Raw genomic sequence first — 52,457 nt, 5'->3', positions numbered from 1 at the left:
GCGATCTGCCGTGTCATCCGGCCGGATGACACGGCAGATCGCTTGCTGGAAGGCAGTCAGGCGCGGAGGTCGGCGATCTCCGCCAGGAGGGCGTCGCGCTGCTCGGCGTCGTCGACGTGCTTGGTCACGACGCGCTCCAGGCGGTCCCAGTCCTCCTGGGCGAGGGCGGAGAACAGCTGCTGCGCCTGCCCGGTGGACAGGTCGAGCGCGGCGAGACGGGCGAGCAGGCCGGGGCCGGGCTCGGGCTCCGGGTCGGCCTGCTCCTGCGCGGCCTTCCAGCCGACGAACGCGCCGGGGCGGTTGGTGATCATGCCCTCGACGCCGAGGTCGGTGAACCGGGTCCAGTCGGCGGGCGAGTCGACCGTCCACACGAAGACGCCGACGCCGGCGGCGTTGAGGTCCTCGACGACGGACGGCCGGGTCGCCAGCGCCGCGCCGGACGGGTTGTAGTACGCGGCGTGCAGGCGCTCCGCCGTCGCGACCGGGTCGGCGTCGAGGGTGCCGCGCAGCAGGCCGAGCGGGATCTGCGGTGCCCGGTCGTACGCGTACTCCAGCGCCTTCTCGTCGAACGACTGCAGCACCACGCGGTCCTCCAGGCCGGCCTCGAGGATCATGTCGACCGTCCGGTTCACCTCCTCGCGGGTCTCCGGCCCCTTGATCTCGAGCAGCAGGTCGGAGCTGCCGGTGTCCATGAGGTCGAGCACCTGGGCGAACGTGGGCACCTTCTCGCCCGTGAACGCGGGGCTGAACCACGACCCCGCGTCGAGGGAGCCGAGGTACGGCGACCGCAGGAACTCGACGTCGCCCGTGCCGTCCGTGGTGCGGTCGACGGTCTGGTCGTGCAGGACGACGGGGACGTCGTCGGCGGTGGTGTGCACGTCGATCTCGACGTACTCGGCGCCCGCCTTCATGGCGGCGGCGTAGGCCGCGAGCGTGTTCTCGGGGTTGACCGACGAGTAGCCGCGGTGCGCCGCGGTGACGGGCAGGTCGCCGGGCTCGTTCACGACCGGCTTCGGCTCGAGCTCCGTGACGACGACGTCGTCGATGCTGACGCGCGCGCCGTCGGCGGCGAACCCGAGCACGCCGTCGTCGGTGCGGCCGATGCGCCCCTCCAGCACCTCCTGGCCGCCGTACACCCAGGTGGCGTGGTTGCCCTGCACCTCGATGGCGATCTGCACGTCCTTGCCGACGCCGGCGGCCGACGGGGCGGACGCCGTGGCAGGCACGTTCCACGCGTTCCCCGCCGTGCGCTCGGCCAGCTCGATGCCGTTGCTCGCCGTCGTCGTGGAGCGCATGGCGGCCTGCCACCACGGCACCCCGCCGGCGGGGTCGATGTCGAGGATCGGCGCGAGCCAGCGCGCCGCGTTGTTCACGGCCTCGAAGCGCACCGTGGCCTCGAGGCGGTAGTTCTCCAGGTGCGGGCCGAACGTGACCCGCCCGATCGTCGACGGCTCGCCCACGAGGCGGCCGTCCTGGACGGCCCACGCACCCGCCGCGACCTGCCAGCCGTCGGGCAGCGAGCCGTCCGCGACGTCGTCGAAGTCCTGGGCGTAGACGACGTCGCCGGGCGCGCTGGACAGGGGAGCGGCGGCGGTCGCGACGGGCGGCGCGACGACCGTCGCGGCGAACGAGGCGACGGACACCCCCGCGGCGACGGCGAACGCGAGCGTGGCGGAGACGGTGCGGGTGCCCGGTGGGGCGAGCAGCATGCGGCGGCGGGCGGTCATGGTGGTCCTCCTGGCGGGTTCCTGGCAGGTCGCCGGGCACGTTAGGAGGGCCGGGTGTCCGGTCCGGGGCCGCGCGCGTGGCCCGTCGATGACCGTCGGGAGAACTTCCGGTGCCGGTGCGAGACTGCGGGGATGACCGACCGTGCGGATGCCGACGCCCGCCTGCGGGCGCGCCTCGCCGAGGTGACCGACCGCCTCGCAGCGCAGCGCCGCGCCGTCGACGGGATCGTCGAGTCCGCGCGCGACTCCAACGCCGACGACGAGCACGACCCCGAGGGCGCGACGCTCGCGTGGGAACGGCAGCAGGCAGCGGCGATCGCGGCCGAGGCGGAGCGCGAGCGGGACCAGCTCCTCGCCGCGCTCGACCGCGTCGCCGCCGGGACGTACGGCGTCTGCGAGGTGTGCGGCCGGCCCATCCCTTCCGCGCGGCTGGAGGCGCGGCCCGCCGCCACCCGCTGCGTCGAGCACGCGCGCTGAGCGGCGCCGGACGACGCTCGGCGCGGCACTTCCGGCTCCCGGCGGCAGTTCGAGCTGCCGCGTCGGGCGCGAACTGCCGCGCCGAGCGTGCGTCAGCGGGCGTGGGTGCTCATCCCGCGCCAGGCGACGCGGAACGTGATGGGGGCGTCCGGGTCGGACGCGCCGGGGTCGGCGGAGGCGGAGCTCGAGCAGCCGGCGATGGCGCGAAGGATCGCGTGGTGGAAGGCAGGGCGGTGGCAGCATGTCCGGGTGCGCGTGGAACCGGTGTCCGTCGAGGGTGTGGTGACGCACGTCGTCGAACGGGTGCTGGCCCGCGGCGGACGAACGGACCGGCCCGCCGACGGCGCCCGGCCGGTGCGGCTGCTCGTCGACGGGCACCCGTCCACCCGCCCGGAGGCGCTCGCGGACGCGCTGGTCGAGCCGCTGCGCGCGGCGGGGCGCCCGGTCGCCCGCGTGCGCGTCCGGGACTTCCTGCGGGCCCGGTCGTTGCGGCTCGAGCGCGGCCGCCGGGACCCCGACGCGCTGCTGGAGGAGTGGATCGACGTCGACGGCCTCGACCGGGAGGTGCTGCGGTCGGTCGTGACGCGCGGCCGCTGGCTGCCGAGCCTGCGCGACCCGGACACCGGCCGCTCCACGCGCGCCGCGTACGAGGACGCGGCGCCGGGCACCGTCGTCGTGCTCGACGGGTCGCTCGCGCTGGGCCGCGGGCTCGACGTCGACCTGGCCGTGCACCTGGCGCTCCGGGCCGCGACCGAGACGCGGAACACCCCGCTCGACGACGCGTGGACCCTCGCCGCGTACGGGCGCTACCGCCGCGAGGTGCAGCCCGAGCGGCGCGCGGACGTCGTCGTCCGCGTGGACCACCCCGAGCGGCCCGCGCTGGTGCTGCCGGACTGACCTGCCGGGCCGACGATCAGCCGGTGCAGAGGCAGAACGGGTGCCCGGCGGGGTCGGCGAAGACGCGGAACGTGTCCTCGCCGCCGGGCAGCCGCGTCGCCCCGACGGCGAGCGCCGCCGTCTCGGCCTCGTCCAGGCTCTGCGGGCCGACCTGCAGGTCGAGGTGCAGCTGCTGCGGGAACTCCGGGTCGGGCCAGCGCGGCGCGGAGTAGCCCTCCACCTGCTGGAAGAGCAGGGCCCGGTCCCCGCCGAGCATCGCCATCCCCTCGGCGTCGTAGACGACGGGGTCGCCGAGGATCCCGGACCAGAACGCGGCGGCGGCCGAGGCGTCCGGCACGTCGAAGGTGAGGCCCATGAGCGTCAGGCCGTCGTTGTCGGGCGCGTGGCACAGGTCGAACGGATGCCCGGCGGGGTCCGCCAGGGTGGTCCACTCCGGGTTCTCGCGCAGCACCGTGGCGCCCAGGCCCACCGCCTGCTCGACGGCGGCCGCGACGTCCGGCACGCGCAGGTCGAGGTGCGCCTGCTGCGGGTGCTCCTGACCGGGCCATCGCGGGGGCACGAGGTCGGGCGCGGGCTGGAACGCGAGGGACCAGCCGTCGGGGGTGTGCAGCGTGATCCAGTCGTCGCCGTCCCCCTGCTGCTCGACCTCCGCGCCCGTCAGACGCTGCCAGAAGTCGGCCGCGACCGGTGGTTCGGGGACGTCGAAGACCACCGCGTCCAGGGCTGCGACCCGCGTCGTCGTCTCGTCGCTCATGGGCCCAGCGTGCCGCGATCCTCCGACACCCGCAGCGCGCCAGGGGTGTACACCGGCGCCGGGCAGGGCGATCATGCTGCTCACCGCCGTCGGACGCCCTGGGGGCCGCATGATCGTCGCACCGTTCGGTCGCTTCACCGAGGGCCGGGTCCCGGACCCGGGGATCGCGCGGCTCTTCACGCGCGAGAACCGCTGGCAGGCGCGGCTCGACGTCGAGGCGGCGCTCGCGCTCGCGGAGGCGGACGCCGGGCTCATCCCGGCGGAGTCGGCCCGCGCCATCGCGCTCACGGCGCGGATCGAGAAGCTCGACGTGAAGCGGGTGCTCGCCGCGACCGCCGAGGCGAGCCACCCGCTGGTGCCCCTCATCGAGGAGTTCGCGCGCGCCGTCGGCTCCAAGCACGGCGGCTGGGTGCACTGGGGCGCGACGACGCAGAACATCACGCAGACGGCCGACGTGCTGGTGCTGCGCGACGCGCACCGGGCCGTGCTGCGCCAGCTCGGCCGTGTGCTGCGCTCGGCGGGCCGGCTCGCGGAGTCGTCCGCCGCGCTGCCGATGGCGGGCCGCACGCACAGCCAGCACGCCGTGCCCGTGACGTTCGGCTTCAAGGTGGCGGTGTGGATCGACCAGCTCGCGGCGCACGCCGACCGGCTGGAACGGCTCGACGAGCGGCTGTTCTGCGTGCTCATGGGCGGCGCGGCGGGCACGTTCGCGTCGTTCGGGGGCTCGGGCCGGGCGATCGAGGCGGGCGTGGCGCGGCGGCTCGGGCTGCACCCGATGCGCGTGCCGTCGCGGTCGGTCAACGACGGCATCGTGGAGCTCGTGCTGGTGCTGGCACAGCTCGCGGGCACGATCGGGAAGATCGGCCGCGACGTCTACACGCTGATGCAGCCGGAGTTCGCCGAGGCGTTCGAGCCGGTCCCCGAGGGCACGGTCGGCAGCTCGACCATGCCGCACAAGCGCAACCCGCAGCTCGCCCTCGACATGCAGACGATGTCGGCGGAGCTGCGCGCCCTCGCGGGCCCGGCGCTGGAGTCGATGCTGCACGACCAGGAGGCGAACGGCGCCATGACGGCCCTGCTCGAGGACGTCTCCGCGTCGGCCGCGGTGCTGGCGGGCGACATGCTCGCGCGCCTTGAGGTGGTGATGGACGGCCTGGAGCTCGACCCGGCCCGGATGCGCGCGAACATCCGCCTGTCCGAGGGCATGATCGGCTCGGAGTCCCTCATGCTCGCCCTCGGCGAGAAGATCGGGCGGCAGAAGGCGCACGACGTCGTGTTCGCCGTCGCGCAGGCGACCGCGTCCGACGGCCGCCCGTTCCTCGAGCTGCTGCACGGGGACCCCGTCGTCAGCGAGGCCTTCGACGACGACGAGCTGCGGGCCCTCCTCGACCCGGCGGGCTACCTGGGCCTGAGCACCGAGATCGCGCGGGAGCTCGCGGCGTGCGCGGCCGGGACCGCCGACCGGCTCGAGGCGCTGCCCGCGCGGATCCCGGTCTCCGTCGGGAGCCAGCGGCCCGGCGAGGGGTGAACCCGGGCCGCCGGACGTCGCCCGCGGGGCGCCGGCCGCCGGCTGGTGCCATCGTGGACGGATGGAACCTCGGCAGAAGGAGCTCGTGCACCGTCGCCGTGCCGCCCGCCGCGCGGCGACGGCGGGACTCGCGGTCGCGGCGCTCCTGCTGCTGGGCGCGTGCGCGGCGGGACCGAACCCGGCCATCGACACGTCGACGATCAGCGGCGTCGGGCCCTACGGGTTCTGGTGGGGCCTGTGGCAGGGCATGATCCTGCCGATCACGTTCATCGTCTCCCTGTTCACGGACACGGTGTCGGTGTACGAGGTGCACAACACCGGCAACTGGTACGACGTCGGGTACGTCCTCGGCATCTCGCTCGTCTTCGGCGGTCCGCTCGGCGCGCGCCGGGCCCGCCACTGAGCCGTCGGGCAGCCGAGCGCGCTCAGCGGCTCCCCTCGGCCACCGCGTGCTCGTGCGCCGCACGCGCGATGTTGCGCTGCATCCCGCCGAACACGATCCCGTGGAACGGGCTGATCGCCCACCAGTAGAGCTGTCCCGGCAGGCCGCGCGGGGAGAAGATGGCGCGCTGCCGGAACACGGGTCGGGGTCCCGGACCGTCCTCGACCGTCAGCTCCAGCCACGCCAGCCCCGGGAGCCGCATCTCGGCGCGCAGCCGCAGCAGCCGCCCGGGCACCACCTTCTCGACGCGCCACCAGTCGAGCGCGTCGCCGGGCTCCAGCCGGTGCGGGTGGCGGCGGCCGCGTCGCAGCCCGGGGCCGCCGAAGAGACGGTCGAGCAGGCCGCGGGCCACCCAGCCGAGGCGCCACGAGTACCAGCCGTGGGCGCCGCCGATGCCCTCGATCACGGACCACAGCGACTCCGGGGTGGTGTCCACCTCGCGCGACCGGTCGTCGACCAGCAGGCTGCCGCCGGCCCAGTCCGGGTCGTCGGGCAGCGGGTCGGACGGCGCGCCCCGCGTGGACGCCGAGCTCCAGCTGGTCCGCACGTCGAGGTCGCGGATCCGGGCCAGCGCCAGGGCGACGGCGTCGTCGAACCCGACGAGGCCCTCGGGCGGGTCGGGGACGTACCGCGCGATGTCGTGGTCGCGCGCCACGACCTCGTGCACGAGCGAGCCCACCAGGGGGCGGGCGATCGCCGGCGGCACCGGGGTGACCAGCCCGACCCACAGGCTGGCCAGCCGCGGGGTGAGCACCGGCACGGCGCGGATCACCCGGGGCCGCAGCCCGGCGACGGCGGCGTAGCGCTGCATCATCCCGCGGTACGTCAGCACGTCGGGGCCGCCGATGTCGAAGCCGCGGCTGACGTCGCCGGGCACCTCCGCCGCCCCGACGAGGTAGCGCAGCACGTCGCGGACCGCGATCGGCTGGATGCGGTTGTCGATCCACCGCGGGGCCACCATGACCGGCAGGCGCTCGGTGAGGTACCGCATCATCTCGAACGACGCGCTGCCCGAGCCGAGGATCACCGCGGCCCGCAGCACGACGGTCGGGACCTCGCCGTCGAGCAGGATCTCCTCCACCTCCCGGCGGGAGCGGAGGTGCGGCGACAGGTCCGCCGTGTCGGGGTAGAGGCCGCCCAGGTAGACGACGCGCCGCAGCCCCGCCTCGGCGGCCGCCTGCGCGAACCCCCGGGCCGTGCGTCGGTCGGTGTCGGCGAAGCCGGAGCCGGAGCCGAGCGCGTGGATGAGGTAGTACGCGACGTCGGCTCCGTCCAGGGCGCGGCGCAGGTCGGCGCGTTCCTGGGCGTCGCCCGCCACGACGTCGACGTCGTCCGCCCAGGCCCGCGCGGCGAGGCGCTCGGGATGGCGCGCGAGCACGCGGACCCGGTACCCGGCGGCGAGCAGCTCGGGCACGAGCCGCCCGCCGATGTACCCGGTGGCGCCGGTGACCAGCACGAGCGGGGCGTCGGTCGTCATGCGCGTTCCTCCTGGGTCGTCCGCGGGGTCGTCGTCGGTCAGGTCGCTAGCCAGGCTAGCAATATCCGGTGACCGATGGCAGGGTGGGGTGTGCCGCGGCGCCTCGCCCGCGGCGCCGCCCGACGAACGAGGAGGACCGATGGCCGACAGGACACCCTCCCCGCGGCTGCAGCAGGTCGTGGTGACCGTGAGCCTGCTGGTGTGCGTCGTGGGCTCGATGATCGGCGTCGGGGTCTTCGGCGGCACCCGGGTCGCGGAGGCCGCGGGCGGCGCGCTCGCGGCCGACGCGACGCTCGTGGCCCCGGCGTCCCCGGCGTTCTCGATCTGGACCGTCATCTACCTCGGCCTCGCGGGGTACACGGTCTTCCAGTGGCTCCCCGCGCACGCGCTCGACGAGCGGCAGCGCCGCCTGCGGTGGCCGGTCGCGGCGACGATGCTGCTCAACGCGGCCTGGATCCTCGCCGTCCAGGCGGGCCTGCTGTGGTGGAGCGTCGTGGTCATCGTGGCCCTCCTGGTGATGCTCGCCCGGACGTTCCTGATCCTGGTCCGGACCCCCGCGAGCGGTGTCGCGGAGCGGGTGCTGGTGGACGGCACGCTCGGCCTCTACCTGGGCTGGGTCTGCGTGGCGACCGTCGCGAACGTGGCGGCGGCCCTGACGGCCGCGGGGTTCGACGGCGGGGGCGTGGCGGCCGACTGGTGGGCCGTGGGGATCCTCGCGGCGGTCGCCGCGATCGGCGTCGCCCTCGCCGTGCGCGGGCGCGGGCGGCTCGCCGTCGCGGCGGCGATCGCCTGGGGCCTGGCCTGGGTCGCCGTCGCGAGGTCCGGGGGCGAGCCGACCTCGGCGCCGGCCGCGGCGAGCGCGGTGGCCGCCGCCGTCATCGTGCTCGGCGCGGCGGTGGTGCTGCGCGTGCGGGCCGTCCGCGCCCCCGCCGTCGCTGAGGCGGGCGCGTCGTGACCGGGGTCGACGCCGGATCCGGCGCGGGACCCGAGGCCGCAGGCGACCACGTCGTCCTGCTCGACGACGCGGGGGCCCCGGTGGGGACCGCGCCGCGCGCCACCGTGCACACCCGCGACACCCCGCTGCACCTCGGGTTCTCCTGCTACCTGTTCCGCCCGGACGGCGGTCTCCTGCTCACGCGGCGGGCGCTGTCGAAGCGGACGTGGCCGGGGGTCTGGACCAACTCGTTCTGCGGGCACCCGCGCCGGGGCGAGTCGTTGGCGCAGGCCGTCCTGCGGCACGGCCGGCACGAGCTCGGGCTGGACGTGGCGACCGACGGCGAGCCCGTGCTCCCGTCGTTCCGCTACCGCGCCGTGGACGCGGGCGGCGTCGTCGAGAACGAGATCTGCCCGGTGCTCTTCGCGTCGGTGGACCGCGACCCGGTGCCGAACCCGGACGAGGTCATGGACTGGCGGTGGGTGCGGCCGCGCGACGCCTCGACGCTCGTCGACCTCGCTTCGTGGTCGGTAAGCCCGTGGATGGTCGAGCAGGTGCGGGAGCTGCGCACCGCGGGCTGGGCCGCGCCGCGCGCGTAGCCGCTCGTCAGGCGGACGCGTCGCCGACGACGGTGCCCGCGACGTCGTCAGGCTCCCGCTCGGCCTCCGCGGCCATGGCCAGCAGGAAGTCCCGCACGGCCGGGCGGGAGCGCGCCGGGACGGCCCGCGCGATCTCGAGCATGCGCGCGTGCACCGGGGCGAGCCTCTCGCGCACCTCGGCGTGCGCGGCGTCGGAGGCGACGACGACCACCGACCGGCGGTCCGACGGGTGCGGGCGCCGCTCGAGATGGCCGGAGGCGACGAGGCGGTCGAGCAGCTTCGTGGTCGAGGCGGTGGAGATCGCCAGGTACTCGGCGAGCCCGCGCGGCGTCGTCGGCTCGCCGTGCCCCTCGCAGGCGATGACGTGCTGGAGCGCGCGGAGGTCGGTGAGGTTCATCTTCATGTCGCGGCCGGCGCGTCGTCGCATCGCCTCGTCCGCGCGGCGGAAGGTCCGCAAGGCCTCCAGGAGGCGGCGGGCCTCCGCGTCGGACTCCTCGTACCAGTAGGAGCCCCCCGTGGGTGCCTGGGTCACGCGCCCATCGTAGTGGCCCGTCATGAGGCTAGTATCTTTCTAGGCTAGTGATATGCCAAGCTAGTGACATCCAGCGAGGAGGTGGGTTGCGTGCATGGTTCGTCGCCCGACGACCCGGTGGCCCGTGCCGTCGAGGGTGCGGTCCAGCGGCTGCTCGACGACGGTGACCGCCCGGACGACACCCGGCTCTGGCACGCCCTGCGCGGCACGAGCCGCGGCGGCAAGCGGCTGCGCCCCCGGCTCCTGCTCGACGCGTACGACGCGCTCGCCGGGGCGGCGCCGCCCGAGCCGCGGGACGTCGCGGTGCGCGTCGCCGCCGCCCTCGAGCTCCTCCACCACGCGTTCCTCGTGCACGACGACGTGATCGACGGCGCGGACACGCGCCGCGGCCGTCCCAACGTGGCCGGGTTGCACGCCGCGCAGGCGCTGGAGTCCGGGGCCAGCGCGCGGCAGGCCGAGGGCTACGGCGCCGCCGCCGGCATCCTCGCCGGCGACCTCGCCCTGGCGGCGGCCGTGCGGGCGGTCGCGCTCTGCGGGGCGGCCCCGTCGGCCACCGAGCAGCTCCTCGACGTCGTCGACGAGGCCATGCACCTCACCGCGGACGGCGAGCTCGCGGACGTCCGCCTCAGCCTCGGGGGGTGCGCCGACCTCGACGAGACGCTGCGCACCGCGGAGCGCAAGACCGCGGTCTACTCCTTCCAGCTCCCCCTGCGGGCCGCGGTGATCCTGGCCGGCCGGGAGGACCTGGACGAGGGCGTCCGGCGGCTGGGCCGCGACCTCGGGCTCGCGTTCCAGCTGCGGGACGACCTCGACGGCGTGTTCGGCGACCCGGCCGAGACCGGCAAGAGCAACGCCTCCGACCTGCGGGAGGGCAAGTGCACCCCGCTGGTCGCCCTCGCGCACGGGACGTCGGCGTGGGGCGAGCTGAGCACCCTGCTCGGCGACCCCGACACCGGGGACGCCGAGCTGCAGAGGGCCCGCGAGCTCCTGGAGGCCTGCGGGGCGCGTGCCGCCGTCGAGACGCTCGCCGCGGACCTCGAGCGGGACGCCGTGGCGCTCGGCCTCACCCTGGGCCTGGGGGAGCTTGCCGAGACCATGGCCGGGGCACACCTCACCCGGGCGTCGAGCGCCGCATGAACGCCGCGACGACATCGAGCGGGGCGGTCCCCGCCGTGCCCGCGGCCGGCGCCGCGGTCGCCGGCGTCGACGCCGGCATCGACGTCGACCCGACGTACGACGCCACCGCCGTGCGCAGCGCCGCGGTGGTGGTCCGCGCCTATTCCACGTCGTTCGGCTGGGCGTGCCGCCTGCTCGGCGACGACGTGCGCGACCACGTGCGCGGCGTCTACGCGCTGGTCCGGGTGGCCGACGAGATCGTCGACGACCCGCGGCCGGGGCTCTCCGTCGCCGAGCGCGGCGAGCTGCTCGACGAGCTCGAGCAGGAGGTGGCGCGGGCGCGGGGACGCGGGCGCAGCAGCAACCTCGTGGTGCACGCGTTCGCGCGCACGGCGCGCCGGTTCGGCATCGGGGACGACCTGGTGGGGCCGTTCTTCGCGTCGATGCGGACCGACCTCACGGTCACCGCCCACGACGAGGCCGGATTCGCCGCGTACGTGCACGGCTCGGCCGAGGTGGTCGGGCTGATGTGCCTGCGGGTTTTCGTCGCCGCCGACGACGCGGCCTACGACCGGCTGGCGCCCGGTGCGGCCCGCCTCGGGGCGGCGTTCCAGAAGGTCAACTTCCTGCGCGACCTGGCCGAGGACGTGGACCTGCGCGGCCGGTCGTACTTCCCGGGGCTGGACGTGGACGCGTTCGACGACGCCGACCGTGACCGGCTGCTCGCCGACGTCGACGCGGACCTGGCGGCCGCGCGCGTCGCGATCGACGAGCTGCCGCGCAGCTCGCGGCTCGCCGTACGGGTGGCGCACGACCTGTTCGCGGAGCTCTCCCGTCGGCTGGCGGCCACCCCGGCCGCCACGATCCGGCGGGAGCGGGTGAGGGTCCCGGGGCCGGTCAAGGCGCGGCTGGTGGCCGGGGCCCTTGCGAGGGAGGCGCTCCGATGAGGGTGGTCGTCGTGGGGGCGGGGATCGCGGGGCTGGCGACGGCGGGGCTGCTCGCCCGCGAAGGGCACGAGGTCGAGGTGCTCGAGCGGCACGACGCCCCGGGCGGCCGCGCCGGCTCGTGGGAGCGCGCGGGCTTCCGCTTCGACGCCGGCCCCTCCTGGTACCTCATGCCCGAGGTCTTCGACCACTGGTTCCGTCTCATGGGGTCGAGCGCCGACCGCGAGCTCGACCTGGTCGGCCTCGACCCGGCCTACCGGGTCTTCTTCGAGGGGCACGACGGCGCCCTGGACATCTCGCCCGACCGGGCCGTCAACGTCGCGGCGTTCGAGGCCGTCGAGCCCGGCGCGGGAGCACGGCTGGACCGCTACCTGGACTCCGCGCACGACACGTACGACCTGGCGTTGCGGCGCTTCCTGTACACGACGTTCGCCTCGTGGCGGCCGTTCGCGCACCGGGACGTCGCGACGCGGCTGCACCGGCTCGGGCCGCTGCTCGGCAGGTCGCTCGGCTCCCGCGTCGCCGCGCGCTTCCGGGACGTGCGGCTGCGCCAGGTGCTGGGCTATCCCGCGGTCTTCCTCGGCTCGTCGCCGGACCGGGCGCCGAGCCTGTACCACCTCATGAGCGCCCTCGATCTCGACGGTGGCGTGCGTTATCCCCAGGGGGGATTCGCGCGCGTGGTGGACGCGGTCGCCGGGCTCGCGGTGGGCGCAGGCGTCACCCTGCGCACCCGCGCCCGCGCGACCGCGATCACGACCACGGCCGTCGGGGCCCGCCCGGGGTCGGCTCGGTCCGGGCCCTCCGTCCCCGGACCCCGCCGTCCCCGGGCCGCGGTGACGGGGGTGCGCTGGGTGGACGACGCCGGGCGGGAGCACCATGCGCCCGCGGACGTCGTCGTCGCCGCGGCCGACCTGCACCACGTGGAGCAGGACCTGCTGCCGCCCGACCTCCGCGACCGGTCGCCCGCGTGGTGGTCCCGCCGCGACCCGGGCCCCGGCGGCGTCCTGGTGATGCTCGGCGTGCGGGGGCGGGTGCCGCAGCTCGCCCACCACTCCCTGTTCTTCACCGCAGACTGGGAGGAGAACTTCGGCGCCATCGCCGAGGGCCGCGTGCCCGACCCGGCGTCGCTGTACGTGTGCGCGCCGTCCCGCACCGATCCGACCGTGGCGCCGCCGGGGCACGAGAACCTGTTCCTGCTCGTCCCCGTCCCCGCCGACCCCGGCCTCGGGCGCGGCGGCGAGGACGGGGCGGGCGACGCCGCCGTCGAGGCGATCGCGGACGCCGCCATCGACCGTGTCGCCGCCTGGGCGGGCGTGCCCGACCTGCGTGCGCGGGTCGTGGTGCGGCGCACGGTCGGGCCCGGGGACTTCGCGGCGGACCTCTCGTCGTGGTCCGGTGGCATGCTCGGACCGGCGCACACGCTGCGTCAGAGCGCGATGTTCCGGGCGGGGAACCGTTCGCGGCGCGTCGCGGGGCTGCTCCACGCCGGCGGGTCGACCATCCCCGGCGTCGGGCTGCCGATGTGCCTCATCAGCGCGGAGCTCGCCGTGAAGCGGGTCCGCGGCGACACCACCGCCCACCCGCTGACCGAGCCGTTCCCCGAGACCCGTCCGGCCCTCGCCTCCCGGGAGTGATCACCCTGCACTGGACCTCCTTCGTCTACCTCGCGCTGCTGCTCGGGGCGCTCGCCTCGATGGCCCTCGTGGACCGGCGCGCGCGCCTCCTCCTCTGGTCGGCGCACCCCGGCCGCGGCGCCGCCGTGCTCGCCGTCGGCGCCCTGGTGTTCCTCGGGTGGGACCTCGTGGCGATCGCGGCGGGCTTCTACTCCCGCGGCGGGGCGGCCATGACCGGCGTCGAGCTCGCGCCGCACCTGCCGCTCGAGGAGCTGTTCTTCATCCTGTTCCTCTGTTATTTCACGCTGGTGCTGCACGGGCTCCTGCGGCGGGCGGTCGCCGGGCGGGGCGCTGCACGACGTCGCCCCGCCCGGCGTGGCGCGCTGCACGCGGTGCCGGACCCCGTCCGGGAGGCGCGATGACGTACGCCGGGCTCGCGGTCGGCGTCGTCGCCGGGGCGCTCGTCCTCGCGCTGGTCGTGGCGCGCGTGCGCCGCCTCGGCGCCCGGTGGTGGGCGGCGACGGCGCTCGCCGCCGTCGTGCTCGTGGCGCTCACCGTCGTCTTCGACAGCCTGATGATCGCCGCCGACCTGTTCCGGTACGACGGCGCCGCGCTCGTGGGCGTGCGCGTGTGGCTCACGCCCGTCGAGGACCTCGCCTGGCCGGTCGTCGCCGCGCTGCTGCTGCCCGCCCTGTGGGCGCTGGCGGGGGACGACGAGCGCGCGGAGGCCGACGCATGACGGCGCCCGTGACAGGGGGACAGGCGGTGGGTCCGGCGGCCGCGCTGCGCCAGGTGGTGGGGTCGTCGCGCCCGGTGAGCTGGATCAACACCGCGTACCCGTTCGCCGCGGCGTACCTGCTGGTGGGCGGGGCCGGCCGGGTCGGCGTCGCGGAGCTGGTGGTCGGCACGCTGTACTTCCTCGTCCCGTACAACCTGCTGATGTACGGGCTCAACGACGTCTGGGACTACGAGTCGGACCTGCGCAACCCGCGCAAGGGCGGCATCGAGGGCGTGGTGCTGTCCCGGCGGTGGCACCGCCTCACGGTGCGCGCCGCCGTCCTCAGCAACGTCCCGTTCCTCGCGTACCTGGTCCTCGTCGGGGACGCCGCCTCCACCGCGGTGCTCGCCGTGAGCGTGTTCGCCGTGGTCGCGTACTCCGCGCCGGGTCTGCGGTTCAAGGAGCGGCCGGTGCTGGACTCGGCGACGTCCGCGACCCACTTCGTCAGCCCCGCCGCCTTCGGCCTGGCGCTGGCGGGCGGCACGGTCACCGGCGCCGTCGTCGCCGTGCTGGGGGCGTTCTTCCTCTGGGGGATGGCGTCCCAGGCGTTCGGCGCGGTGCAGGACGTCGAGGCGGACCGCGCCGCCGGGATCGGCTCGGTGGCCACGTGGCTCGGTGCGGCGCGCACGGTGCGCGGGGCGATGGCGGCCTACGCCGCGGCCGGAGTCGTGCTGCTCCTGGCGGGCTGGCCGGCGGCGCTCGCCGCCGTGCTCGTCGTGCCGTACGTCGTGAGCGTCGCGCCGTTCCGGAACCTGCCCGACGACCGCTGCGAGGAGGCGCACGCCGGGTGGCGACGCTTCCTGTGGCTCAACCTCGTCACCGGCTTCCTGGTGACGCAGCTGCTCATCGCCGTCAGCCTGGGCTGGCTCTGAGCTCCGCGTCGACCCCGGGCGGGGTCGGGCTCAGCCGCGCTCCCAGTCCTCGGGCGCACCGGGGACGACGGCGAAGAGCGGGTGCGTGCGCACCGGCGCGGCATCCTCGAGCGCGGGCGCGAGGCCGGGGGTGCGGACGCGCAGCTTGGCCGCGAGGTGCGCCCGCTCGAACTCCAGCTGCCCGTCGGTCACCGGGATGCGCCGCACCGGCGGGCGGCCGTCGCTCGGAGCGTCGAGGATCCGGCCGCGGTCGAAGGAGTACGTGCGGGCGGAGGCCTCGGCCGCGACCCCCTCGAGGTAGTCCCCGACGGCGGCGAGCGGGTCGGGGGTGGCGCGGAACCGCGCGAGCTGCGGATGGTCGCGGTAGCCCTTCGTGCGTCCGGCGAGCACCGCCTGGGCGAGCAGGGCCTCGCGCCAGCAGGCGGCCAGACCCTGCCGGTCGAGGTAGTCGGGGGCGAGGGACCAGAGGCGCACCGGGTCATCGTGACACGCGCACCCACCGCACGAGCAGCCCGACGGCGAGCACCCCGGCGCCCGTGAGCACCGCGGCCGGCGGCAGCGTCGCGCCCAGCACCACGCACCCGGCCAGGCCCACGGCCTGCAGGGCCCGCGGGTAGCGGCGGTGCGCGCCGGTCTGCGTCCAGGCGGCGAGGTTGGCCACCGCGTAGTACGCCAGCACGCCGAACGAGGAGAAGCCGATCGCGCCGCGCAGGTCCACCGTGAGCACCAGCGCGACCACGACGACGGCGACGGCCACCTCGGCCCGGTGCGGCACGCGGAACGTGGGGTGGACGGCGGCGAGGGGGCGCGGCAGGTCGTCCTCGCGCGCCATGGCCAACGCCGTCCGGCCGACGCCGGCGACCAGGGCCAGCAGCGCCCCGAGCGACGCGGCGGCCGCGCCGACGCGCGCGACGACCCCCGCCCACGGCGTCCCGGCGACCGCCGCGGCGAGGGGCGCGGGCGCGGCCGCCGTCCCCGCCAGCCCGAGCGCCGCGAGCAGCGTGACCGCGACGACCGCGTAGACCACGACGGCGCCGGCCAGGGCCCCGACGATCGCGCGGGGGATGGTGCGGGCCGGGTCGCGCACCTCCTCGCCGAGCGTCGCGACGCGCGCGTACCCGGCGAACGCGAAGAACAGCAGGCCCGCGGCCTGGAGGACGCCGTAGAGCACCGTGCCGGCGCCGGCCGGGGTCGTCGCGACCAGGGTCGCCGTCGGGCCGGGGGCGTCCGCCGGGCCGCCGGCGAGGGCCACGGCGACGGTCACCGCCAGCGAGAGCAGCACCACGACCACGATCCACCGGGCCAGCCGCGCGGTGCGCGTGACACCGCGATAGTTGACGGCCGCCAGCGCGACGACGGCGAGCGCCGCCACCGGACGCTCCCACCCGGGCGGGGCGGCGTACGCGGCGAACGTCAGCGCCATCGCCGCGCAGCTCGCCGTCTTGCCGATCACGAACCCCCACCCGGCGAGGAAGCCCCACCACGGGCCGAGCCGCTCGCGCCCGTACACGTACGTGCCGCCCGATGCCGGGTACTGCGCGGCGAGCTGCGCGGACGACGTGGCGTTGCCGTACGCGACGACGGCCGCGACGCCGAGGGCGACGAGCAGCGCGGCGCCCGTGCCGGCGGGCAGCACGGCCGCGGCGGCGGGGGAGAAGGCGGCGAAGACGCCGGCCCCGATCATCGACGACAGGCCGATCACGACGGCGTCGGTGGTGGTGAGGCGGCGCGCGAGCTCGGTCACGGGTCGATCTTGCCGTGCGGGCCACCGGCGAGGGATCTTGCGCCCCGATTGAACACGTGTTTAGTCTGTTGAACATGCGTTCAGTCGATGCTGCTCCCGAGGAGCCGGACCAGGCCCGCGGGCCCCTCGTGCCGGCGTCCGACGGCAGCACCCGCGGCCGGATCCTCGACGTCGCGATGCGCCGGTTCGCCCGCTCCGGGTTCGGAGCGTCCGTCCGGTCGATCGCGGCCGACGCCGGGGTGAGCCCGGCGCTCGTCATCCACCACTTCGGTTCCAAGGAGAAGCTGCACCTCGCCTGCGACGAGTACGTGCTCGCCTGGATCCGCGACGTCAAGCGCGACTCCATCGGGCGCGCCGCGGGCGGCAACCTGCTGCAGGTGCTGTCGGCGGCGGACCAGTACGCGCCGCTCGTGGGCTACGTCCTGCGGTCGTTGCAGGCGGGCGGCGCGGTCGGCCGCGAGTTCACCGAGCACATGATCGCGGACGCCGAGGTGTACACCGCCGAGGCGGTGCGCGACGGCGTCGTCCGGCCCAGCCGGGACGAGGCGGCGCGCGTGCGCTACCTCGTCTACTCGGCGCTCGGCGCGATGCTGCTCTCCGTCACGCTCGACCCGCCGCAGGACGCCGAGGACGTCACGGCCGCCATGCGGCGCTTCATGGACGAGCTCTACCTCCCGATGCTCGAGCTGTTCACCGACGGGTTCCTCACCACCCGCCGCATGCTCGAGGACTACCTCCTGTACGTGCCGGACCCCCCGGGCGGGGCGCAGGCCGCCACCGACGGAACCCCCCACGACCACGAAGAGGAACCATGACCACCACGGATTCAGCCACCCCGGCTGCCCGGACCGCGGCCACGCCCGCGGTCGAGATCCACGACCTGCGCAAGACCTTCGGCTCCGTCCTGGCCCTCGACGGGCTCGACCTGACCGTCGAGGCCGGGCAGGTGGCCGGCTTCCTCGGCCCGAACGGCGCCGGGAAGTCCACCACCATCCGCGTGCTGCTCGGCCTGCTGCGCTCCGACTCCGGCAGCGCCCGCCTGCTCGGCGGCGACCCCTGGCGCGACGCCGTCGCGCTGCACCGCCGTCTGGCCTACGTGCCCGGCGACGTGTCCCTCTGGCCGAACCTCACCGGCGGCGAGGCCATCGACTACCTCGCCCGCCTGCGCGGCAGGCCCGACAAGAAGCGCAAGGCCGAGCTGCTCGAGCGGTTCGAGCTCGACCCCACCAAGAAGGCCCGCACGTACTCCAAGGGCAACCGGCAGAAGGTCGCGCTCGTCGCGGCGTTCGTGTCACAGGTCGACCTGCTCGTGCTCGACGAGCCGACGTCGGGCCTCGACCCCCTCATGGAGGCCGTGTTCACCGAGCAGGTGCGCGAGGCCAAGGCCGCCGGCACCTCCGTGCTGCTGTCGAGCCACATCCTCAGCGAGGTCGAGAAGGTCTGCGACACCGTGACGATCATCCGGAACGGCCGGGCGGTGGAGTCCGGCACCCTCGACGACCTGCGCCACCTCACGCGCTCGGCCGTCACCGCCGTCGTCGACGGCGACCCGTCGCCGATCGGCGCGATGGCGGGCGTGCACGACCTCGCCACGACGACGAACGGCGAGGGCGTCCGCGTGACGTTCGACGTCGACAACTCCGAGATGGGCCGCGTGCTGCCCGCCGTGTCCGCCCTCGGCGTGCGCTCGTTCACCGCGCAGCCGCCGTCGCTGGAGGAGCTGTTCATGCGGCACTACGGCGACGAGCTCGCCGCCGACGGCGTGCAGGTCGGCGCCCCCGGCACGAGCGGCGCCCGCACCAAGGCGGGCGCACGATGAGCGCCGTCACCGCCGCCCCTCCGCTGCACCGGGCCGAACCCGTGCGCGGCGGCACCACGCTCACCGGCACCTGGAGCCTGGTGCGCTTCATCCTGCGCCGCGACCGCGTGCGGCTGCTGGTCTGGAGCCTCGGGATCCCGCTGCTGTACCTCGGGTCGCTGCCGGAGTACACCACCATGCTGGACGACTCCGAGGGGCAGGCCGTCCGGGCCGCGCTGGTGTCGTCGCCGGCGATGGTCGCGATGACCGGCCCCGGGTACGGCACGGACGACTACACGGTGGGCCCGGCGCTCGCGAACGAGCTCACCCTGTGGGTGGTGATCGCGCTGGCCGTGATGAGCATCCTCCAGGTGGTGCGGCACACCCGCGCCGAGGAGGAGTCCAGCCGGTCCGAGCTGGTGCGCGCCGCCGCGGTCGGGAGGCACGCGGCCGTGGTCGCGGCGCTGTTCGTCGTGCTGGTCGTCAACGCCGTCATCGCGGTGCTGTCCGCCGCCGTGCTCGCCGCCGACGACCTCGACCTCACCGACGCGATCGGCATGACGGGCGGCATCGCCGTCGCCGCGCTGACCTACGGCGCCGTCGCGCTGGTCGCCGCCCAGGTCACCGAGCACTCGCGCGGGGCCACCGGTCTGTCGATGGCGGTGCTGGGCGCGACCTTCACGGTGGGCACCATCGGCAACATGCAGGAGCCGGGCGGCAGCTGGGCGTCCTGGCTGTCGCCGATCGGGTGGGCGCAGCAGATGCGCGCCTTCGTCGACCTGCGCTGGTGGCCGGCGGCGATCGGCGTGGTCGTGATCGTCCTCCTCCTGCTCGCGGCGTCGTCCCTCGCGTCTCGCCGCGACTTCGGGGCGGGGCTCGTGCCCGACCGTCCCGGGCGCCCCGACGCCCTGCCCAGCCTGCGCTCGCCCGGCGCGCTCGCCTGGGTGCAGCAGCGCATGGCCCTGCTGTGGACGGCGCTCGGCCTGGGGATCATGTGGCTCGCGATGGGGACCGTCGCGTCCGACGTGCCCGAGCTGACCAAGACCCTTCAGGACAACCCCGTCTACGCGTCCGTCCTCGGCGCGGGCGACCCGGTCGCCGGGTTCCTGCGCATCATCGTGCTCTACGCCGCCCTCGGCGCGGCCGTGTACGGCATCGTCGCGATGCTGCGCGCCAAGGCGGAGGAGGACGCCGGTCGGGCCGAGTACGTGCTCGCGACGCCGGTCGCCCGGGGCCGGTGGTTCGGCGCCACGCTGGGCCTCAGCTCCGCCGCCACCGTGGTCGTCCTGGTCGTGGGCGTCGCCGCGGGCGCGGCCGGCGCGGTGCTCACCGGGCTGTCGGACCCGTCCTTCGGCGCCATCCTCGGGGCGGGCCTGCTGTACCTGCCGGCGCTCGCCGTGTTCGTCGGCGTCACCGCGGCGGTGTACGCGTGGGCTCCGCGGGCGGCCTCGCTCTCGTGGGTGCTGCTCGAGTGGGCGATCGTCGTCGCGCTGTTCGCGGGCCTGTTCCACATCCCGGAGTGGGCGCAGAAGATCTCGCCGTTCTGGTGGGTGCCGGACTCGCTCTCCGGCGACGTCGACTGGGGCCACGTCGGCGGGCTGTGCGCCGTCGCGCTGGTGCTGGTCGTGCTGGCGTTCGTCGGCTTCCGCCGGCGGGACGTCGCGACGAAGTAGCGCTCCCCGCGAGCTGTCAGGGCCACGCCCGGGTATTCGTGGTCCTGGTCCTGACAACTCGGCGGGGCGGGTTAGCGTGGTCGGCCGTGAGCACCCCCACGGATCCCGGCACGACGGCGCACGAGGCACGACTCGCGCACGGCCTGCGCACCCGCCACCTGACGATGATGGGCCTCGGCTCCGCGATCGGGGCGGGCCTGTTCCTCGGCGCCGGTGTCGGCGTCGCGACCGCGGGCCCCGCCGTCCTGGTCAGCTACGCCATCGCGGGCGCGCTCGTCGTCCTCGTGATGCGGATGCTCGCCGAGATGGCGTCGGCCCTGCCCGCGTCCGGCTCGTTCTCCGTCTACGCGGAGGCGGCGCTGGGCCGCTGGGCCGGGTTCCTGCTGGGCTGGCTGTACTGGTTCACGCTGATCATGGTGCTGGGCGTCGAGGTGACGGGCGTCGCGGGCATCGTCAGCGGCTGGTGGCCGGACGTGCCGCAGTGGGTCGTGGCGGCCGTCGTCGTGGTGGTGCTGGGCGGCATCAACCTCGTGGGCGTGCGGCAGTTCGGCGAGTCGGAGTTCTGGTTCGCGGCGATCAAGGTGGCCGCGATCCTCGCGTTCCTCGTGGTGGGCGTCCTCATCGTCGTCGGCGTCATCCCGGTGACCGGCAGCGTGCTGGGCGACTGGGCCGCGCACGGCGGCTTTGCCCCGGCGGGCTGGGCGGGCATCGCGGCGGGCCTGCTCACCGTCGTCTTCGCGTTCGGCGGCATCGAGATCGTCGCGATCGCGGCCGCCGAGGCCCGTGACCCGCGCACCGCCGTCGCCCGCGCCACCCGCACCATCGTGTGGCGGATCCTGCTGTTCTACGTGGGCTCGGTCGCGGTCATCGTCGCGCTGATCCCCTGGGACGACGCCGCGGCGCTGGAGTCGCCGTTCGTGTCCGTGCTGCAGCTCGCCGGGTTCGACGGCGGCGCGCGGCTCATGGAGGTCGTCGTGGTGCTGGCGCTGCTCAGCGCGTTCAACGCGAACGTCTACGGCACGTCGAGGATGCTCTTCTCCCTCGGCCAGCGCGACGACGCGCCGCCCGCCACCACCCGGGTCTCGCGCCGCGAGGTGCCGTGGGTGGCGGTGCTCGTGTCCGTGTTCTTCGGCGTCGTGGCGGTGGGCCTCAACTGGCTGCTGCCCGCGCAGATCCTCACGATCCTGCTCAACGCGGTCGGCTCCGCGCTGTTCGTCGTGTGGCTGCTCATCACGATCTCCCAGCTGCGCCTGCGGCCGCGCCTCGAGGCCGACGCCGCGCGCGCCGGCGAGCCGATGCGGCTGCGCATGTGGGGCTACCCGTACCTCACGTGGGTCACGCTGGCGGGTCTCGTCGCGCTGGCCGGGCTCATGCTCTCCGACCCGGCGGCGCGCGCCCAGCTCGCCGCCACCGGCGGGCTGGTCGTCGTGATCCTCGCGGTCTACGCCGTCACTCGCCGGGTGCGCGCCGCCCGCTAGCGGCGTCCGGGTCGTCGTCCGGCTTCGACGGCCGGATCGTGGGCACGTCGCCGACGATCGGGATGGGCCGGCGGTGGAACGGGAAGCCGTACCGGGTGACCAGGCCGGCGAGCGTCGTGACGCGGTTGCGGGGCCCGACCAGCGACATGATGTGCACGAAGAGCCACACGAGCCAGGCGAGCCCGCCCGTGAGCCGCAGCATCTTCGACGTCACGGGCAGCGTGATCTCGGCGATCGCGGCGCGGCGGCCGATGACCGCCATCGTGCCCTTGTCGTGGTAGCTCAGCGGCTCGGTGGCGCGGCCCTCGAGCAGCGCGAGGATGTTGCGCGCCACCTGCTGGCCGCCCTGGATGGCGGGCTGGGCGAGCTGCGGCAGCCAGTCGGGCGTCTCGGCGATGTCGCCGATCGCGAAGACACCGGGCCGTCCCTCGACCTGGAGGTCGGGGCCGACGGCGATGCGGCCGCCCTTCCGGCGCGGCAGGTCCCAGTCGTCCACCTCGGGGTGCGGGCCGACGCCCGCGGACCACACCGTGAGGTCGGCGCGGATGCGGGTGCCGTCGGTGAGCACGACCGCGTCGGGCAGCACCTCCGCGACGCCGGCCCCCAGGTGCAGCCTCACGCCGCGGTGCCCGAGCTCCTGCGCGGCGTACTCGCGCAGGCTCGGGTGGAACGCCTTGAGCAGCTCGGTGCCGCGCTGCACGACGGTGATCTCGAACGCGTCGCCGTGGATCTCGGGGTAGGCGGGCGCGAGCCCGGCGGTGCGCAGCTCCGCGAGCGCCCCAGCGACCTCGACCCCGGTGGCGCCGCCGCCCACCACGACGACGCGCAGGCCGTCGTCGGTCTCGGGCGTGAACGCGGAGTTCTCCAGCCGGATGAAGAGCTGGTCGCGGATCCGCAGCGCCTGCGACCGCGAGTACATGCCGAACGCGTTCTCCTTGGCGCCCGGGGTGTCGAAGAAGTTCACGGTGACGCCGTTGGCGAGCACGAGGTGGTCGAAGGCGATCGTCTCGTCGTTGGCGAGGCGGATGGTGCGCGCGTCGTGGTCGATGCCGACCAGGTGCTCGTGCAGCACCCGGAGGTTCTTCTGCTTCAGCCGCAGCCCGCGCAGCCAGTAGGTGACGTCGCCGGGGTTCAGCCCGCCGGTGGCGACCTGGTAGAGCAGCGGCTGGAACGTGTTGTACACGCGCCGCTCGACGAGCGTGACCCGCACCGGCGCCTTCGCGAGCGCCTTCACGACGGCGAGGCCGCCGAACCCTCCGCCGACGACCACGACATGGGGGAGGTTCTCGGTGCGCTGGTTCACGGGACCACGGTAGGTGACCTGACAGAATGCTGCCGTGCCCGAGCTCCTCGCCGTCTGCCGCGTGTTCGCCCTCCTGCCCGACGCCGGGACGGTGGGCGTCACCGCCATCGACAAGCGCCCCGTGGAGGGGCGGGTCAAGGCCCGCCCGTACGGGCTGTACGCGGACGTCCAGGCGGACCGCAAGGACCACGGCGGACTCGACCAGGCGGTGTACGCCTACGCCCAGGAGGACGCCGAGGTGTGGGGCGCCGAGCTGGGCTACGAGGTCACGCCGGGGCTGTTCGGGGAGAACCTGCGCACCCGCGGCCTGGAGGTGAGCCGCGCGGTCGTCGGGGAGCAGTGGCGGATCGGCACGACCCTCCTGGAGGTGACGCAGCCTCGCGTGCCGTGCCAGACGTTCGCCCGCCGTCTGGACTCGCCGCCGCGCTGGGTGCGCCGGTTCACCGAGGCGAACCGGACGGGCGCGTACCTGCGCGTCGTCGAGAACGGCGACCTGGGCGCGGGGGACGAGGTCGAGGTGGTGCGCCGGCCGGCGCACGGTGTGACGCTGGCTGACTGGTTCGGGGCGTACAACCGGCTCGACGGGGCGTCCGACCTCGCCGACGTCGCGAAGGCCCTGCTGGTGGCCCACGACGGCGGCGAGGTGCGGCTCAGCGACGAGCTGCGGGAGCGGGCCGAGAAGTCCCTGGGTCGCTGACCCCGCGGGCGTCCTCGGCGCCGCCGTCGAGCCCGTCCTCGACCCCGTACCGGTGACCCGCGTACCCCCAGACGGCGAGGGCGAGCGCGGGCCCCCAGAACCAGGCGGGGAAGTAGAGGGCCCCGGCCCAGCCCATCATGACGACCATGGGGACGGCGGCGCCGCAGAGCATGACGGCGACGACCCCGCCGGGCACGATGGCGGCGGCCGGCGGCACCGGGCGGCCGGCGCGACGGCCGAACCAGCGCGGCAGGCGCTCGCCCCACGGCAGGATCAACCCGAGCGTGAGGACGATGCCGAGCCAGGCGCCGCTCGAGAGCGACAGGCCCTGGATGCGGACCGGGAGGGTCAGCTCCTCCGCGGGGCCGGCGAAGGCCGGCCACGGGGTGAGCCAGGTGGCGCGGGCGAGCGCGTAGGGCAGCGGGCCGAGCGCGGCGACGATCGTGAACAGCCGCCGGTGCCGGGTGACCCAGGCGGTGGCGGTCCGCAGCGACCCGCGCCTCCAGGCGCGGACGGCGACGAGCCCGGCCCAGGCCGCGGCGGTCGCGAGGGGCAGCAGCACGGACGGCAGCGCCCACGGCTCGCGCGCGAGCCCCGACGTGATGGCGCCCCACCAGTCGACGAACGCGTCGCGGCCGACGACGACGCCGACGACGGCGAGCGCCGCGACGGCGGCGAGCGGCAGCCGCCGTGCGGGGCGGGTGCGGAACACCTGAACGCCCGCCCACACGGCGAGCACGGGGACCGCGAACGACACGAGGTAGCCCGCGGCGGGGAGCGTGCCCGACCCCTGGGCGAGCAGGCCGAACGCGACGACCTCGAGGACGCCGACGGGCGCCACGAGCCGCCCCGCGGCGCGGGCGGTGGGGCGGGCGAGCGCGGCGGCCGCGGTCACGACGCCGAGCAGGGCGGCCGCGAGCAGGAACAGCTCGAGCGACGCCGCGGGGACGAGCTCCGCGCCCAGCATCCGCCCGTCGGGCAGCAGGGGGTCGATCTCCGGCCGGGCGAGGAACCAGCCGAGCACGGCCGCGGTGGCGGCCGACGCCGCGAGCGCGGCGCCCGCGAGCCGCCGGTCCGGCGGCGCGTCGACGGGGGGTGGGACGGCGCCGGTCCCGGCGCCGCGCCGGGGGACGTCGCGGGGGACGGATGTGCTGGTCATCGTGCTGCCTCCGGTCGGTTGGGCGGGTGTGCTCCCACGCTCGCGCCGCCGGGGCGCGGGGGCTTCCCCCGTGCGGGGGAACCGTGTCCCCCGCGCACGGGAACCTGCGCCTGCCCGCCGTCACGCCGTCGTCGTGGCGACCGTTGACCCGCCGGGGCGGGCGCCGCTATGTTCACTCTCAGCACACTCGTTCGGAGAACGGACCGATGACGGCCCGCTCCGGTCCGGACCGTTCAAGGGAGAACACCGTGCTCGGGAAGAACAAGGTTGCCGGGAAGCTCGCCGCGCGCCGCACCGTCCCCGCCGCCGTCGCCGCGGCGGCAGCCCTCGCCCTGGCCGCGTGCAGCGGCTCGTCGGGCGACCCCGAACCGGCGGCGTCCGGGGACGGCGGGCTGACGCCGGTCACGGTGGGGGTCATCCCGATCGTGGACGTCGCGCCCGTCTACCTCGGCGTGGAGCAGGGGTTCTTCGAGGACGAGGGCCTCGACGTCACCCTCGAGCTCGCGCAGGGCGGCGCCGCCATCGTGCCGGCCGTCGTGAGCGGCGAGTACGAGTTCGGGTTCAGCAACGTCACGTCGCTGCTGCTCGCGTCGCAGCAGGGCCTGCCGCTCAAGGTCGTGGCCCCCGGAAACCTCACGACGGGCGAGGTCGGCAAGGACTTCGCGGCCGTCGTCGCGATGCCGGACTCCGGGATCGAGGACGCCGCCGACCTGGCCGGCAAGACCGTCGCCGTCAACACGCTCAACAACATCGGTGACACGACGGTGAGCGCGGTGGTCGACGCCGCGGGCGGCGACGCGTCGAAGGTCGAGTTCGTCGAGATGGGCTTCCCCGACATGCCGGCCGCGGTGGAGAGCGGTCAGGTCGACGCCGCCTGGATCCTCGAGCCGCACCTCACCCGGGCGTTGCAGTCCGGCGCCGAGCCGGTGAGCTGGAACTACGCGGAGGTGGACCCGAACCTCCTCATCGCGGCGTACTTCACGTCCGAGCAGCAGATCGCGAAGGACCCCGAGACCGTGGACGCGTTCACCGCCGCGCTGAAGGAGTCCCTCTCGTACGCCGAGGAGCACCCCGACGAGACGCGGGCCGTGCTCGACTCGTACACCGAGATCGACCCGGCCGTGAAGGACGCGATGGTCATGCCGCGCTTCACGCCGGACCTCGACCAGGCGCAGCTGCAGCTCCTCGCCGACCTCGGCGAGCAGTACGGCATCTTCGAGGAGCCCGTCGACGTCTCCGCCCTGATGCCATGAGCAGGGGTCGTCCCCTGGCACACCGGGCGGCCTGGCTGGGCACCGCGGGCGTCGTGACCCTGCTCGTGGTGCTGCAGGTGGTGCCGTCGACGGGTCTGGTGAACCCGGACTTCCTGCCCCCGACGACCGAGATCCTCGCCGCGCTGGTGGAGCGCGTGCAGACGCCGGAGTTCTGGACGGCGCTCGGCGACACGCTGGTCACGTGGATCACGGGTCTGGCGATCAGCGTCGTCGCGGGCGTGGTGCTCGGCGTCGTGATCGGGACGGTGCCGTTCCTGCGGGCGGCCACGGCGTCGACGATCGAGTTCCTGCGGCCGGTGCCGTCGGTGGCGCTCATCCCGATCGCGGTGCTGCTGTGGGGCACGGGGATGCAGGCCACGCTGCTGCTGGTCGTGTACGCGTCCTTCTGGCAGGTGCTGGTGCAGGTGCTCGCGGGCGTGCAGGACGTGGACCCGGTCGCGAGCGACACGGCCCGCTCGTACCGGTTCTCCGTGCTCGCCCGGGTGCGCACGCTGGTCTGGCCGACGGCGTTGCCCTACGTCATGACCGGCCTGCGGCTCGGCGCCGCGGTGGCGCTCATCCTCACCGTGACGGGCGAGATGCTCATCGGCACCCCGGGGATCGGCAAGCTGCTCGCCGTCGCGCGGGAGTCGGGCGCCGTGCCGTCCATGTACGCGCTGGTCGTCGTGACCGGGCTGCTCGGCGTCGCGGTCAACCTGCTGGCCCGCGCGCTGGAGCACCGTGCGCTGTTCTGGCACCCCGCCGTCCGAGGGGAGGTCACGGCATGAGCGCCGTCCGGTCCGTGCTCTACGCCGTCGGGCTGCCGCTGCTGCTGCTCGCGGCGTGGTGGGTCGCGACGGCGGACAGCGTGTCGCCGTTCAACCCGCCGCTGTCGGAGATCCTCGCGACGTTCGGCCCCACGTGGTTCTCGGGCGACACGTTCGCGGACACGAGCTTCGTGCAGGACATCCTGCCGAGCCTGGGCCGGCTGCTCGTCGGCTACGCGGCGGCCCTCGTCATCGGCGTCACCCTCGGCGTGCTCATCGGCGCGGTGCGCCCCCTGCGGGAGTTCGCCGAGCCGGTGCTGGAGTTCTTCCGCGCCATCCCGCCGCCGGTCATGGTGCCGGTGCTCATGCTGTTCCTCGGCGTCGGCACGTCGATGCGGGTGTTCGTCATCGCGACCGGCGCCCTGTGGCCCATCCTCCTCAACACGGTCGAGGGGGTGCGCGGCCTCGACCCCGTGCTCAAGGACACGGCCCGGGCGTTCCGCCTCGGCCGGTGGGGGCGGGTGCGGCGGCTCATGCTTCCGGGCGCGAGCCCGCAGATCGTCACCGGCGCCCGGCAGGCGCTGTCGATCGCGATCATCCTCATGGTGATCAGCGAGATGTTCGCGGCCAAGGACGGCCTCGGCTTCTCGGTGGTGCAGTTCCAGCGCAGCTTCGCCATCCCCGAGATGTGGAGCGGCGTCATCATGCTCGGCCTGCTCGGGGTGCTCCTGTCCTTCGTCTTCCGGATCGCGACCGGCGCGGTCCTCGCCTGGTACCACGGGTACCTGCAGGCCCAACGTGGAGGTGCCTAGATCGTGGAGGTGACCAGTTGAACGCGATGCTCGAGGTCCGCGGACTGCGCAAGGTCTACACGGGTCGCGGCGACCCGGTCGAGGCGATCGAGGACCTGTCGTTCGACGTCGCCGAGGGCGAGCTCGTGTGCGTCGTCGGCCCGTCCGGCGCGGGCAAGACGACGCTGCTGCGCTGCCTCGCCGGCCTGCTGCCCGCGACGTCGGGCGACGTCGTCCTCGCCGGGTCGCCCGTGATGGGGCCGCCGCAGGGCATGGCGGTGGTGCTGCAGGAGTACGGGCGCTCGCTGTTCCCGTGGATGACGGTGGTGCAGAACGTCGAGCTGCCGCTCAAGGAGAAGGGCCTGCCCCGCGCGGAGCGGGCGCGGCTCGTCGGCGAGGCGCTCGAGGCGGTGGGCCTGGCGGACGTCGCCCGCTCGTACCCGTGGCAGCTGTCGGGCGGCATGCAGCAGCGCGTCGCCATCGCCCGGGCGGCCGCGTACGAGCCGCAGGTGCTGCTCATGGACGAGCCGTTCGCGGCCGTCGACGCGCAGACCCGCTTCGAGCTCGAGGACCTGGTCCGCGCCCTGTGGCAGCGCCTCGGCGTCACGGTCGTCTTCGTCACCCACGACATCGACGAGGCGATCTACCTGGGCGAGCGCGTGCTGGTGCTGTCCGCCCGGCCGACCGTGCTGCTGGAGGACGTGCGTGTCGACCTCGGCGCCGAGCGGGACCAGCTCGACACCCGCGGCGCCCCCGAGTTCGCCCGCCTGCGCACCCACGTCTACGAGCTGGTGCAGCAGGCCAAGCTGGGAGTGCGCTCGCTCGCCGACGCGAGGCTGACCCATGCAGGCTGAGCCCATGGAGAGCACGGAGGACCCCCGGGCAGAGGTCACCGAGGAGACGACGGCGCGGTCGGGCGAGTTCGTCCAGTCGCTCGACCGGGGGCTGGCGGTGATCCGCGCGTTCGGCGCGGAGCGGCCGTCGCTCACGCTGAGCGACGTCGCCCGCGTCACGGGGCTGAGCCGGGCGTCGGCGCGCCGGTTCCTGCACACCCTCGTGGACCTCGGGTACGTGCGCACCGACGGCCGGGAGTTCGCGCTCCGGCCCGCCGTCCTCGACCTGGGCTACGCGTACCTGTCCAGCCTCACGCTGCCGGAGGTCGCCGCGCCGCACCTGGAGCGGCTGTCGCAGGAGGTGGGGGAGTCGTCGTCGGTGGCCGTGCTCGACGGGGCGGACATCGTCTACGTGGCGCGCGTCGCGACGCACCGGATCATGTCGGCGGCCATCCGTGTCGGCACCCGCTTCCCGGCGTTCGCCACGTCGATGGGGCGCGCGATCCTCGCGCACGTGCCGGACGGCGAGCGCGACGCCTTCCTCGCCGCGGCCGAGCTGCCCGCGCTCACGTCGCGCACCGTGACCACGCCCGCCGCGCTGCGCGCCGAGCTGGACCGGGCGCGCGAGCAGGGCTGGGCCCTCGTGGACCAGGAGCTCGAGGAGGGCTTGCGCTCGGTCGCGGCCCCCCTGCACGACGCGCGCGGCGACGTCGTCGCGGCCGTCAACGTCTCGGCGCCCGTGCGGCGCGGCGACGTCGCCGAGATCCGCGACGACATCGTGCCGCCGCTGCTGGCCGCCGCGAAGCGGATCGAGGACGACCTGATGAGGATCCGATGACCCGCGACGCGTACGTCTACGACGCGGTGCGGACGCCGTTCGGCCGGTACGGCGGGGCGCTCGCGGGCGTGCGGCCGGACGACCTGGCCGCGTTCGTCGTCGGCGAGCAGGTCCGGCGCGCGCCCGCGCTCGACCCGGCCGTGATCGACGACGTGATCCTCGGCAACGCGAACGGCGCGGGCGAGGAGAACCGGGACGTCGCGCGCATGGCCGTGCTGCTCGCGGGCCTGCCGCTGACCGTGCCCGGGGCGACCGTGAACCGGCTGTGCGGGTCGTCGCTGGAGGCCGCGGTGCAGGCGGCCCGTGCGGTCGAGACGGGGGACGCGGACGTCGTCGTCGCGGGCGGCGTCGAGTCCATGTCGCGGGCGCCGTGGGTGCTGCCCAAGCCGTCCCGGCCGTACCCCGCGGGCGACGCCGCGCTCGTCTCCACGACGCTCGGCTGGCGGCTGGTGAACCCGCGCATGGAGCCCGACTGGACCGTCTCCCTCGGCGAGGCCACCGAACGGCTGCGCGAGAAGCACGGCGTGTCCCGCGAGCGGCAGGACGCCTTCGCGCTGCGCAGCCACCTGCTGGCCGCGCGGGCCTGGGAGGACGGGTGCTACGACGACCTGGTGACGCCGTACCCCGGCACGGACCTGCTCCACGACGAGGCGATCCGCCCCGACACCACCCTCGAGAAGCTGGCCGCCCTGGCGCCGGCGTTCCGCGACCCGTCCGACGGAGCGGCAGGGGGCACGGTCACCGCGGGCAACGCGTCCCCGCTGTCGGACGGAGCGTCGGCGGCGCTGATCGGGTCGGAGCGCGCCGCGGCGCTCACCGGCCTGGAGCCGCTCGCGCGTATCGCGGGCCGGGCGACCGTCGCGGGGGAGCCGCAGTACTTCGGCGCCGCGCCCGTGGAGGCCGTGAACCGAGCGCTGGAGCGCTCCGGCATCGGATGGGGCGACGTCGGCGCCGTCGAGCTCAACGAGGCGTTCGCCGCGCAGTCGCTGGTCTGCGCGCAGGCGTGGGGCGTGGACGACGACGCCGCGTTCCTCGACTCCCCGACCCGTGACGTGGCGATCCTCAACGGCTGGGGCGGGGCGGTCGCGCTGGGCCACCCGCTGGGCGCGTCGGGCACGCGGGTGCTGGGCACGCTGGCGCGGCGGTTGCGGGCCTCGGGCGCGCGGTGGGGCGTGGCGGCGCTGTGCATCGGCGTCGGGCAGGGCACCGCCGTCGTGCTGGAGAACGTCGGCGGGGCGGGCGGCACAGGGGGCGGTGCGGCATGACGCGGGTGGCGGAGACGGCGCGCGAGGCGCTGGGGGAGGTGCCGGACGGCGCGACCGTGATGATCGGCGGCTTCGGCCCGGCCGGGCAGCCGGTGGAGCTCATCGAGGCGCTGCTCGCGTCGGACGCGGGCGACCTCGTCGTCGTGTCGAACAACGCGGGCAACGGCGACGACGCCCTGGCGCGGCTGGTCCGCGACGGGCGGGTGCGCCGCATCGTCTGCTCGTTCCCGCGGCAGGTGGACTCGTGGCACTTCGACGCCGCGTACCGTGCGGGCCGCATCGAGCTGGAGCTGGTGCCGCAGGGCAACCTGGCCGAGCGGATCCGCGCCGCCGGCGCCGGGATCGGCGCGTTCTTCACGCCCACGGGCTACGGCACGCCCCTCGCCGAGGGCAAGGAGACGCGCGTGCTCGACGGCGTGCCGATGGTGCTGGAGACCCCCCTCCGGGCGGACGTCGCGCTGGTCAAGGCGCACCGCGCGGACACGGCCGGCAACCTCGTCTACCGGCGCACCGCGCGCAACTTCGGGCCGGTGATGGCCACGGCCGCGGCGCGCACCGTGGCGCAGGTGCGCGACGTCGTGCCCGCGGGCGCGCTCGACCCGGAGGCGGTCGTGACGCCGGGCATCTACGTCGAGGCCGTCGTCGCCCTCGACAGCACGACGGCGATCGCGGGGGTGGGGGCATGACGGCCTCGGCCCGGACCATCGGACCCCTGACACGCGAGCAGATCGCCGCGCGCGTCGCCGCCGACATCCCGGCCGGCGCGTACGTGAACCTGGGGATCGGCCTGCCGACGCTCGTCGGCGACCACCTGCCGCCCGGTTCCGGCGTCACGCTGCACACGGAGAACGGGATGCTGGGGATGGGCCCGGCACCCGCGCCGGGCGACGCGGACCCGGAGCTCATCAACGCGGGCAAGGTGCCGGTCACCGAGCTGCCGGGGGCGTCCTACTTCCACCAGGCCGACTCGTTCGCGATGATGCGCGGCGGCCACATCGACGTGTGCGTGCTGGGCGCGTTCCAGGTGTCCGTGCGGGGCGACCTGGCCAACTGGTCGACGGGCGCGCCCGACGCCGTCCCCGCCGTCGGCGGCGCGATGGACCTCGCCGTCGGCGCCCGGCGGACCGTGGTGATGATGACCCTGCTGACCAAGGACGGGGCGCCCAAGCTCGTCGAGCAGTGCACGCTGCCGCTCACCGGCGTCGGCTGCGTGTCGCGCGTCTACAGCGACCGGGCGGTGCTCGACGTCGGCGCGGGTCGGGACGGGCGAGGGGGTGCCACGGTCGTCGAGCGGTTCGGGGTCGGGCACGCGGAGCTGGAGGACCTGCTCGGGCTCTCCCTGGGAGGGGCGCGATGACCGCTCCGGCCACGACAGAGCGGACGCGCGTCGCGATCGTCGGCGGCGGGCCGGCGGGGCTGCTGCTGTCGCACCTGCTGCACACGTCGGGCATCGACCACGTGGTGCTGGAGTCCCGCTCCCGCGACGAGATCTACCGCACCACCCGCGCCGGCATCCTCGAGGCGAGCTCCGTGTCCACCCTGGTCGACGCCGGGATGGACCGGGTGCTGCGCGAGGGCGACCGGCACGACGGCATCGCGCTGCGGTTCGACGGCGAGTCTCACCGCATCGACCTGCACGGCCTCACCGGCAGTGCCGTCTGGCTGTACCCGCAGACGGAGGTGTTCACCGACCTCGCCGACCGGGCGGCCGAGACCGGCACGGACGTCCGCTGGCAGGCGTCCGTCACCGAGGTGCTGGACATCCACACCGACAACCCCGGCGTGCGGTGGACCGACACCGAGGGCGGACCTGACGGGACGGAGCGCGAGCTGCGCTGCGACGTCCTCGTGGGCGCGGACGGCTCGCACTCCGCCTGCCGTCACTCGCTGCCCGAGGACGTGCGGCGGCACTTCGTGCACGAGTACCCGTACGCCTGGTTCGGCGTCATCGTGGAGGCGCCGCGCAGCGCCCCCGAGCTCGTCTACACGACGTCGGAGCACGGCTTCGCCCTCATCAGCCAGCGCACCGACACGCACCAGCGCCTCTACTTCCAGTGCGACCCCGACGAGGACCCCGCGGGGTGGTCCGACGACCGCGTCTGGCACGAGCTGCAGCGCCGCGTCGCGGGGGCGGACGGGTTCCGCCTGCTGGAGGGACCGGTGCAGGAGCGGTCCGTGCTGCGGTTCCGGTCGTCCGTCGTCGAGCCCGTGCGGCACGGCCGGATGCTGCTCGCCGGCGACGCCGCGCACACCGTGCCCCCCACCGGCGCCAAGGGACTCAACCTCGCGCTCGCCGACGTCGTCGTGCTGCACGACGTGCTCAGCCGCTGGCTCGCCCGCGGCGGGAGCGACGAAGCGCTCGACGAGTACGGCCGCCGCGTCTCCGAGCGGGTGTGGCGGGCTCAGCACTTCTCCGCGTGGATGAGCCGGATGCTGCACACCCACCCCGGCGAGTCCGGCTTCGAGCGTCGTCGCCGGCTCGCGGAGCTGCGCACGCTCGTCGCGTCCGAGGCCGGCCGGCGCTACCTCGCGGAGGGCTACACCGGCTGGGGCGGCATCATCACGGAAGGAGCGATATGAGCGAGAGTCAGACCGAGCTGTCCACCGAGATCCGGGCGAGCCACCGGGCGTACCGGGACCGGCGCGACACGAGCGGCCCCGAGGAGACGGGGCCCGTCCGCGACTTCGCGCCGTACCGCAGCTCGCTGCTCCGGCACCCGACGAAGGACCTGCGGCACGCGGACCCGGAGACGATCGAGCTGCTGGCGCCGGTGTTCGGCGAGCGCGACATCGGCGCGCTCGAGGCCGACCTCACCGTGCAGCACGGCGGGGAGCCTGCCGGGGAACGGATCGTCGTCGCGGGCCGGGTGCTCGACGGCGCCGGCCGGCCCGTGCGCGGGCAGCTCGTGGAGATCTGGCAGGCCAACGCGGGCGGCCGCTACATCCACAAGCACGACCAGCACCCCGCGCCCATCGACCCGAACTTCACGGGCGTGGGGCGCACGCTGACCGACGACGACGGCTGGTACCGCTTCACCACCATCAAGCCCGGGCCGTACCCGTGGAAGAACCACCAGAACGCGTGGCGGCCCGCGCACATCCACTTCTCCCTCTTCGGCACCGACTTCACGCAGCGCACCGTGACGCAGATGTACTTCCCCGGCGACCCGCTGTTCGCCCTCGACCCCATCTACCAGTCCGTCCGCGACCCGCGGGCGCGCGACCGGCTCGTCGCCGTCTACGACCACGCCCTCACCTCGCACGAGTGGTCCACCGGCTACCGGTGGGACATCGTGCTGTCGGGGGCCGAGCGCACCTGGACCGAGCCGGAGGACGACGACGAGGCCGGAGGACGACGATGAGTGACGCCGTGACGGGCAGCCCGGGCCGCGGGCGCGCGCCGCGCCTGCGCCCGACGCCCGGCCAGACGGTGGGCCCGTTCTTCGGCTTCGCCCTGCCGTACGACCGCGGCCACGAGCTCGTCGACCCCGGGACGCCCGGCGCGGTGCGCCTGCACGGCCGCGTGCTCGACGGCGCCGGTCGGCCCGTGCCCGACGCGCTGCTGGAGATCTGGCACGCCGACCCGTCGGGCGCCGTCGTGCGGCGCAGCGGCTCGATCCTGCGCGACGGCACCTTCACCGGCTGGGGCCGCGCCGTGACCGACCGCGAGGGCGGGTACTGGTTCCGCACGCTCGAGCCCGGCCCGACAGCGTCGTCGGACGGGCGTCGCCGCCCCGCGATGATCGCCGTCGCGGTGTTCGCGCGCGGACTCACCGACCGGTTGTTCACGCGGATCTACCTGCCCGACGACGGCTCGACGGGCGGGGAGGCGGCGCTCGCGGCCGACCCGCTCCTCGCGGGCCTCGAGCCCGAGCGGCGCGCGACGCTCCTCGCGGCGCGGGAGCCCGACGGGTCGTTGCGGTTCGACGTCCGCCTGCAGGGCGAGGGGGAGACGGTGTTCCTCGACCTCGGCCAGGGCACCGCCGGCCACGCCCCGCCCGAGGCGACGCCCGACGCCGCGCACGGCGTCGTCCGCGGCCTCGCCGCCGGGCCGCCGTCCGACCCGCTCGACCTGCCCGACCCGAGCGGCCGGGTCCTGTCCGGGGTGCCGTCGCCCGAGGGGCGGCCAGGTGCCTGACGTCGGCCTGCTCACCCCTGGCGCGGACCTCGCCCCCGGCTCGCCCGCCGCCGTCACCGACGACGTCGCCGTGCTGCGCGCGATGCTCGCCGCGGAGGCCGCGTGGGTGCGCGCGCAGGCGCGGGGCGGCGTCGTGCCGGGCGCCGTCGTGCCCGTCGTGGACCGGGCCGTCGTGGCGCTCGCGGCGGACGACGGCGCGGCGCTCGCCCTGGCGACCGAGGTCGCCCGCGACGCCGCGGGCGGCGGCAACCCCGTGATCCCCCTGCTCGCCCGGCTGCGCGCGGCCGTGGAGTCCGGCTGCGGCCCCGCCGTCGAGGCCGGGGTGCCCGTGGCCGACGTCGTCGGGGCGGTGCACGCGGGGCTGACCTCGCAGGACGTGCTCGACACCGCGCTCGTCCTCGTGCTGCGTGACGCCGCCCGTGCCACCGACGCGGGCCTCGGGCGCGCCGTCGCCGCCGCTGCCGGGCTCGCGCGCCGCTACCGTGACCTGCCCGCCCTCGGCCGCACGCTGACCCAGCCCGCCGTGCCCACGACCCTCGGTGCCCGCTGCGCCGGGTGGCTGCAGGGCGTCGCCGAGGCGCGTGCCCGGCTCGACGACGCGACCCGCGCGCTCCCGCTCGCCTACGGCGGCGCGGCCGGCACCCTCGCAGCCTCGCCGGTCGAGCCTGACGAGACCGCGCCGGCGAGCGTCAGCGCGCTGCGTCTCGTCGACGCGTGGGCCGCGGAGCTCGGACTGCCGACGACGGCGGGGCCGTGGCACGTGACGCGGTTCCCGGTGGTCCGCGCGGCGGCGGGGCTCGCGGAGGTGTGCGCGGCGCTGGGCACGGTCGCCGCCGACGTCCTGGTGGGTGCCCGCGCCGAGGTGGGCGAGCTGCGCGAGCCGGCCGCCCCGGGCCGCGGGGCGTCGTCGGCGATGCCGCACAAGCACAACCCGGTGCTGTCGGTGCTGGTGCGCCGGTCGGCGCTGGCCGCGCCGCCGCTGGCCGCGCAGGTGCTGGCGTCCGCGGGCCAGGCCGTCGACGAGCGGCCCGACGGCGCGTGGCACGCCGAGTGGCCCGCGCTCCAGCAGCTCGCCCGGCACGCCGTGGCGGCCGCGCACTCCGCGGCGGAGCTGCTGGAGGGGCTCGAGGTCGACGAGGAGGCCGTCGCGCGGAACCTGCGCGAGCAGCTCGGGGTCGGGCCGGCGGCGCCGGACGACGCCGGTGACGAGGAGCCCGGGGACGAGGAGGCGGCCGGGGCGCGCGCCGCCGGCGACGAGGCCGCGGACACGGGGGCGGCCGCGGCCCTCGTGGACCGGGTGCTCGCACGGCACGCGCCCGCCGGGTCGGGCGCGGCGGGGGAACGATGAGCGCCCCCGAGCTGGGCGCGACGGCGTTCGCGCTGCGCGACGCGTCCCGCCCGCTGCTGGTGCTCGGCCCGTCGCTCGGCACGTCCGTGACGGCGCTGTGGCACGACGTCGTCCCGCTGCTGGACGACGACCTCGACGTCGTCGGCTGGGACCTGCCCGGCCACGGCACGTCGCCGGCCGTGGCACCCGGGTCGCTCGACGACCTGACGGTGGCCGACCTGTCCTCTGCGGTGCGGGCGCTGGTCGACGCCGTCCAGGCCGAGCGCGGGGACCCGGGCGCGCCGTGCTGGTACGCGGGCGTGTCCGTGGGCGGCGCGGTCGGGCAGCAGCTGCTCCTCGACGCCCCGGGCCGCGTGCGCGGCGCCGTCCTGTGCTGCACGGCGGCCCGCTTCGGCGACCCGGGCCCGTGGCTCGAGCGCGGCGCGCTGGTCGCGGCCGCGGGCACGCCGACGCAGGTCTCCACGTCCGCCGGCCGCTGGTTCGCGCCCGGGTTCCTGGAACGGGCGCCGGACGTCGGCACCCGCCTCCTGGCGTCCCTGCAGCACGCGGACCGGTTCGGCTACGCCGCCGTCTGCGGCGCGCTGTCCCGGTTCGACGTCCGCGACCGGCTCGGCGAGATCGACGCCCCCGTGGTGGCCGTCGCCGGCGCGGACGACCCGGCGACGACGCCCGACGACGTCGCGCAGGTCGCGGGCGGCGTGCGCCGCGGGCGGCTGGTCGTGATCCACGGCGCCGCGCACCTCGCGCCCGCCGAGTGGCCCGGTCGCGTCGCGACCCTGGTCCGCGAGCTCGTGAGCGAGGGGGAGGCGCGATGACGACGACAGGGCACGACGGCGGGCACGACGCAGGTTTCGGACGCAGGGCGGACGGCGGGACGGGTGGCGGGCGCGGCGACGAGCCGAGGCGTGCCGACGGGACGGCGGTGCGGCGGGCGGTGCTCGGCGACGAGCACGTCGACCGGGCGGACGCCGGTACGACCTCGTTCACCGCGGACTTCCAGGACCTCGTCGCCCGGTACGCGTGGGGAGAGATCTGGACACGACCCGGCCTCGACCGCCGGAGCCGCTCGATGATCACGCTCACCGCTCTGGTGGCCGGCGGGCACTGGGAGGAGCTCGCCTTGCACGTGCGCGCGGCGGTGCGCAACGGCCTCACCGTGGACGAGATCCGCGAGGTCCTGCTCCAGTCGGCGATCTACTGCTCGGTGCCGGGCGCGAACCGCGCGTTCGCCGTCGCCCAGCGGGTGCTGCAGGAGGACGGCCTGCTCTGAATGCGGGTGAAGGTGCGGGACGCCGCCCGCACGCACCTCACCCAGGAGCAGGTCGGCGCGCTCGGCCTGGAGACCGCGCCGACCCACGTCGTCGACCGGATCGACCGCACGATCACGGATCCTGCGGGCCGCTCCACGAGCCGACCCGTGTCTGCCCTTGTGAGAGCGGTCCTGGGCCGCTACTCTCGAACACATGTTCGAAGATGACGGAGCGACAGCCGCGCCGCCCGCGGCCGTGCACCGTCGTCCTCGGGCGTTCGGTTCCGGCGCGGCCAGTGCCCCGGTCGCGCCGGAACCGCCCACGGGGGCGCGCCCCCGCCCGACCGCGGGGGGGGCGGCCGGGGCGGCGCCCCGCGCCCGCCGGGGGGGGGGCGCCCGCCCCCCCCCCCCCCCCCCCCCGCTCGCCCCCCTCCCCCCCGCGCCCCCCCCCCCCCCCGCCCGCGGGGCCCCCCCCCGACGGTCCTCGAACGCGCGCTCGCCGGGCTGCTCTCCGACGACGTCGCCGACCGTGTGCCGGGTGAGCCCCGTGATGCCGTCGTCGGCCGGGCCACCGACCTGCACCTGTCGATTGATCCTGCGGTGCTCGACGGGAGGACGCTCGTCGGCAGGGAGCTCGTCGGCGGCGCTCCCGGCCCTGGCGACGGGCGCCCGCTGCTCGCCGCGCTGGACGACGCGGCCGCGGGCCCGGACCTGGCCGGCACGCTGGCGTCGCTGGACGAGGCGGAGCTGGACGACTTCACGATCCTCGAGGTGCTGGCCGCCTGGGAGCGGGTCGCCGCGTGGGCGCAGGCGGGATCGGCGCGCGTCCTGGCCGAGATGCTGGAGCGCACGCGCGGGACGTCACGGCACGAGTTCGTGGCGGACGCCGTCGCGGCGCGCCTCGGGCTGACCCGGCGTGCGGCGGCGCAGCTCGTCACGGTGGCGCACGGGACCGCTCGCCTGCCCGAGGTGGCGGACGCGCTCGCGGCGGGCGTCGTCGACCGCCCCAAGGCGGAGGCCCTGATCGACGCGGGCCGGCTGCCCGACGACCTCCGTCGCGAGGTCGTCGCCGGGGTGCTGCCCGACGCCGAGCACCTCACCGCGCCGCAGATCCGCGCGCGCATGCGGCGGGCGGAGATCGAGGCAGACCCGGACGGCACCGAGGCGCGGTACGGCGCCGCGCGCGCCGAGCGGTTCGTCCGGCTCGAGCCGGCCGACGACGCGATGGCCTACCTCACCGCCTCCCTGCCCGCGGACGACGCCGCCCGCGCGTTCGCCGCCATCGACGACGCCGGGATCGCGATGCGCCGTGCGCCGGGGGAGGCGCGTCGGCTCGACGAGTGCCGCGCCGACGCCCTCACCGCCCTCGTCACCGGCGGCCTCGTCACCGGCGGTCTCGCCACCGGCGGGCTCGCGTCCCGAGAGGACGTGACCGGGCCGGCCGCCGCCGGAGGGCTCGCACTCGGCGGCTCCCCGCCGCGTGGCGACGTGGGCGTGCCGTCGTCCCCGCGGCGCTCGCACCCGGGGGCGGGCATCCGGGTGACGGTGGCGGCGTCGACCCTGCTCGGCTCGGACGACCTGCCCGCGATCCTCGCGGGGCACGGGCCGATCCCGGCGGCGATGGCGCGGGCGCTCGCGTCCGACCCGGACGCCGTCTGGCAGCGGGTGTTCACGGACCCGGCGAGCGGCGTGCTGACGGACGTGTCCTCCCGCTCCTACCGCCCGAGCGCGGCCCTCCGCGCGGCCGTCGTCGCCCGGGACGTCACGTGCACGTTCCCCGGCTGCCGGGTGCCCGCCGCGACGTCCGACCTCGACCACGTCGACCCGTACGACCCCGCGTCGGCCGCCCTGCAGACCCACGGCGGCAACCTGCACGCCCTGTGCCGCATCCACCACCGGGCCAAGACGGTCGGGGGCTGGCAGGTCGCGCGGGACCCCGACGGCGGCCGCACCACCTGGATCGCGCCCACCGGGCACCGGTTCTCCCGCGACCCGGTGCCGCAGGACCCGCGGGTCGCGGCCCGGCCACGCTCCGACCGGCCTTGCCTCGACCGGGACGGCATGCCGCCCTTCTGACGGCCGGTCCTTCCGGCCGCGGCCCGTGCTGTTCGGCGCGTGTGCACGGGAGGTTCATCGTCCGGTGGATCCGGCGCCGCCTGGGCCTCCTACGTTCCGGGGCATGACCGAGAACCGGAACGAGCACGTCGACGTGCCCCGCCCCACTGACCAGCCCGCCGCTGACCGGCTCACCCCCGATCGGCCCGACGCCGAGCGGGACGGGCTCGGCCGCCGCACGTTCATGACCCTGACCGGGCTGGGCGCGGCAGGCACGGCCGTGGCGGGGGCGGCCGTGGCGGCGGCGCCGTCGGCGGCCGCGTCCCCGGGGGCCGCACGTGGCCCCCGGCTGCGCTTCCGCAAGGACGGCACGTACACGATCGTGCAGTTCAACGACACGCAGGACGACGAGAAGATCGACCGCCGCACGCTGGAGCTCATGCGTGCGGTGCTGGACGACGAGCGGCCGGACCTGGTGATCCTCAACGGCGACAACATCACGGGTGGCTGCGACACCCCGCTGGAGATGCGGCAGGCGATGAACAACGTCGCCCAGCCGATGGAGGAGCGCCAGATCCCCTGGGCGATCACGTTCGGCAACCACGACGAGGACTCGACGCCCAGCAGCGGGGTGGACGAGGCGCAGATGCTCGCGTTCTACCGGTCGTACCGCCACAACGTGAACGGCCCGACGGCGAAGGGCGTGACCGGTCAGGGCAACTCGCACCTGCTGATCGACGGCACGAACGGGAAGCCGGCGTTCAACGTGTGGCTGCTCGACTCGGGTCGGTACGCGCCGGGCACGATCGACGGGCAGGACTTCACGGGCTACCCGACGTGGGACTGGGTGCGCATGGACCAGGTGGACTGGTACTACCGCACGTCGGTCGAGCTGGAGAAGCGGTACCGCCGCGCCATCCCGTCGCTGATGTTCATCCACATCCCGCTGTGGGAGTACCGGTTCATGTGGTTCGGCTCCGTCGACGGCCGCACCGCCGCGGACCACGAGCGCGGCGCCGCGCGCCACCAGATCGTGGGGGAGCGCAACGAGGAGGAGTGCCCCGGCCCGTTCAACTCCGGGCTCTTCTCGGCGGTGCGGCACCGCGGCGACGTCAAGGGCATCTTCTGCGGCCACGACCACGTCAACACGTACTCGGGCAGCTACTACGGAGTGCTGCTGGGCTACGCCGGCAACACCGGGTTCGGCACGTACGGGCTGAGCGGCGCGGAGCGCAACCGCCTGCGGGGCGCCCGCGTCTACCGCCTCGACGAGTCGGTCGACGGCGTCCTCGTGGACACGACGATGCGGTTCGCGTCCGAGTTCGGCATCGACCTCACGGCCGACGACCAGTGGATGGAGCCGCTGCCCCTGCCGAAGGGCCAGGCCTGACGGAGCCGGGGAGGCTCAGCGACGACGTCCGCGCGGCGGCTCGATCGGCGGCCACTCGCCGTCGTCCGAGCCGTCGTCGGCGCCGTGCAGCAGCTCCTGCAGCTGCACCTGCACGCGCTCGACGCGCGGGACGTCGCGCAGCACCATGCCCGCCTTCTCGGTGGCGTCGGAGACCTGCAGGGTGCCGCAACCGAGCAGTCGGTCCAGGAGGTCCTTCTCGAGCGCGACGTCGTTGATGCGGTAGAGCGGGATGTCGCGCCCGACTCGGGTGACGATGCCGGAGCGCATGGCGATGCGCTTGGTGGTGACGGTCCACGAGGTGGTGCGCCACTTGAGCCACGGCACGAGCACCCACACGACGGCGACGACGAGCAGCAGGCCGAGCACGATCCAGCGGACGACGTCGTCCATCGGGACGACGAACGAGAACGCCGCGGCGACGAGCAGCACGAGCAGCAGCAGGAAGGGCCACACCACGGCCTTCGCGTGCTCGTGCAGGTCCATGACCACGCGCTCGCCGTCGATGAGGTCGTCGTCGTTCAGCGCCATGGCGCACATCGTGCCAGACGGCGGACAGGGTGCGGAGGCCCTGCTCAGGGCTCGGCAGGGCCGCTCACACGTGCGGCGGGAGGTTCCAGCCCTCGATGGTGCGCAGGTCGTGGCCGTACCCGAGCTGGCAGATCGCGGCGGTGCCGAGCTCGAGCCGCGACCCGAACCGCGGGTCGATGCCGAGCCAGGCGGTGGCGAGCACGCGCAGCAGGTGGCCGTGGGCCACGGCGAGCACGTTCCCGCCGTCCTGCAGGGTCGCGTCGGCGCGCTCCACGAAGCGCCGGGCGCGCGCCGCGACGTCCTCCAGCAGCTCGCCGGGGCGCCCGTCGCCGTGCTCCGGGTCGGGCGGCAGCACGCGCACGCCGTCGTCGAAGATCTGGAACGGGTGGCCGAGGAGGCCGCCGACGTCGGCGCTGGTGCGCCCGTCCACGGGCCCGTAGTCCCACTCGGCGAGGTCCGGGTCGACGACGGCGTCCGGGTGGCCGGCGAGCGCGGCCGTGCGGCGGGCGCGCTCGAGCGGCGACGTGTAGACGGCGGAGAACTCGATCCCCGCGACGGCTCGCCCCGCGGTGCGGGCCTGCTCCTCGCCGGCGGGAGTGAGCGCGATGTCGGTGCGGCCGGTGTGCTGGCCGCTCACGCTCCACTCCGTCTCGCCGTGGCGCAGGAGCACGAGCTGGGGGTCCTTGCTCGGCACGAGAGGCATGCTCCGAGCATCACGCAGACCTGCGACGACGGCACCTGGACGGCCTGGGAAGGGCACTGTGGACAGGCTTTCCAGGAACCGTCCAGAGTTCGCTAGGGTGTCGTCGCCGTCACAGGACCGTCACATCTTCATCACTCGCCACTCGGGGAGGCCACCCGTGCTCGTCTTCGTTCTCATCGGCGCCGCAGGGATGGTCCTGCTGCTCGTGTCGCTCCTCGTCGGCGAGCTGGTCGACCTCGGCGACGGGGCGCTGTCGGGCACGTCGCTCGGGGTCGGCGCGGTCGTCTTCGGTGCGGTGGGCGCGATCGTCGTCGCGAACGACCTCGCGACGTGGATCGCGTACGTGGCCTCCGCGGTCGTCGGCCTCCTGGCCGTCGTCCTCGCGCAGGTGCTGGTGCGGCGGCTCGCGGCGAGCGACGACGGCGTCGCCGTCTCGCTCGTGGGCGCGCACGGCACGGCGACGACGGACGTGACGGCGACCTCGGGCGAGGTCTCCCTCGACGTCCCGAGCGAGCTCGAGCGTCGCCTGGCCCGCTCCGACGAGCCCATCGCGGCCGGGTCCCGCGTCGTGGTGCTCGAGCACTCCGGCTCCACCGTGCGTGTCGGGGTCCCCGGCCCGCAGGCCCGCTGACCCCTCCCCACGACCGGAAGGAGACGCGCTCCGGCGCGCACCATGTTCGACTCGACCGACAGCAGCTTCATCACCACGATCGCGGTGCTCGCGCTCGTCGTGGCGTTCCTCGCGGTGGGCATCTTCGTCGCCCAGCGCATCCGCCGGGTCCCGCCGAACCAGGCCCTCGTCATCGTCGGCCGCGGTGCCGGCAAGAAGGAGACGGCCGCCCAGAGCCAGCGCGTCGTCATCGGCGGCCGCACGTTCGTCTGGCCGATCCTGCAGCAGGGCTTCGCGATCTCGCTCGAGCAGCGGCAGATCGGCATCACCGTCGAGGGCGTCGACAAGAACCGCATCAAGATCGCGATCAAGGCGTCGATCAACTTCAAGGTGCGGGGCGACGACGAGGGCGTGCGCCGCGCGGCGCAGCGCTTCCTGTCCCAGCAGGAGATGCTCACCGAGATCATCAAGGAGTCCCTCGAGGGCTCGCTGCGCTCCATCGTCGGCGACATGACGATCGAGCAGATCATCTCCGACCGCAAGGGCCTGTCGGACCGCGTGGTCGAGTCGACCAAGACCGACCTGGCGGAGCAGGGCCTGCAGGTCGACCTGCTCAACATCTCCGACATCTCGACGCCGGGGTCGGACTACCTCTCCAACCTCGGACGCGCGGAGGGCGCCCGCGCCCTCCAGGTCGCGGAGGTCTCCGAGGCGGAGGCCCGCCGGGTCTCCGAGTTCGCCGTCATCGAGGCGGCCGAGCAGATCGCCGAGCGGCAGAAGGCGCTCGACCTCAAGAAGGCCGCCATCAAGGCCGACACCGACCGCGCGAACGCCGAGGCCGAGGCCGCGGGCCAGCTCGCGCGCGCCGAGCAGGACCGGCTCGTGGCGCAGCAGGAGCGCGAGGCGCTGGCCGAGCAGGCCCGCGTGACGCAGGAGCGCCTCGACATCGAGGTCCGCAAGCCGGCCGAGGCCAAGGCGTACGCCGAGGTCCAGGAGGCCACCGCCCGCCGTGACGCCGCGAACGCGGCCACCGAGGCCGACGCGTTCAAGCGCACCACCATCGCCGAGGCGAACAAGACGGCCGCCATCCAGGACGCCGAGGCGTCCGCCGCGGCCGTGCGCCGCGCCGGTGAGGCCGAGCGCGACAAGCAGATCGCCCTCGCGGCCGGCATCAAGGCCGAGGGCGAGGCCAAGGCCTTCGCCGTCGAGGCCGAGGGTCGGGCCGAGGCCGCCGCCACGGACGCCAAGGCCGAGGCGCTGAAGAAGTACGGCGAGGCCGCGCTCGTGCAGGAGCTCATCGAGCGCCTGCCCGAGATCGTCCGTGCCGCGGCCGAGCCGATCGGCTCGATCCAGGGCATGACCGTCGTCTCCACCGACGGCGCGTCGGCGGTGACCAAGACGGTGGCGTCCGTGCTCGGCGAGGGCCAGGGCGTCGTCAAGCAGCTCACCGGGGTGGACATCCACCAGCTCATCGCGGGCATCGCGGGCGGGCAGCTGCCGACGAAGTCGGAGGAGACCGCGCCGCTCAACTGACGCGCCGTCGTGCAGAGGCATCTGCGACGCACGACACGCCCCGCCGCGGGAATCGCCTCCCGCGGCGGGGCGTTCGTGCGTACGTGACCGCTATCGAGAACGCTCCCCTCAAGGTCGACGTCTGGTCGGACGTCGCGTGCCCCTGGTGCTACATCGGCAAGCGCCGCTTCGAGTCCGCGCTGCAGCGGATGGCGGAGCGCGACGGCGCCGCCCCCGAGGTGGAGGTCGAGTACCACTCGTTCGAGCTCTCGCCCGACACCCCTGTCGACTTCGAGGGCACGGCCACGGAGTTCCTCGCCGACCACAAGGGCATCCCGCTGGAGACCGCCCGGCAGATGCAGGACCAGGTGACGGCGCTCGCCGCCGCCGAGGGCCTCACCTACCGGATGGACCAGGTCCGGCACACCAAGACGCTCAAGGCGCACGAGCTGCTGCACCTGGCCAAGGCGTTCGGCAAGCAGGACGAGATGAAGGAGCGCCTGCTGCGCGCGTACTTCACCGAGGGCGAGCACGTGGGCCACGTCGAGGACCTCGCGGACCTCGCCGCCGAGGTCGGCCTGGAGCGCGAGGCCGTCGTCGTCGCGCTGAACTCCGGCACCTACGCCGAGGCGGTCGCGGACGACATCGCCCGCGCCCGCGCGTACGGCATCAACGGCGTCCCGTTCTTCGTGCTCGGCGGCCGGTACGGCGTGTCCGGCGCGCAGGACCCGGACGTCTTCGTCCAGGTGCTCGACCAGGTGCTCGCCGAGGCCTGAGCCGGGCGAGCGAGGCGCATCTCACACCGCCAGCCCTGGCCGTGAGACGCAGTATCACCGAGAATCGAGGCCACCCCGCACCGTCGCGGGGTGCCGCGGTCTCGGGCCCACCACGCCCGGTCGTACCGCGGCAGTGGTTCCGTTGGAGGAGAAACATGAACGACGCCACCGAGAGCTCGTACCGCTCGATCGCCAACCCGCGCCGCACCACGCTGATGACCGTCAGCGCGGCCGAGGCGGCGGCACCCCACCACGGCGCGGACGAACGTCCGCTGCAGCTGCTGGGCGACGACGGCGCGGTCTGCGTGGACGGCGTGTGCAGCCTGCCGGACTGACCGGCTCCATCGCCTGACCGGCTACATCGCGCGGTAGTCAGCGATCGACAGCCGCGGGCCCCGGCGCGGGGCCTGCGGCCTGCGGTCGAGGAACAGCAGCCGCACGACGCGGTGCCGGTGGGGCGCGTACGGCGCGAGGAGCCGCAGCATCCCGTCGTCGTCGGTGCGCTCGCCGGTGAGCGCCCAACCGACCGCCGCGGCGAGGTGGAAGTCGCCCACCGACACGGCGTCCGCGTCGCCGAGAGCGCGCTGCGCCACCTCGGCCGACGTCCACACCCCGACGCCCGGCACCTTCTCGAGCCGGGCACGCGCCTCGTCGGCCGGCATCCCGACGGCGTCCTCGAGCCGCGCCGCGACCTGCGCGCACCGCACCGCCGTCGCCGCGCGTCGCGGGTCGACCCCCGCGCGGTGCCAGTCCCACGTCGGGACGGCGGCCCAGCCGCGCGCGGACGGCACCACCGTCAGGCCGTGCGGGACGGGCCCCGGGGCGGGCGAGCCGTGCCGGGCGACGAGCCAGCGCCACGCCCGGTGCGCGGTCACGACCTGCACCTTCTGCTCGAGGACGGCCGGCACCAGGGCCTCCAGCACCCGCCCGCTGCGGCACATCCGCAGCCCCGGCGTGCGCCGCGCGACGTCGTGCGCCTGCGGCGGCGGGACGAAGTCGGAGGCGTCGTCCCCCTCGCCCAGCAGCACGGGCACGGCGTCGGCCGCCTCCCGTGCGCCCGGACCCCAGTGCTGCACCACGGCGGAGCGCGGTCCCGTCGCGACGAACCGCTGGGTGACCGGCCCGGTACGCACCAGCGTGGTGCGCCACACGGCGCCGTCGGGGGTGCGTCGGAACGTGGGGTCGTACGCGCCGTGCCGCAGCGGACCCAGCGTCAGCGCGAGGTCGAGCGGCCTGTCCGAGGCGTGCTCGACCGTGACGTCGGCGGCGGCCGGGCGGGCCGTCACGTCCGTGCCGGTCGAGGCCGCGCTGGTCAGGGGGGTCGTGCTAGTCAAAGAGGGTTCCGAGCTCCCAGCCGGTGTCGCCGCGCGCGCCGACGGGCGTGGCCTCGGCGAACCCTGCGTCCCGTGCAGGACGCCCCGCCGAGCGGTCCGCGCCGTCCTCGCGCGGTGAGGTGCTCGTGCCGGCGTCCTCCGAGAGCAGCAGCTCGTCGACGCCGCCGCGGCCGGCCGCCCAGTCCTGCGCGGCGAGGCCGGCAAGCTGGTCGGCCCGCTCGTTGAACGGGTTGCCCACGTGGCCGCGCACCCACCGGAACCGGACCGGGCCCTCGCGGCCGGTGATCGCGGCGTCGATGGAGCGGATCAGCTCGAGGTTCTTCACGGCGTCGCCGGACGCGGTGCGCCAGCCCTTCCGCTTCCACCCGTGGATCCACTCGGACGCGCAGCGGATCGCGTACTGCGAGTCGGACTCGATGAGGAGCGGCTCTGCCCCCGGATGCGCCTCGATCGCGCGCAGGAGCGCGGTGAGCTCCGCGACCTGGTTGGTGCCGGACGCAGCGCCGCCCGAGTCGAAGCGGCCGCCCTCGTGGGCGATCCACGCCCAGCCGATCGCGCCCCCGGGATTGCGGAGGCACGAGCCGTCAGTGCTGACAATGATCACGCCGGAGTCTCCCAGTGTCCGAGCCCCTGGTTGCCGCCCCCATTGTGCCCCGAGCCGGTGACACTCGGGGCCGCGTCCACGCCGTCGCCCGACGAACGAGGAACCCGCAGGCTGCGGACGCCCGAAAACTCGGGCGCGCGGCCCCGGAAGAGGTCGCGGCTCCGCCCGGAACCCACGAGCCTCCCGCAACGGTGATCATGGCGGCATGACCGACGGCACCGCCATGCCCGGAGACCGCATGCCCGAGAACGACCGGCCCTCCCACGACCAGCCCGCCCGCCGCCCGGCCGACATCCGCAAGTGGCGGCGCTACCTGGCCGACGAGCGCGCCGAGGCCGCCACCTACCGGGACCTGGCCCGGCGACGCACGGGCGAGGAGCGCGCCATCCTGCTCGCTCTCGCCGACGCCGAGAAGCGGCACGAGCAGCACTGGCTCGACCTCCTGGGCGACGACGTCGGCCGGCCGCTGCGCGGCGACCTGCGGACCCGCATGCTCGGTCTGCTCGCCCGGCGCTTCGGCGGCGTCTTCGTGCTCGCGCTCGCGCAGCGGGCCGAGGCGCGGTCGTCGTACGACGCCGACGAGCACGCGACCGCCACGATGGCGGCGGACGAGCAGATCCACGAGGAGGTGGTGCGCGCGCTCGCCTCTCGCGGCCGCAACCGGATGTCCGGCACGTTCCGCGCCGCCGTCTTCGGCGCCAACGACGGCCTGGTCTCCAACCTCGCGCTCGTCCTCGGCATCGGCGCCTCCGGCGTCTCGTCGCAGACCGTGCTCCTCACCGGCATCGCGGGGCTGCTCGCCGGCGCGTTGTCCATGGGCGCCGGCGAGTTCGTGTCCGTGCGCTCGCAGCGCGAGCTGCTCGAGGCGTCCACGCCCGACCCGAAGAGCGCCACCGCGCTGCCGCACCTCGACGTCGACGCCAACGAGCTGGCGCTCGTCTACCGGGCCCGCGGCATGTCGTCCGACGAGGCGCAGGGGCGGGCCGACCGGGTGCTCGCCGGCCTCGCCGCGACCGGGACGCTCGCCCCGGAGGTGCTCGACGACGAGCGGGACGGCGAGCCCGTGCCGACCCCGGTCGTCGAGCAGGACGACGACCTGGAGACGCACGGCACCGCCTGGGGCGCCGCGATCTCGAGCTTCTGCTTCTTCGCGTCCGGCGCGATCATCCCCGTGCTGCCCTACCTGCTGGGGCTCACCGGATTCCCGGCGATCGCCGTCGCAGCCGCGCTCGTGGGCGTGTCGTTGCTGATCACGGGCGCGATCACCGGGCTGCTGTCGGGGACGTCGCCGTGGACGCGCGCGCTGCGCCAGCTCGCCATCGGGTTCGGTGCCGCTGCCGTCACGTACGCGCTCGGCCTGCTGTTCGGGACGTCGGTGGCCTGACCCCCGGGTGAAAACTCGCCCGCTGCTGTTGCGTGACTGTTGCTCGGGCGTCACAGTGTGAGCTGGGTCATGACCGAGCAACCCGTGACCCCGCGTGGCATCGAAGGGGGCCGAGTGACACGCAGCGTGGACCGTGCTCCGGCGGCAGGACGCCGCCGGCACTGGCTCGTGCGCGTCGCCGGGACGGCCGTCGGGCTCGCCGGGGCCGCCGCGCTGAGTGTCACCCTCGCCGGGACCGCGTCCGCCGACGACGGCGGCCACGAGGGGCCGTTGACGTCCGTCGTCCGGTCGCTCATCGATCACGACGACGACCGCGCTCGCGGCGACAGCGAGCCTCGTCAGGAGAAGCCGGCGCAGGCACCGGCCGAGGAACTCGGCCAGGAGAAGGCGGCGCCCGAGCAGGAGAAGGCGGCGCCCGAGCCGGCCCGGAGCGAGCCGGCCCGGAGCGAGCCTGCCGACAGCGAGCCTGCCGACAGCGAGCCTGCCGACAGCGAGCCTGCCGACAGCGAGCCCGCGGTGCAGGCGCCGGCCGAGGACGCCGCTCGCGCGAAGCCCGCTCCCGCGAAGCCCGCGGTCGAGAAGGGCGCGGTCGAGAAGGGCGCGGTCGAGAAGGGCGCGGTCGAGAAGGGCGCGGTCGAGAAGGGCGCGGTCGAGAAGGGCGCGGAGGGAACGTCGGGCGCCGAGACCCCCGACGGTGCGGAGGAGGACGCCGAGCGGGACCTGGCAGAGCCGGACGCGGTCGAGCCTGAGGCGGACGAGGCCTCGCCTGTCGACGGCGAGCGGTCCGCCGAGCCTCGTCCCGACGTCGTGCGCGACGCGGTCGACGAGGCCGTCGCCCCCGTCCGTGAGAACGCCGAGCGGCTGCACGAGGCCGTGCACGACGAGGTCGTCGCGCACGCCGAGGAGACGGCCGAGCGGGTGGCCCGCGAACTGACCGGCGAGGCGGAGCAGACGGCCGGGGACACGGTCGAGGAGCTGGCCGCGGAACCGGAGGGGCAGCCCGAACGACCCGCGCGCGGCGAGGACGTCCCGTCCGACCTGCCGGGCACCTCGCCCGCACCTGCGGACGCGGCGCCGGAGGCGGCGGACGCTCCTGCCGACGAGCCCGCGGAGCGGGAGACCATGCTGGAGCCGGTGGCCCGCACCGTCGAGGCGGTGACGACCCCGGTCCGTGCGGTGACCGATCCGGTCGGCGCGTTGGTCGAGGGGATCGTCACCCCGCTGTCGCCGGTGGTGGACCCGGTGGCCGGCGTGGTCGAGGAGGTCACGACGCCGGTCGGCGGGGCGCTCGAGCCCGTGACGGGCGCGGCCGCGGAGACGCTGGCCCCCGTGACGGACGCGCTGTCGCCGGTCCTGGAGCCGGTGGGCCGGGTGGTCCACGAGGTGACGCGCCCCCTCGCGCCGGTCACGGACGGCGTGGGCGCCGTCGTGGCGCCGGTCGTGACGACCCTGGACCCGGTGCTCGACCCGGTGGTCGGGCTGGTGACGCCGGTGACTGACTCCCTCGAGCCGGTCGTCAGGCCGGTCCTCGGCGCCGCGGCGCCGGTGGTCGACGCCCTCGCGCCCGTGGTCGAGCCGGTCGGCGGTGCGCTGCAGCCCGTCGTCGAGCCGGTCGTGGACGCGGTGGCCCCGGCCGTCGATCCCGTGCTGGAGCCGGTGCTGGAGCCCGTGCTCGGCCTGCCCGCCCCGGTCGACGGGAAAGCGCCCGCGGCCGCGGTGCCCGCCGAGCCGTCGGCGACCGGTGGGTCGACGTCCGACGTCGTCCCGGCCACCGACCCGGCCGCCGCGTCCGAGCCGGTCCTGCCCGCGGCGCCCGCCCTCGCCCCGCCGGCGCCGGCCGCCCCCGCGCTCGACGCCGCCGCGGCGGCCGACGAGCTGCGGAGCGCGCCGTCCGAGCGGGAGAGCGTGCCCGGCACGCCGTCGGCCCCCGCCACGAACCCGGCGTCGTCGGGCTCCTCCTCGACCACCCGCGTGCCGTCGGGCGGCGACGCCGCCGCCGACCTCGCGGGCCGCACGCACCTGACCGCGCGGGCGTGGATCGTCCCCGCGGGCGACCAGCTCGACCGCCTTCCCGCGGTCGCCTTCGACATCCCCGTCTCTCCTGCCTGACGTGGCCGCGTCGCGCCCTCACGCGCGACAGCGACCGCGGGCGGCGTCCGCCACCCGCGTACCACGTCAGTCAGGAGCGGATCATGCATACCCATGTCCGACGAGCGCTGAAAGTAGCGCTCGTCGCGGGCGGCCTCGTGGTCGCCGGGGCCGTGACGGCCCAAGCTGCGGACGATGACGTCGTCGACGCCACCGTCGGAACGGACACCTCGGTCGACCTCCACCTGAGCGAGGTCTCCGAGGAGACCAACGATGCCGAGCTCGACACGCCCGTGGACCTCCCCGAGGTCGACACGGAGGGCGTCGAGGCCGTGGTCGACGCCGTCGCCGGCGAGGAGGGTGCGGTCGACGACGTCGCCGGGCCGGACGAGGAGTCCGACACGACGACCGACGACCTCGTGGACACCGTCGCCGAGGACGTGCACCGGACGGCGGACGACGTCCAGTCCGGTGACGTCCAGGGCGTCGTCGAGGACGTCGCCGGGGACGACGGCATCGTCGACGACGCGATCGAGGACCAGCCCGCCGCACCGGCGGGCGGCGGCTCCGGGAACGACGGCGCTGCGAACGATGGCGCCGGGTCGGACACCGGCTCGGACGACGCGACAGCCGGGGACGGCGCCGGCGACGGTCCGGACGGGTCCGCCCCCGAGGGCGCGACGTCCGGCGGGGGCGACGACCGCGGGAGCGGCGACGTGCCGCAGCCCGCGGAGCGTGGCGCCGGAGGCGCGGTCGACGAGACCGTGGACCGTGCGTCGGACACCGTGTCGGACGTGGCGGGGGCCGCCGACGAGGCGCTCGGCACCGGTGCGGACGTCCGGGACACCGTCGACGGGGTCACCGGTGACGGAGGTGTCGTGGACGACGTCCTCGGCGCCGACGTTCCGGAGTCCGGCGTGACGGACCAGGTCACCGAGCACGTGGTCGAGGACGTCGAGCAGGCGACGGGACACCTCGCCGCCGGTGACGTCGAGGGCGTCGTGGACGACGTCACCGCCGACGGCGGGATCGTGGACGACGCGCTCGAGGACCAGGGCGTCGACGCGGCGCTCGAGCAGGTCGGCGAGACCGCCGACACGGCGACCGGCGCGGTGGACGACGTCCTCGGTACCGGCACGGCGGTGCGGGACATCGTGGGCGGGGTCGGCGACGGCGCCGTCGACGCGGTGGCCGGTGAGGACGGCGTCGCGGACGACGTCCTCGGTGCCGACGAGCCTGAGGCCGGAGCCACCGACGAGGTCGTGGAGCACGCGGTCGACGACGTCGACGGCACGCTCGACGGGGTCACTGCCGGTGACCTGGAGGGCGTCGTGGACTCCGTCGTCGCCGACGACGGGCTCGTCGACGACGCGCTCGAGGGTGACGCGACCGCCGGTCTTCCCGGTATCGGTGACCTGGGGTCGGTCGACGGCCTGGGTGACCTCGCTGATCTGGGATCGCTGGGCGACCCTGGCGCGCTGACGGATGTCGACGCCACGGTCGAGGACGTGCTGGCCGGGGTCTCGGACGCGGCCGGTTCGCTGGACGCTGCGCTGGGTACCGGGCCGGTGGTGCAGGGCTCGGTCGACGGGCTGCTCGGTGAGGACGGCGTCGTGGACGACGTCCTGGGGGCCGACGAGCCTGAGGCCGGCGTGACGGACGAGGTCGTGGGGCATGTGCTCGACGACGTCGACGTGACGCTGGGTGGTCTGACCGCCGGTGACCTGGACGGGGTCGTGGACTCCGTCGTCGCCGACGACGGGCTCGTCGACGACGCGCTCGAGGGCGACTCGGTGATCGGTCTGCCGGGTCTCGACGGAGTCGGTGACCTCGGTGACCTCGGTGACCTCGGTGACCTCGGTGACCTCGGTGAGGCGTCCGGGCTGGACGGTGCGGTGGACGAGCTGACCGCTACGGTGGCCGACACCGCGGGCGCGGTCGACGGCGTGCTGGGCACGCGGTCGCTGCTGAGGTCCACGGTGGACGGCCTGCTCGGGCCGGACGGCGTGGTGGACGACGTCGTCGGCCCGGACGCGGCGCAGGACGGCGTCACGGACGGTCTCGTGGAGGCCGTGCTGGACGACGTCGACTCGACGCTCGACTCGGTGACGGCCGGCGACCTGCCGGGCGTGGTCGACGACGTCGCTGCCGAGGACGGTCTGGTCGACGACGTGCTGGAGGACCAGGGCCTGGACCCGGTGCTGGGTGACGTCGTGGACTCGACCGGCGCGGTGGACGACCTGCTGGGCACCGGTTCGACGGTGCAGGACACGGTCGGCGGGATCGCCGGCGAGGAGGGCATCCTCGACGACGTCCTCGGCGCCGACGAGCCGCAGGACGGCGTCACGGACGGTCTCGTGGAGGCCGTGCTGGACGACGTCGACTCGACGCTCGACTCGGTGACGGCCGGCGACCTGCCGGGCGTGGT

52 protein-coding genes are annotated in these 52,457 nt (G+C 75.3%); 40 read left to right on the top strand and 12 right to left on the bottom strand.

The window, feature by feature from the left end; genetic code table 11:
- Window positions 1-56 precede the first annotated feature (56 nt).
- The gene (locus tag ACFQ8T_RS18100) at window positions 57-1,727 is read right to left on the bottom strand and encodes a glycerophosphodiester phosphodiesterase (protein WP_430547871.1); all 1,671 of its coding nucleotides are present in this window, start codon (window positions 1,725-1,727) and stop codon (window positions 57-59) included.
- A 132-nt stretch (window positions 1,728-1,859) separates the two neighbouring features.
- On the opposite strand from ACFQ8T_RS18100, the gene ACFQ8T_RS18095 reads away from it, so the two are divergent.
- Window positions 1,860-2,204 (top strand): TraR/DksA family transcriptional regulator, encoded by a 345-nt coding sequence (locus ACFQ8T_RS18095; protein ID WP_430547870.1) that lies wholly within the window; start codon window positions 1,860-1,862, stop codon window positions 2,202-2,204.
- Window positions 2,205-2,453: 249 nt separating this feature from the next.
- Complete coding sequence (locus ACFQ8T_RS18090) at window positions 2,454-3,101, top strand: uridine kinase (protein ID WP_430547869.1); 648 nt, start codon at window positions 2,454-2,456, stop codon at window positions 3,099-3,101.
- A gap of 16 nt (window positions 3,102-3,117) precedes the next feature.
- Here ACFQ8T_RS18090 and ACFQ8T_RS18085 read toward each other — a convergent pair whose 3' ends face one another.
- Window positions 3,118-3,855: a VOC family protein gene (locus ACFQ8T_RS18085; protein WP_430547868.1), complete on the bottom strand. Its 738-nt coding sequence runs from the start codon at window positions 3,853-3,855 to the stop codon at window positions 3,118-3,120.
- Between the two features lie 109 nt (window positions 3,856-3,964).
- On the opposite strand from ACFQ8T_RS18085, the gene ACFQ8T_RS18080 reads away from it, so the two are divergent.
- Together ACFQ8T_RS18080 and ACFQ8T_RS18075 are read left to right on the top strand one after the other, a co-directional pair.
- Window positions 3,965-5,383 carry an adenylosuccinate lyase family protein gene (locus tag ACFQ8T_RS18080; RefSeq protein ID WP_430547867.1) on the top strand — a complete coding sequence of 473 codons (1,419 nt, stop codon included), beginning with the start codon at window positions 3,965-3,967 and terminating at the stop codon, window positions 5,381-5,383.
- A gap of 61 nt (window positions 5,384-5,444) precedes the next feature.
- The gene (locus ACFQ8T_RS18075; protein ID WP_430547866.1) at window positions 5,445-5,786 is read left to right on the top strand and encodes a hypothetical protein; all 342 of its coding nucleotides are present in this window, start codon (window positions 5,445-5,447) and stop codon (window positions 5,784-5,786) included.
- A 22-nt stretch (window positions 5,787-5,808) separates the two neighbouring features.
- On the opposite strand, the gene ACFQ8T_RS18070 is transcribed toward ACFQ8T_RS18075, so the two are convergent.
- Window positions 5,809-7,302 (bottom strand): SDR family oxidoreductase, encoded by a 1,494-nt coding sequence (locus tag ACFQ8T_RS18070; protein WP_430547865.1) that lies wholly within the window; start codon window positions 7,300-7,302, stop codon window positions 5,809-5,811.
- A gap of 139 nt (window positions 7,303-7,441) precedes the next feature.
- On the opposite strand from ACFQ8T_RS18070, the gene ACFQ8T_RS18065 reads away from it, so the two are divergent.
- Both ACFQ8T_RS18065 and idi read left to right on the top strand, forming a co-directional pair.
- Window positions 7,442-8,257 (top strand): tryptophan-rich sensory protein, encoded by an 816-nt coding sequence (locus ACFQ8T_RS18065; protein ID WP_430547864.1) that lies wholly within the window; start codon window positions 7,442-7,444, stop codon window positions 8,255-8,257.
- Window positions 8,254-8,835 (top strand): isopentenyl-diphosphate Delta-isomerase, encoded by a 582-nt coding sequence (gene idi, locus ACFQ8T_RS18060; RefSeq protein WP_430547863.1) that lies wholly within the window; start codon window positions 8,254-8,256, stop codon window positions 8,833-8,835. Before ACFQ8T_RS18065 ends, idi begins: the two co-directional genes overlap by 4 nt.
- A 7-nt stretch (window positions 8,836-8,842) precedes the next feature.
- Here the strand turns inward: idi and ACFQ8T_RS18055 are convergent, their stop codons facing one another.
- Complete coding sequence (locus ACFQ8T_RS18055) at window positions 8,843-9,367, bottom strand: MarR family winged helix-turn-helix transcriptional regulator (protein ID WP_430547862.1); 525 nt, start codon at window positions 9,365-9,367, stop codon at window positions 8,843-8,845.
- Between the two features lie 90 nt (window positions 9,368-9,457).
- Between ACFQ8T_RS18055 and ACFQ8T_RS18050 the strand changes: the two genes are divergently transcribed.
- The 6 genes from ACFQ8T_RS18050 to ACFQ8T_RS18025 are packed head-to-tail and all read left to right on the top strand — an operon-like array spanning window position 9,458 to window position 14,690.
- On the top strand, window positions 9,458-10,504 hold the full coding sequence (locus ACFQ8T_RS18050) for a polyprenyl synthetase family protein (RefSeq protein ID WP_430547861.1): 1,047 nt from the start codon (window positions 9,458-9,460) through the stop codon (window positions 10,502-10,504).
- Window positions 10,501-11,430: a phytoene/squalene synthase family protein gene (locus ACFQ8T_RS18045; protein ID WP_430547860.1), complete on the top strand. Its 930-nt coding sequence runs from the start codon at window positions 10,501-10,503 to the stop codon at window positions 11,428-11,430. The genes ACFQ8T_RS18050 and ACFQ8T_RS18045 overlap by 4 nt, the downstream gene beginning before the upstream one ends.
- Window positions 11,427-13,061 carry a phytoene desaturase family protein gene (crtI, locus tag ACFQ8T_RS18040; RefSeq protein WP_430547859.1) on the top strand — a complete coding sequence of 545 codons (1,635 nt, stop codon included), beginning with the start codon at window positions 11,427-11,429 and terminating at the stop codon, window positions 13,059-13,061. The genes ACFQ8T_RS18045 and crtI overlap by 4 nt, the downstream gene beginning before the upstream one ends.
- Window positions 13,058-13,462: a lycopene cyclase domain-containing protein gene (locus ACFQ8T_RS18035; RefSeq protein ID WP_430547858.1), complete on the top strand. Its 405-nt coding sequence runs from the start codon at window positions 13,058-13,060 to the stop codon at window positions 13,460-13,462. The genes crtI and ACFQ8T_RS18035 overlap by 4 nt, the downstream gene beginning before the upstream one ends.
- Complete coding sequence (locus ACFQ8T_RS18030; protein WP_430547857.1) at window positions 13,459-13,779, top strand: lycopene cyclase domain-containing protein; 321 nt, start codon at window positions 13,459-13,461, stop codon at window positions 13,777-13,779. Before ACFQ8T_RS18035 ends, ACFQ8T_RS18030 begins: the two co-directional genes overlap by 4 nt.
- Window positions 13,776-14,690 carry a prenyltransferase gene (locus ACFQ8T_RS18025; protein ID WP_430547856.1) on the top strand — a complete coding sequence of 305 codons (915 nt, stop codon included), beginning with the start codon at window positions 13,776-13,778 and terminating at the stop codon, window positions 14,688-14,690. Before ACFQ8T_RS18030 ends, ACFQ8T_RS18025 begins: the two co-directional genes overlap by 4 nt.
- Before the next feature lie 30 nt (window positions 14,691-14,720).
- Here the strand turns inward: ACFQ8T_RS18025 and ACFQ8T_RS18020 are convergent, their stop codons facing one another.
- A complete protein-coding gene (locus ACFQ8T_RS18020) occupies window positions 14,721-15,164 on the bottom strand; it encodes a pyrimidine dimer DNA glycosylase/endonuclease V (RefSeq protein ID WP_430547855.1) in 444 nt (147 codons plus the stop codon).
- A 4-nt stretch (window positions 15,165-15,168) separates the two neighbouring features.
- Window positions 15,169-16,434, bottom strand: coding sequence for an APC family permease (locus ACFQ8T_RS18015; protein ID WP_430547854.1), 1,266 nt, complete (start codon window positions 16,432-16,434; stop codon window positions 15,169-15,171).
- A gap of 74 nt (window positions 16,435-16,508) precedes the next feature.
- Between ACFQ8T_RS18015 and ACFQ8T_RS18010 the strand changes: the two genes are divergently transcribed.
- The 4 genes from ACFQ8T_RS18010 to ACFQ8T_RS17995 all read left to right on the top strand — a co-directional run bounded on the left by ACFQ8T_RS18010 (window position 16,509) and on the right by ACFQ8T_RS17995 (window position 21,383).
- A complete protein-coding gene (locus ACFQ8T_RS18010) occupies window positions 16,509-17,249 on the top strand; it encodes a TetR family transcriptional regulator (RefSeq protein ID WP_430547853.1) in 741 nt (246 codons plus the stop codon).
- A complete protein-coding gene (locus ACFQ8T_RS18005) occupies window positions 17,246-18,253 on the top strand; it encodes an ATP-binding cassette domain-containing protein (protein WP_430547852.1) in 1,008 nt (335 codons plus the stop codon). Before ACFQ8T_RS18010 ends, ACFQ8T_RS18005 begins: the two co-directional genes overlap by 4 nt.
- Window positions 18,250-19,905: an ABC transporter permease gene (locus ACFQ8T_RS18000; protein WP_430547851.1), complete on the top strand. Its 1,656-nt coding sequence runs from the start codon at window positions 18,250-18,252 to the stop codon at window positions 19,903-19,905. Before ACFQ8T_RS18005 ends, ACFQ8T_RS18000 begins: the two co-directional genes overlap by 4 nt.
- A gap of 86 nt (window positions 19,906-19,991) precedes the next feature.
- Window positions 19,992-21,383, top strand: a complete 1,392-nt coding sequence (locus tag ACFQ8T_RS17995; RefSeq protein WP_430547850.1) for an amino acid permease — start codon at window positions 19,992-19,994, stop codon at window positions 21,381-21,383.
- On the opposite strand, the gene ACFQ8T_RS17990 is transcribed toward ACFQ8T_RS17995, so the two are convergent.
- The gene (locus ACFQ8T_RS17990; protein ID WP_430547849.1) at window positions 21,355-22,686 is read right to left on the bottom strand and encodes an NAD(P)/FAD-dependent oxidoreductase; all 1,332 of its coding nucleotides are present in this window, start codon (window positions 22,684-22,686) and stop codon (window positions 21,355-21,357) included. The two genes, ACFQ8T_RS17995 and ACFQ8T_RS17990, sit on opposite strands and share 29 nt — an antisense overlap.
- A gap of 34 nt (window positions 22,687-22,720) precedes the next feature.
- On the opposite strand from ACFQ8T_RS17990, the gene ACFQ8T_RS17985 reads away from it, so the two are divergent.
- Window positions 22,721-23,383, top strand: coding sequence for an MOSC domain-containing protein (locus tag ACFQ8T_RS17985; RefSeq protein WP_430547848.1), 663 nt, complete (start codon window positions 22,721-22,723; stop codon window positions 23,381-23,383).
- Here ACFQ8T_RS17985 and ACFQ8T_RS17980 read toward each other — a convergent pair.
- Window positions 23,337-24,542, bottom strand: a complete 1,206-nt coding sequence (locus ACFQ8T_RS17980) for a hypothetical protein (RefSeq protein WP_430547847.1) — start codon at window positions 24,540-24,542, stop codon at window positions 23,337-23,339. The genes ACFQ8T_RS17985 and ACFQ8T_RS17980 overlap by 47 nt on opposite strands.
- A gap of 248 nt (window positions 24,543-24,790) precedes the next feature.
- Here ACFQ8T_RS17980 and ACFQ8T_RS17975 point away from each other — a divergent pair, with 248 nt between their 5' ends.
- From ACFQ8T_RS17975 to ACFQ8T_RS17900, 16 genes are all read left to right on the top strand, one after another.
- Window positions 24,791-25,795: an ABC transporter substrate-binding protein gene (locus tag ACFQ8T_RS17975; protein ID WP_430547846.1), complete on the top strand. Its 1,005-nt coding sequence runs from the start codon at window positions 24,791-24,793 to the stop codon at window positions 25,793-25,795.
- Complete coding sequence (locus ACFQ8T_RS17970; protein WP_430547845.1) at window positions 25,792-26,583, top strand: ABC transporter permease; 792 nt, start codon at window positions 25,792-25,794, stop codon at window positions 26,581-26,583. Before ACFQ8T_RS17975 ends, ACFQ8T_RS17970 begins: the two co-directional genes overlap by 4 nt.
- The gene (locus ACFQ8T_RS17965) at window positions 26,580-27,374 is read left to right on the top strand and encodes an ABC transporter permease (RefSeq protein ID WP_430547844.1); all 795 of its coding nucleotides are present in this window, start codon (window positions 26,580-26,582) and stop codon (window positions 27,372-27,374) included. Before ACFQ8T_RS17970 ends, ACFQ8T_RS17965 begins: the two co-directional genes overlap by 4 nt.
- 26 nt (window positions 27,375-27,400) lie before the next feature.
- Window positions 27,401-28,207: an ABC transporter ATP-binding protein gene (locus tag ACFQ8T_RS17960; RefSeq protein WP_430547874.1), complete on the top strand. Its 807-nt coding sequence runs from the start codon at window positions 27,401-27,403 to the stop codon at window positions 28,205-28,207.
- Window positions 28,208-28,211: 4 nt separating this feature from the next.
- Entirely contained in the window at window positions 28,212-29,024 is an 813-nt protein-coding gene (locus ACFQ8T_RS17955) for an IclR family transcriptional regulator C-terminal domain-containing protein (RefSeq protein WP_430547843.1), read from the top strand.
- A complete protein-coding gene (locus ACFQ8T_RS17950; RefSeq protein WP_430547842.1) occupies window positions 29,021-30,289 on the top strand; it encodes a thiolase family protein in 1,269 nt (422 codons plus the stop codon). Before ACFQ8T_RS17955 ends, ACFQ8T_RS17950 begins: the two co-directional genes overlap by 4 nt.
- Window positions 30,286-30,975 (top strand): 3-oxoacid CoA-transferase subunit A, encoded by a 690-nt coding sequence (locus ACFQ8T_RS17945; RefSeq protein WP_430547841.1) that lies wholly within the window; start codon window positions 30,286-30,288, stop codon window positions 30,973-30,975. Before ACFQ8T_RS17950 ends, ACFQ8T_RS17945 begins: the two co-directional genes overlap by 4 nt.
- Entirely contained in the window at window positions 30,972-31,646 is a 675-nt protein-coding gene (locus ACFQ8T_RS17940) for a 3-oxoacid CoA-transferase subunit B (protein WP_430547840.1), read from the top strand. Before ACFQ8T_RS17945 ends, ACFQ8T_RS17940 begins: the two co-directional genes overlap by 4 nt.
- Window positions 31,643-32,869 (top strand): 4-hydroxybenzoate 3-monooxygenase, encoded by a 1,227-nt coding sequence (locus ACFQ8T_RS17935; protein ID WP_430547839.1) that lies wholly within the window; start codon window positions 31,643-31,645, stop codon window positions 32,867-32,869. The genes ACFQ8T_RS17940 and ACFQ8T_RS17935 overlap by 4 nt, the downstream gene beginning before the upstream one ends.
- Window positions 32,866-33,651: a protocatechuate 3,4-dioxygenase subunit beta gene (gene pcaH, locus ACFQ8T_RS17930; RefSeq protein WP_430547838.1), complete on the top strand. Its 786-nt coding sequence runs from the start codon at window positions 32,866-32,868 to the stop codon at window positions 33,649-33,651. Before ACFQ8T_RS17935 ends, pcaH begins: the two co-directional genes overlap by 4 nt.
- Window positions 33,648-34,427 carry a protocatechuate 3,4-dioxygenase subunit alpha gene (pcaG, locus tag ACFQ8T_RS17925; RefSeq protein WP_430547837.1) on the top strand — a complete coding sequence of 260 codons (780 nt, stop codon included), beginning with the start codon at window positions 33,648-33,650 and terminating at the stop codon, window positions 34,425-34,427. Before pcaH ends, pcaG begins: the two co-directional genes overlap by 4 nt.
- On the top strand, window positions 34,420-35,775 hold the full coding sequence (locus ACFQ8T_RS17920; protein WP_430547836.1) for a lyase family protein: 1,356 nt from the start codon (window positions 34,420-34,422) through the stop codon (window positions 35,773-35,775). The genes pcaG and ACFQ8T_RS17920 overlap by 8 nt, the downstream gene beginning before the upstream one ends.
- Window positions 35,772-36,590, top strand: coding sequence for an alpha/beta fold hydrolase (locus ACFQ8T_RS17915; RefSeq protein ID WP_430547835.1), 819 nt, complete (start codon window positions 35,772-35,774; stop codon window positions 36,588-36,590). The genes ACFQ8T_RS17920 and ACFQ8T_RS17915 overlap by 4 nt, the downstream gene beginning before the upstream one ends.
- A complete protein-coding gene (gene pcaC / locus ACFQ8T_RS17910; protein WP_430547834.1) occupies window positions 36,587-37,045 on the top strand; it encodes a 4-carboxymuconolactone decarboxylase in 459 nt (152 codons plus the stop codon). Before ACFQ8T_RS17915 ends, pcaC begins: the two co-directional genes overlap by 4 nt.
- A 579-nt stretch (window positions 37,046-37,624) precedes the next feature.
- The gene (locus ACFQ8T_RS17905; protein WP_430547833.1) at window positions 37,625-39,100 is read left to right on the top strand and encodes a DUF222 domain-containing protein; all 1,476 of its coding nucleotides are present in this window, start codon (window positions 37,625-37,627) and stop codon (window positions 39,098-39,100) included.
- A 103-nt stretch (window positions 39,101-39,203) separates the two neighbouring features.
- Window positions 39,204-40,469 carry a metallophosphoesterase family protein gene (locus ACFQ8T_RS17900; RefSeq protein ID WP_430547832.1) on the top strand — a complete coding sequence of 422 codons (1,266 nt, stop codon included), beginning with the start codon at window positions 39,204-39,206 and terminating at the stop codon, window positions 40,467-40,469.
- Window positions 40,470-40,484: 15 nt separating this feature from the next.
- Here ACFQ8T_RS17900 and ACFQ8T_RS17895 read toward each other — a convergent pair whose 3' ends face one another.
- Window positions 40,485-41,018, bottom strand: coding sequence for a PH domain-containing protein (locus ACFQ8T_RS17895; protein WP_430547831.1), 534 nt, complete (start codon window positions 41,016-41,018; stop codon window positions 40,485-40,487).
- A gap of 64 nt (window positions 41,019-41,082) precedes the next feature.
- Window positions 41,083-41,721 (bottom strand): histidine phosphatase family protein, encoded by a 639-nt coding sequence (locus ACFQ8T_RS17890; protein ID WP_430547830.1) that lies wholly within the window; start codon window positions 41,719-41,721, stop codon window positions 41,083-41,085.
- Window positions 41,722-41,878: 157 nt separating this feature from the next.
- Here ACFQ8T_RS17890 and ACFQ8T_RS17885 point away from each other — a divergent pair, with 157 nt between their 5' ends.
- The 4 genes from ACFQ8T_RS17885 to ACFQ8T_RS17870 all read left to right on the top strand — a co-directional run bounded on the left by ACFQ8T_RS17885 (window position 41,879) and on the right by ACFQ8T_RS17870 (window position 44,954).
- Window positions 41,879-42,352, top strand: a complete 474-nt coding sequence (locus ACFQ8T_RS17885) for an NfeD family protein (protein WP_430547829.1) — start codon at window positions 41,879-41,881, stop codon at window positions 42,350-42,352.
- Window positions 42,353-42,394: 42 nt separating this feature from the next.
- Window positions 42,395-43,864, top strand: coding sequence for a flotillin family protein (locus ACFQ8T_RS17880; RefSeq protein ID WP_430547828.1), 1,470 nt, complete (start codon window positions 42,395-42,397; stop codon window positions 43,862-43,864).
- An 83-nt stretch (window positions 43,865-43,947) separates the two neighbouring features.
- The gene (locus tag ACFQ8T_RS17875; protein WP_430547827.1) at window positions 43,948-44,619 is read left to right on the top strand and encodes a DsbA family protein; all 672 of its coding nucleotides are present in this window, start codon (window positions 43,948-43,950) and stop codon (window positions 44,617-44,619) included.
- A gap of 155 nt (window positions 44,620-44,774) precedes the next feature.
- Window positions 44,775-44,954, top strand: coding sequence for a hypothetical protein (locus ACFQ8T_RS17870; protein WP_380244887.1), 180 nt, complete (start codon window positions 44,775-44,777; stop codon window positions 44,952-44,954).
- 21 nt (window positions 44,955-44,975) lie between these two features.
- On the opposite strand, the gene ACFQ8T_RS17865 is transcribed toward ACFQ8T_RS17870, so the two are convergent.
- Entirely contained in the window at window positions 44,976-45,953 is a 978-nt protein-coding gene (locus tag ACFQ8T_RS17865) for a DNA-3-methyladenine glycosylase family protein (protein ID WP_430547826.1), read from the bottom strand.
- Window positions 45,946-46,557, bottom strand: a complete 612-nt coding sequence (locus ACFQ8T_RS17860) for a ribonuclease H (protein ID WP_430547825.1) — start codon at window positions 46,555-46,557, stop codon at window positions 45,946-45,948. The genes ACFQ8T_RS17865 and ACFQ8T_RS17860 overlap by 8 nt, the downstream gene beginning before the upstream one ends.
- 238 nt (window positions 46,558-46,795) lie before the next feature.
- On the opposite strand from ACFQ8T_RS17860, the gene ACFQ8T_RS17855 reads away from it, so the two are divergent.
- The 3 genes from ACFQ8T_RS17855 to ACFQ8T_RS17845 form a co-directional block, all read left to right on the top strand.
- Window positions 46,796-47,941 (top strand): VIT1/CCC1 transporter family protein, encoded by a 1,146-nt coding sequence (locus tag ACFQ8T_RS17855; protein ID WP_430547873.1) that lies wholly within the window; start codon window positions 46,796-46,798, stop codon window positions 47,939-47,941.
- Window positions 47,942-48,055: 114 nt separating this feature from the next.
- Window positions 48,056-50,050, top strand: a complete 1,995-nt coding sequence (locus ACFQ8T_RS17850) for a hypothetical protein (protein ID WP_430547824.1) — start codon at window positions 48,056-48,058, stop codon at window positions 50,048-50,050.
- 83 nt (window positions 50,051-50,133) lie between these two features.
- The coding region (locus ACFQ8T_RS17845) for a hypothetical protein (RefSeq protein WP_430547823.1) at window positions 50,134-52,457 on the top strand (2,324 nt) is incomplete at its 3' end.

It is taken from the genome of Isoptericola sp. NPDC056618, assembly GCF_042792715.1.
In the GTDB taxonomy this organism is placed as follows: domain Bacteria; phylum Actinomycetota; class Actinomycetes; order Actinomycetales; family Cellulomonadaceae; genus Isoptericola; species Isoptericola nanjingensis.
The sequence above is the reverse complement of the archived record's forward strand: the minus strand, read 5'-3'. Positions and strand labels throughout refer to the sequence as shown.

Bases quoted from the DNA above. Each gene is read 5' to 3' on its own strand.
- ACFQ8T_RS17970 (WP_430547845.1), top strand. From the start codon at position 25,792: ATGAGCAGGGGTCGTCCCCTGGCACACCGGGCGGCCTGGCTGGGCACC.
- ACFQ8T_RS18080 (WP_430547867.1), top strand. From the start codon at position 3,965: ATGATCGTCGCACCGTTCGGTCGCTTCACCGAGGGCCGGGTCCCGGAC.
- pcaG (WP_430547837.1), top strand. From the start codon at position 33,648: ATGAGTGACGCCGTGACGGGCAGCCCGGGCCGCGGGCGCGCGCCGCGC.
- ACFQ8T_RS17855 (WP_430547873.1), top strand. From the start codon at position 46,796: ATGCCCGAGAACGACCGGCCCTCCCACGACCAGCCCGCCCGCCGCCCG.
- ACFQ8T_RS17955 (WP_430547843.1), top strand. From the start codon at position 28,212: ATGGAGAGCACGGAGGACCCCCGGGCAGAGGTCACCGAGGAGACGACG.
- ACFQ8T_RS18065 (WP_430547864.1), top strand. From the start codon at position 7,442: ATGGCCGACAGGACACCCTCCCCGCGGCTGCAGCAGGTCGTGGTGACC.
- ACFQ8T_RS18095 (WP_430547870.1), top strand. From the start codon at position 1,860: ATGACCGACCGTGCGGATGCCGACGCCCGCCTGCGGGCGCGCCTCGCC.
- ACFQ8T_RS17900 (WP_430547832.1), top strand. From the start codon at position 39,204: ATGACCGAGAACCGGAACGAGCACGTCGACGTGCCCCGCCCCACTGAC.
- ACFQ8T_RS18025 (WP_430547856.1), top strand. From the start codon at position 13,776: ATGACGGCGCCCGTGACAGGGGGACAGGCGGTGGGTCCGGCGGCCGCG.
- ACFQ8T_RS18100 (WP_430547871.1), bottom strand. From the start codon at position 1,727: ATGACCGCCCGCCGCCGCATGCTGCTCGCCCCACCGGGCACCCGCACC.
- ACFQ8T_RS17945 (WP_430547841.1), top strand. From the start codon at position 30,286: ATGACGCGGGTGGCGGAGACGGCGCGCGAGGCGCTGGGGGAGGTGCCG.
- ACFQ8T_RS17870 (WP_380244887.1), top strand. From the start codon at position 44,775: ATGAACGACGCCACCGAGAGCTCGTACCGCTCGATCGCCAACCCGCGC.
- ACFQ8T_RS17935 (WP_430547839.1), top strand. From the start codon at position 31,643: ATGACCGCTCCGGCCACGACAGAGCGGACGCGCGTCGCGATCGTCGGC.
- ACFQ8T_RS17895 (WP_430547831.1), bottom strand. From the start codon at position 41,018: ATGGCGCTGAACGACGACGACCTCATCGACGGCGAGCGCGTGGTCATG.
- ACFQ8T_RS17915 (WP_430547835.1), top strand. From the start codon at position 35,772: ATGAGCGCCCCCGAGCTGGGCGCGACGGCGTTCGCGCTGCGCGACGCG.
- ACFQ8T_RS17880 (WP_430547828.1), top strand. From the start codon at position 42,395: ATGTTCGACTCGACCGACAGCAGCTTCATCACCACGATCGCGGTGCTC.
- ACFQ8T_RS18010 (WP_430547853.1), top strand. From the start codon at position 16,509: ATGCGTTCAGTCGATGCTGCTCCCGAGGAGCCGGACCAGGCCCGCGGG.
- crtI (WP_430547859.1), top strand. From the start codon at position 11,427: ATGAGGGTGGTCGTCGTGGGGGCGGGGATCGCGGGGCTGGCGACGGCG.
- ACFQ8T_RS17950 (WP_430547842.1), top strand. From the start codon at position 29,021: ATGACCCGCGACGCGTACGTCTACGACGCGGTGCGGACGCCGTTCGGC.
- ACFQ8T_RS18030 (WP_430547857.1), top strand. From the start codon at position 13,459: ATGACGTACGCCGGGCTCGCGGTCGGCGTCGTCGCCGGGGCGCTCGTC.
- ACFQ8T_RS18005 (WP_430547852.1), top strand. From the start codon at position 17,246: ATGACCACCACGGATTCAGCCACCCCGGCTGCCCGGACCGCGGCCACG.
- pcaC (WP_430547834.1), top strand. From the start codon at position 36,587: ATGACGACGACAGGGCACGACGGCGGGCACGACGCAGGTTTCGGACGC.
- ACFQ8T_RS17940 (WP_430547840.1), top strand. From the start codon at position 30,972: ATGACGGCCTCGGCCCGGACCATCGGACCCCTGACACGCGAGCAGATC.
- ACFQ8T_RS18045 (WP_430547860.1), top strand. From the start codon at position 10,501: ATGAACGCCGCGACGACATCGAGCGGGGCGGTCCCCGCCGTGCCCGCG.
- ACFQ8T_RS18075 (WP_430547866.1), top strand. From the start codon at position 5,445: ATGGAACCTCGGCAGAAGGAGCTCGTGCACCGTCGCCGTGCCGCCCGC.
- pcaH (WP_430547838.1), top strand. From the start codon at position 32,866: ATGAGCGAGAGTCAGACCGAGCTGTCCACCGAGATCCGGGCGAGCCAC.
- ACFQ8T_RS17980 (WP_430547847.1), bottom strand. From the start codon at position 24,542: ATGACCAGCACATCCGTCCCCCGCGACGTCCCCCGGCGCGGCGCCGGG.
- ACFQ8T_RS18000 (WP_430547851.1), top strand. From the start codon at position 18,250: ATGAGCGCCGTCACCGCCGCCCCTCCGCTGCACCGGGCCGAACCCGTG.
- ACFQ8T_RS18070 (WP_430547865.1), bottom strand. From the start codon at position 7,302: ATGACGACCGACGCCCCGCTCGTGCTGGTCACCGGCGCCACCGGGTAC.
- ACFQ8T_RS17890 (WP_430547830.1), bottom strand. From the start codon at position 41,721: ATGCCTCTCGTGCCGAGCAAGGACCCCCAGCTCGTGCTCCTGCGCCAC.
- ACFQ8T_RS17960 (WP_430547874.1), top strand. From the start codon at position 27,401: ATGCTCGAGGTCCGCGGACTGCGCAAGGTCTACACGGGTCGCGGCGAC.
- ACFQ8T_RS18085 (WP_430547868.1), bottom strand. From the start codon at position 3,855: ATGAGCGACGAGACGACGACGCGGGTCGCAGCCCTGGACGCGGTGGTC.
- ACFQ8T_RS17965 (WP_430547844.1), top strand. From the start codon at position 26,580: ATGAGCGCCGTCCGGTCCGTGCTCTACGCCGTCGGGCTGCCGCTGCTG.